At 63.9% G+C, this 57671-nt stretch carries 51 protein-coding genes and 4 pseudogenes (1 of these 55 running past the window's edge); 24 read left to right on the forward strand and 31 right to left on the reverse strand.

Annotated elements, in window-relative coordinates:
• Positions 1-32: 32 nt before the first annotated feature.
• From KAJ83_RS16020 to KAJ83_RS19420, 6 genes and pseudogenes are all read right to left on the reverse strand, one after another.
• Entirely contained in the window at positions 33-707 is a 675-nt protein-coding gene (locus tag KAJ83_RS16020; RefSeq protein ID WP_210683122.1) for a hypothetical protein, read from the reverse strand.
• 706 nt (positions 708-1413) lie between these two features.
• Complete coding sequence (locus KAJ83_RS16025; RefSeq protein ID WP_210683123.1) at positions 1414-2001, reverse strand: hypothetical protein; 588 nt, start codon at positions 1999-2001, stop codon at positions 1414-1416.
• Positions 1998-2660 (reverse strand): hypothetical protein, encoded by a 663-nt coding sequence (locus tag KAJ83_RS16030; RefSeq protein WP_210683124.1) that lies wholly within the window; start codon positions 2658-2660, stop codon positions 1998-2000. The genes KAJ83_RS16025 and KAJ83_RS16030 overlap by 4 nt, the downstream gene beginning before the upstream one ends.
• Positions 2657-3259 (reverse strand): hypothetical protein, encoded by a 603-nt coding sequence (locus tag KAJ83_RS16035; RefSeq protein ID WP_210683125.1) that lies wholly within the window; start codon positions 3257-3259, stop codon positions 2657-2659. The genes KAJ83_RS16030 and KAJ83_RS16035 overlap by 4 nt, the downstream gene beginning before the upstream one ends.
• A gap of 278 nt (positions 3260-3537) precedes the next feature.
• Positions 3538-4071: pseudogene (locus KAJ83_RS19415) on the reverse strand (toxin-activating lysine-acyltransferase).
• Positions 4072-4300: 229 nt separating this feature from the next.
• Positions 4301-4598: pseudogene (locus tag KAJ83_RS19420) on the reverse strand (IS3 family transposase); the annotation flags it as partial.
• A 445-nt stretch (positions 4599-5043) separates the two neighbouring features.
• Here KAJ83_RS19420 and KAJ83_RS16050 point away from each other — a divergent pair.
• Together KAJ83_RS16050 and KAJ83_RS16055 are read left to right on the forward strand one after the other, a co-directional pair.
• Positions 5044-5931, forward strand: a complete 888-nt coding sequence (locus KAJ83_RS16050) for a phytanoyl-CoA dioxygenase family protein (RefSeq protein WP_210683128.1) — start codon at positions 5044-5046, stop codon at positions 5929-5931.
• Positions 5932-6169: 238 nt separating this feature from the next.
• Positions 6170-7327 (forward strand): ABC transporter substrate-binding protein, encoded by a 1158-nt coding sequence (locus tag KAJ83_RS16055; RefSeq protein WP_210683129.1) that lies wholly within the window; start codon positions 6170-6172, stop codon positions 7325-7327.
• Between the two features lie 138 nt (positions 7328-7465).
• Here the strand turns inward: KAJ83_RS16055 and KAJ83_RS16060 are convergent, their stop codons facing one another.
• From KAJ83_RS16060 to KAJ83_RS16135, 16 genes are all read right to left on the reverse strand, one after another.
• Positions 7466-8089 carry a TetR/AcrR family transcriptional regulator gene (locus KAJ83_RS16060; protein ID WP_210683130.1) on the reverse strand — a complete coding sequence of 208 codons (624 nt, stop codon included), beginning with the start codon at positions 8087-8089 and terminating at the stop codon, positions 7466-7468.
• Between the two features lie 205 nt (positions 8090-8294).
• Positions 8295-9068 (reverse strand): SDR family oxidoreductase, encoded by a 774-nt coding sequence (locus KAJ83_RS16065; protein ID WP_210683131.1) that lies wholly within the window; start codon positions 9066-9068, stop codon positions 8295-8297.
• Between the two features lie 55 nt (positions 9069-9123).
• Positions 9124-9906 carry an SDR family NAD(P)-dependent oxidoreductase gene (locus KAJ83_RS16070; protein WP_210683132.1) on the reverse strand — a complete coding sequence of 261 codons (783 nt, stop codon included), beginning with the start codon at positions 9904-9906 and terminating at the stop codon, positions 9124-9126.
• A gap of 19 nt (positions 9907-9925) precedes the next feature.
• On the reverse strand, positions 9926-11596 hold the full coding sequence (locus tag KAJ83_RS16075; protein WP_210683133.1) for a GMC family oxidoreductase: 1671 nt from the start codon (positions 11594-11596) through the stop codon (positions 9926-9928).
• A gap of 154 nt (positions 11597-11750) precedes the next feature.
• Positions 11751-13772 (reverse strand): oxidoreductase, encoded by a 2022-nt coding sequence (locus tag KAJ83_RS16080; RefSeq protein ID WP_281413166.1) that lies wholly within the window; start codon positions 13770-13772, stop codon positions 11751-11753.
• A gap of 77 nt (positions 13773-13849) precedes the next feature.
• Entirely contained in the window at positions 13850-14164 is a 315-nt protein-coding gene (locus KAJ83_RS16085) for a MaoC family dehydratase (protein WP_210683135.1), read from the reverse strand.
• The gene (locus tag KAJ83_RS16090) at positions 14146-14520 is read right to left on the reverse strand and encodes a hypothetical protein (protein ID WP_210683136.1); all 375 of its coding nucleotides are present in this window, start codon (positions 14518-14520) and stop codon (positions 14146-14148) included. The genes KAJ83_RS16085 and KAJ83_RS16090 overlap by 19 nt, the downstream gene beginning before the upstream one ends.
• Positions 14517-15272 (reverse strand): enoyl-CoA hydratase/isomerase family protein, encoded by a 756-nt coding sequence (locus KAJ83_RS16095; protein WP_210683137.1) that lies wholly within the window; start codon positions 15270-15272, stop codon positions 14517-14519. Before KAJ83_RS16095 ends, KAJ83_RS16090 begins: the two co-directional genes overlap by 4 nt.
• Positions 15272-16132, reverse strand: coding sequence for an amidohydrolase family protein (locus KAJ83_RS16100; RefSeq protein ID WP_210683138.1), 861 nt, complete (start codon positions 16130-16132; stop codon positions 15272-15274). The genes KAJ83_RS16095 and KAJ83_RS16100 overlap by 1 nt, the downstream gene beginning before the upstream one ends.
• Positions 16122-17402: a phenylacetate--CoA ligase family protein gene (locus KAJ83_RS16105; RefSeq protein ID WP_210683139.1), complete on the reverse strand. Its 1281-nt coding sequence runs from the start codon at positions 17400-17402 to the stop codon at positions 16122-16124. Before KAJ83_RS16105 ends, KAJ83_RS16100 begins: the two co-directional genes overlap by 11 nt.
• Positions 17402-18388: an alpha-ketoacid dehydrogenase subunit beta gene (locus KAJ83_RS16110; RefSeq protein ID WP_343222032.1), complete on the reverse strand. Its 987-nt coding sequence runs from the start codon at positions 18386-18388 to the stop codon at positions 17402-17404. The genes KAJ83_RS16105 and KAJ83_RS16110 overlap by 1 nt, the downstream gene beginning before the upstream one ends.
• The gene (locus KAJ83_RS16115; RefSeq protein WP_210683140.1) at positions 18385-19302 is read right to left on the reverse strand and encodes a thiamine pyrophosphate-dependent dehydrogenase E1 component subunit alpha; all 918 of its coding nucleotides are present in this window, start codon (positions 19300-19302) and stop codon (positions 18385-18387) included. Before KAJ83_RS16115 ends, KAJ83_RS16110 begins: the two co-directional genes overlap by 4 nt.
• A complete protein-coding gene (locus KAJ83_RS16120; protein ID WP_210683141.1) occupies positions 19299-20663 on the reverse strand; it encodes an amidase in 1365 nt (454 codons plus the stop codon). The genes KAJ83_RS16115 and KAJ83_RS16120 overlap by 4 nt, the downstream gene beginning before the upstream one ends.
• Entirely contained in the window at positions 20650-21372 is a 723-nt protein-coding gene (locus KAJ83_RS16125; protein ID WP_210683142.1) for an ABC transporter ATP-binding protein, read from the reverse strand. The genes KAJ83_RS16120 and KAJ83_RS16125 overlap by 14 nt, the downstream gene beginning before the upstream one ends.
• Complete coding sequence (locus KAJ83_RS16130; protein WP_210683143.1) at positions 21369-23057, reverse strand: branched-chain amino acid ABC transporter ATP-binding protein/permease; 1689 nt, start codon at positions 23055-23057, stop codon at positions 21369-21371. Before KAJ83_RS16130 ends, KAJ83_RS16125 begins: the two co-directional genes overlap by 4 nt.
• Complete coding sequence (locus tag KAJ83_RS16135; RefSeq protein WP_246484748.1) at positions 23057-23989, reverse strand: branched-chain amino acid ABC transporter permease; 933 nt, start codon at positions 23987-23989, stop codon at positions 23057-23059. The genes KAJ83_RS16130 and KAJ83_RS16135 overlap by 1 nt, the downstream gene beginning before the upstream one ends.
• Positions 23990-24356: 367 nt before the next feature.
• Between KAJ83_RS16135 and KAJ83_RS16140 the strand changes: the two genes are divergently transcribed.
• From KAJ83_RS16140 to KAJ83_RS16170, 7 genes are all read left to right on the forward strand, one after another.
• The gene (locus tag KAJ83_RS16140; protein ID WP_210683145.1) at positions 24357-25709 is read left to right on the forward strand and encodes an MmgE/PrpD family protein; all 1353 of its coding nucleotides are present in this window, start codon (positions 24357-24359) and stop codon (positions 25707-25709) included.
• A 237-nt stretch (positions 25710-25946) separates the two neighbouring features.
• Positions 25947-27545 carry a class I adenylate-forming enzyme family protein gene (locus KAJ83_RS16145; protein ID WP_210683146.1) on the forward strand — a complete coding sequence of 533 codons (1599 nt, stop codon included), beginning with the start codon at positions 25947-25949 and terminating at the stop codon, positions 27543-27545.
• A gap of 16 nt (positions 27546-27561) precedes the next feature.
• Positions 27562-28437: a cyclase family protein gene (locus KAJ83_RS16150; RefSeq protein ID WP_210683147.1), complete on the forward strand. Its 876-nt coding sequence runs from the start codon at positions 27562-27564 to the stop codon at positions 28435-28437.
• A gap of 100 nt (positions 28438-28537) precedes the next feature.
• The gene (locus tag KAJ83_RS16155) at positions 28538-29686 is read left to right on the forward strand and encodes a CaiB/BaiF CoA transferase family protein (protein WP_210683148.1); all 1149 of its coding nucleotides are present in this window, start codon (positions 28538-28540) and stop codon (positions 29684-29686) included.
• An 89-nt stretch (positions 29687-29775) separates the two neighbouring features.
• Positions 29776-30912: a thiolase C-terminal domain-containing protein gene (locus KAJ83_RS16160; protein WP_210683149.1), complete on the forward strand. Its 1137-nt coding sequence runs from the start codon at positions 29776-29778 to the stop codon at positions 30910-30912.
• Positions 30909-32084, forward strand: a complete 1176-nt coding sequence (locus KAJ83_RS16165) for a thiolase family protein (RefSeq protein WP_210683150.1) — start codon at positions 30909-30911, stop codon at positions 32082-32084. Before KAJ83_RS16160 ends, KAJ83_RS16165 begins: the two co-directional genes overlap by 4 nt.
• Before the next feature lie 12 nt (positions 32085-32096).
• Positions 32097-32558 carry a Zn-ribbon domain-containing OB-fold protein gene (locus KAJ83_RS16170; RefSeq protein ID WP_210683151.1) on the forward strand — a complete coding sequence of 154 codons (462 nt, stop codon included), beginning with the start codon at positions 32097-32099 and terminating at the stop codon, positions 32556-32558.
• Positions 32559-32597: 39 nt separating this feature from the next.
• On the opposite strand, the gene KAJ83_RS16175 is transcribed toward KAJ83_RS16170, so the two are convergent.
• Both KAJ83_RS16175 and KAJ83_RS16180 read right to left on the reverse strand, forming a co-directional pair.
• Positions 32598-33023, reverse strand: a complete 426-nt coding sequence (locus KAJ83_RS16175) for a GlcG/HbpS family heme-binding protein (RefSeq protein WP_210683152.1) — start codon at positions 33021-33023, stop codon at positions 32598-32600.
• A gap of 347 nt (positions 33024-33370) precedes the next feature.
• A pseudogene (locus KAJ83_RS16180) lies at positions 33371-33572 on the reverse strand (transposase); the annotation flags it as partial.
• 65 nt (positions 33573-33637) lie between these two features.
• On the opposite strand from KAJ83_RS16180, the pseudogene KAJ83_RS16185 reads away from it, so the two are divergent.
• Positions 33638-34792: pseudogene (locus tag KAJ83_RS16185) on the forward strand (IS3 family transposase).
• A 71-nt stretch (positions 34793-34863) separates the two neighbouring features.
• Here the strand turns inward: KAJ83_RS16185 and KAJ83_RS16190 are convergent.
• Positions 34864-35757 (reverse strand): LysR substrate-binding domain-containing protein, encoded by an 894-nt coding sequence (locus tag KAJ83_RS16190; RefSeq protein WP_210683153.1) that lies wholly within the window; start codon positions 35755-35757, stop codon positions 34864-34866.
• 138 nt (positions 35758-35895) lie between these two features.
• Here KAJ83_RS16190 and KAJ83_RS16195 point away from each other — a divergent pair, with 138 nt between their 5' ends.
• From KAJ83_RS16195 to KAJ83_RS16225, 7 genes are all read left to right on the forward strand, one after another.
• Positions 35896-36891 (forward strand): TauD/TfdA family dioxygenase, encoded by a 996-nt coding sequence (locus KAJ83_RS16195; protein WP_210683154.1) that lies wholly within the window; start codon positions 35896-35898, stop codon positions 36889-36891.
• Positions 36892-37085: 194 nt separating this feature from the next.
• Entirely contained in the window at positions 37086-37802 is a 717-nt protein-coding gene (locus tag KAJ83_RS16200) for an ABC transporter ATP-binding protein (protein ID WP_343222040.1), read from the forward strand.
• Entirely contained in the window at positions 37799-38524 is a 726-nt protein-coding gene (locus KAJ83_RS16205; RefSeq protein WP_210683155.1) for an ABC transporter ATP-binding protein, read from the forward strand. Before KAJ83_RS16200 ends, KAJ83_RS16205 begins: the two co-directional genes overlap by 4 nt.
• Complete coding sequence (locus KAJ83_RS16210) at positions 38525-39388, forward strand: branched-chain amino acid ABC transporter permease (protein WP_210683156.1); 864 nt, start codon at positions 38525-38527, stop codon at positions 39386-39388.
• Positions 39385-40320, forward strand: a complete 936-nt coding sequence (locus tag KAJ83_RS16215) for a branched-chain amino acid ABC transporter permease (RefSeq protein ID WP_210683157.1) — start codon at positions 39385-39387, stop codon at positions 40318-40320. Before KAJ83_RS16210 ends, KAJ83_RS16215 begins: the two co-directional genes overlap by 4 nt.
• Positions 40321-40324: 4 nt before the next feature.
• A complete protein-coding gene (locus tag KAJ83_RS16220) occupies positions 40325-40867 on the forward strand; it encodes a carboxymuconolactone decarboxylase family protein (RefSeq protein ID WP_210683158.1) in 543 nt (180 codons plus the stop codon).
• 112 nt (positions 40868-40979) lie between these two features.
• A complete protein-coding gene (locus tag KAJ83_RS16225) occupies positions 40980-42215 on the forward strand; it encodes an ABC transporter substrate-binding protein (RefSeq protein ID WP_210683159.1) in 1236 nt (411 codons plus the stop codon).
• A gap of 84 nt (positions 42216-42299) precedes the next feature.
• Here KAJ83_RS16225 and KAJ83_RS16230 read toward each other — a convergent pair whose 3' ends face one another.
• From KAJ83_RS16230 to KAJ83_RS16245, 4 genes are all read right to left on the reverse strand, one after another.
• Positions 42300-43937 (reverse strand): OpgD/OpgG family glucan biosynthesis protein, encoded by a 1638-nt coding sequence (locus KAJ83_RS16230; protein WP_210683160.1) that lies wholly within the window; start codon positions 43935-43937, stop codon positions 42300-42302.
• 328 nt (positions 43938-44265) lie between these two features.
• The gene (locus tag KAJ83_RS16235) at positions 44266-45768 is read right to left on the reverse strand and encodes a sensor histidine kinase (protein ID WP_210683161.1); all 1503 of its coding nucleotides are present in this window, start codon (positions 45766-45768) and stop codon (positions 44266-44268) included.
• Complete coding sequence (locus KAJ83_RS16240) at positions 45765-46529, reverse strand: response regulator transcription factor (protein ID WP_210683162.1); 765 nt, start codon at positions 46527-46529, stop codon at positions 45765-45767. Before KAJ83_RS16240 ends, KAJ83_RS16235 begins: the two co-directional genes overlap by 4 nt.
• Entirely contained in the window at positions 46516-47001 is a 486-nt protein-coding gene (locus tag KAJ83_RS16245; protein WP_210683163.1) for a hypothetical protein, read from the reverse strand. Before KAJ83_RS16245 ends, KAJ83_RS16240 begins: the two co-directional genes overlap by 14 nt.
• A gap of 491 nt (positions 47002-47492) precedes the next feature.
• Between KAJ83_RS16245 and KAJ83_RS16250 the strand changes: the two genes are divergently transcribed.
• The 6 genes from KAJ83_RS16250 to KAJ83_RS16275 all read left to right on the forward strand — a co-directional run bounded on the left by KAJ83_RS16250 (position 47493) and on the right by KAJ83_RS16275 (position 55210).
• Positions 47493-48101, forward strand: a complete 609-nt coding sequence (locus KAJ83_RS16250; RefSeq protein WP_210683164.1) for a hypothetical protein — start codon at positions 47493-47495, stop codon at positions 48099-48101.
• A 62-nt stretch (positions 48102-48163) separates the two neighbouring features.
• Entirely contained in the window at positions 48164-50317 is a 2154-nt protein-coding gene (gene mdoH / locus KAJ83_RS16255) for a glucans biosynthesis glucosyltransferase MdoH (RefSeq protein ID WP_210683165.1), read from the forward strand.
• A 264-nt stretch (positions 50318-50581) separates the two neighbouring features.
• Entirely contained in the window at positions 50582-51196 is a 615-nt protein-coding gene (locus KAJ83_RS16260) for an RNA polymerase sigma factor (protein WP_210683166.1), read from the forward strand.
• A complete protein-coding gene (locus KAJ83_RS16265; protein WP_210683167.1) occupies positions 51189-52187 on the forward strand; it encodes a hypothetical protein in 999 nt (332 codons plus the stop codon). The genes KAJ83_RS16260 and KAJ83_RS16265 overlap by 8 nt, the downstream gene beginning before the upstream one ends.
• Positions 52188-52305: 118 nt before the next feature.
• Positions 52306-53712 (forward strand): phosphoglucomutase/phosphomannomutase PgmG, encoded by a 1407-nt coding sequence (gene pgmG, locus KAJ83_RS16270; RefSeq protein ID WP_210683168.1) that lies wholly within the window; start codon positions 52306-52308, stop codon positions 53710-53712.
• 205 nt (positions 53713-53917) lie between these two features.
• Complete coding sequence (locus KAJ83_RS16275; protein WP_246484733.1) at positions 53918-55210, forward strand: glucose-6-phosphate isomerase; 1293 nt, start codon at positions 53918-53920, stop codon at positions 55208-55210.
• Positions 55211-55352: 142 nt separating this feature from the next.
• Here KAJ83_RS16275 and KAJ83_RS16280 read toward each other — a convergent pair whose 3' ends face one another.
• Complete coding sequence (locus KAJ83_RS16280) at positions 55353-55997, reverse strand: DUF6655 family protein (protein ID WP_343222035.1); 645 nt, start codon at positions 55995-55997, stop codon at positions 55353-55355.
• A 96-nt stretch (positions 55998-56093) separates the two neighbouring features.
• Positions 56094-56750 carry a TetR/AcrR family transcriptional regulator gene (locus KAJ83_RS16285; RefSeq protein ID WP_210683171.1) on the reverse strand — a complete coding sequence of 219 codons (657 nt, stop codon included), beginning with the start codon at positions 56748-56750 and terminating at the stop codon, positions 56094-56096.
• A 284-nt stretch (positions 56751-57034) separates the two neighbouring features.
• On the opposite strand from KAJ83_RS16285, the gene KAJ83_RS16290 reads away from it, so the two are divergent.
• Positions 57035-57671: the start of an aldehyde dehydrogenase family protein gene (locus KAJ83_RS16290; RefSeq protein ID WP_210683172.1), read on the forward strand. 830 nt of this gene lie beyond the right edge of the window; 637 of the gene's 1467 nt are visible here — the first part of the coding sequence; the start codon lies at positions 57035-57037; its stop codon lies beyond the right edge, outside the window.

Below are 57671 nucleotides of genomic sequence, written 5' to 3' on the forward strand. Positions count from 1 at the left end.
GCGGGGTGGAGCAGCCCGGTAGCTCGTCAGGCTCATAACCTGAAGGTCGTAGGTTCAAATCCTACCCCCGCAACCAATAATATCAACGGCTTAGCCCATAACAGGCTAAGCCGTTTTTGCATGCGGGTAAGCAAAGGGTAAGCAGATGAGCCCGCATTTGTTAGCGGGCGGGGCGGGGAAGCGACTAACGCGGCTGAAGTAGCCACCCTAGGAGCATATTTCAGCGCGCCGTGATAATTTGCGGCGGGATTAGGTTGGGGGCCGTTTGGTGAATTGAGCGTCGGGGCGGCCAGGGTGATGCTTTCGGCAACCGCCTTCGCAGCCCCCAGCCCCGATCCGATGTCGCCACCATAGTCTTTTACAGACTCTGAAAACCCGTCGAAGCTCGTGACATCGTCATATTCATCGCTATCTGTCGGCGCCGGTCCGCTTCCGCCGCCGCTTCCTAAAATCTCGTCGTCTCCCGCCCCGCCGACGAGCGTATCGTTCGAACCGCTGCTCCCGACCGTCCCGCCGCCGCTCCAGCCGCTGGAGCCGCCGTCGTCGCCGAAGCTGTCGCTCGGCGCGCGGGTCCGAACGCCTTGGCGCGGCTCGCTTTTCGGGTCGGCTTCGGTCTCCGCGGCACCCTCGGGGGATACGGCTCCGACTTCGCCTTCTCCGCTTGCGTCCGCATCGCTGGCGGGAGCGGGAGCGGGAACCGCGTCCATGGCGGCAAGCTGCGATGCGAGACCTTCTCCAGCCGCCACAGTTGCAGCGGGCGCGGGGTGGCCAATTTGAGGATTGATCGGGCTCCGCCCCGACGCTGCGCCGGCGGCGTCAACCGAAAGCGGAGCCAAGCGGCGAAGCGCACGGAGAGGATCGAGAGACGCCGCTACCGCATTATATATGGCGTGAAGGTCGTAAGCTTGGAGAAATCAAAGTCAAAAATGCTGTGTGAGCCTGAATTGGCCCCGTTTCCGGTCGTCATGACAAGCGCCCCCGCCCATTTGCGACGTCGCGGCGACGCACCCTAAAACGTGTCTGTAATTATTTTAACCCTTTTTGGTAGCTCGCAACCATCGCGATACGCTCTCCATTACTTTTCTTTTAAGATACTGAACTTCATATATTTTTCGCATCCTATAGTGATCGACATCACGGGCTAGGTCGGTTCTCTCCTGGAAATCTGGGGGCCGGGCGCCCACTGCGCACAGCAGCTTTGAAGGGCATGCGCGATCGTCTGGGGATCAGAGGCGTGAATCATGCGGTAAACGGTGAAAGAGAGCCCTGTTCCGTCGCCGTCCGCGTGGTGTTGAGCGATGAGAACCGCATCAGCAAGGAAGGACAACCGCTTCGCTTTAGGGTTGAAAACGAGAATCTCGCGCCAGGGAATAGTCGGGCGCCCAGGAAACGAGAGGCCCTCTCTCGATAAAGTCACCGCATAGCCCTCGAGAAGGGAGCGCCCGGCGCCGAGACCACGCCGACGAAGATTCGGCTCGGCGGACGGCTGGCGGCGGCCTCCCCGCGCCATTCGATGTCCAGTCGTGCGAGCGCGCCGAACAGGCCCCAATCGCGGAAGGCGATATCCTTGATCTCATCCCAGGAAGCCTCGAGGCCCCGCCAGGGAACGCCGACGCCTTGCGGCCCGATCCAAAACACGGCCTCGGTACGCATCTGTCGATAGGTCGACAGCAGCAGTCGGATCAAAGGCCGCGCCGCCGCGAACAGCGCGACGATCAGGAAGCCTGCGTAAAGGGTAAGCGGCGATAGAAGGGCGCCTGCGTGCACGGCTCGCCAAATCCGCGTCGCCCCCGACCCGGCCATCAGGCAAAGGAAGCCCAGCAGCCACAGCATCGCCACGATCAACGACCAGCCAGCGATCTGGGACGGTCGGAACAGGATGCGCCGCCCGGCCCGCAGGTCGGCCTGCAAAGCCTTGATCAGCGCATGCGGACCTTCTTGGTCCGAACCCGTACGCGCCGGAGCCGCGCCGCCGTCGGGCGCGCCGCTTTCGTCCGTCATGCGTCCCGCTCCGCCGGCGAGGTCCACGCGCGCGGGGCCGGATAGGGTTTCGCGCAGATTTCGTGCCCGGGCGCCCAGCTGTCACGGCAGCGGTACAGGGCGTAGGCGATCATCGGCGGGAACGACGGCTGCACCATTCGATGAACGGTGAAGGAGATGCGCCGCGCATCGCGCGATGTATCGCGGACGCCCACCAGGATCGCTGAAGACTGCAGCGTCACACTGCCGGGACTTACATCGAACAGAAACAGATCCGACCACGGGATCGTCGGCGCGCCTGGAAAGGAGACGCCCTTCTTCGAAAAGACGATCGAATAGCCCGCCAAGACCGAACGCCCGATTTGCCGGAGCAGACCGCCCATGAAGATGAGGAGAAGCGAACAAAGGATGACGGCGGGCGGAAACAAGAGCACCCCCACGCGGACCTTATCTTCAGCCTCCTGGACGCTCGCCAAGACCGTCGCCGGATCAAGCGTCGGTGCGGTGAGAAGCATCCTAAAGGCGCCCGCGAAGATAAAGCCGAGGAAGCCGACAGAGACGGCGAGGCCGGCGATCCACAAGGAAGCCGAGAGCACGAGTCCTAGCGCATCGACGGACACGACGACTTCGTCATCCTCCTCCAGACGCTCGGGAAGTGTTTCCGGGGTGTATTTGGTCAAGCTCCCTCCTCCGGCGCGGCGAGATATCGCTCGCGCGCGGCCTGTAGGACCGGCTCGATGACGAGGGGCGACGCCGAATTGAGCCCGACGAAGGCCGAAAGGTCATGTGCGGGCCGCGCGCCGTCGGCCTTCACGCGGACGATCAGACGGGCGAAGACGGCGAAGAAGAGGAAATCGCGATAGACGACCTCCTCGATCTCGTCCCACCGAACGGCCAATTCGGCGCCCGGGACCTTCAGTCCCTCCGGGCCGACATGCAGCACCTCGCCCATCCGGGCCTGCCGCAAGGCGACTCGGAACAGCCGCGTCGCAAGATAGGAGACCGCCGCCGCAACCAGTGCGATCACCGCGATGGCGACGCTTAGCGCCGAGGCCGGCGCCGCGCCGAGGGTGAGCGCGCCCAGATGCACCGCCCCCGCCGCGGCCAGGGGGACCGATAGGCACAAGAAGCCGATCGTCGGGCCGCATAGATACCAACCGATAACGGGGTCGGCCATGAAGACGACGGTCTTGTCCGTGTGCACGTCCCGCACCAACAGATCCACCGCCGTGAGCGGCCGTGCGTCGTCCGACTCAGCGGTTGGGCTTTTGGTCTGCACGCCGTCTCCTCACACCATGGGGGGCGGTCCTCCGCCCCGAAAGGCTATTGTTGCAGCGCGCCATGCAACGGGGCATCAGTCTTGCGCCGCCCGCCAGTCTGGGTCGGGGAGTCTTGGGTGAAGGGGCCCCGGGCCATCCGCAGTTCCTGCGCCGGTCGGCGGCGTCTGTCGCTCAGGGCTTCCGGATCTCCGTCAACGTTGGGAGTTCCGCGACCGGCTTCTTGATCAGCGGATTGCAGAGACGGACGCTGCCAGACTATCCGCCCTGCGTCGATCGCTCATCTTTCGTCCGCGCCCACACCGCTCGCGCGCCGCATCATCCGCTTCCCTGTCTCGGGATCCGTCGTCATGACGAAGTGCTCCGCGCCGTCGAAGACCTCTCGATCAAGTGCAGCCAGCACGGGGTCCGCCCCGCCGAACGGCGCGGCGAGATCGATCGCGACTGGAATCTCGCCGCACCGCCAATCCGCGACGCGCAGACGCGATCTGCCCGCTTCAAGCTCCTCGAACACCTCCTGCGATACCTAGGCCCAGGCGGCGTAAGCCACCGGCAACCCGTCGCTGCGAATGATCCGACACTGCTCCAACTGCAAGGCCGGAACGAGCAGCCATTCAAGGTCCGATAGCAAAAGATGGCGATGAGAGGCGGAGTTCATGAAGAGCCACGCCGCCGCGCCAAAACGGTTCGCCATTTGCGCGGAACGCGCGTTGCGCAGGGTTTCCCGCGCCTCTGCAGGCTCCACCCGGTTCTCATGTTCGGGGCCGTCCGTTTCTTGGTCATGCAACTCATTTTTTCTCGCGTCTAATGTCATGATTTCCAACCAACGGACTAAGTTTAATTTCTCGACGTAAGTTCGAGCACCTTAGCAGAGCGCACAAGAAAAAAAACTGCTAAAAAGTGCATCACTCCCGCCCTCCCTCTCTCGCTAGGCGGCGTATCGTCGCTTGTGCAACCCCGTGCACGTCATCTCCGCAAGAGCCATTGATCTGATCCCCGAAAACTGGATCGCTTTCCTTTAGCCCGCATTTCTCACCAGGGTTTCTGAGGCGCGGCCGTACCCGCAGCCCCTGCGCCCACATGACCCGCTCGACAGGGTGCAGGCCGCAGGAGATATCCACGGCCCAGATCGTGCCGGAACCGCCGGGCGCCGTAGGTGCGGTCACTGGCGACATAGCAGGCACGGACCTTGGCACCGATTGCCTCGTCCTCGCGAGCACGCCGGGACGGCGCACGGATTAACCAGGCATGGAAGCCGCTCCGCGAAACACCAAGCGCTCCGCACATCCAAGATGCCGGCCAAATTCCTCGGCTCTTTGAAATAAAGACGAAGATCATATCGGTTATTCGCGAAGTAGGTGGCGGATCTTTTTAGAATCCATCTCACCTATACTGATATTTTTTCCATAATTATTAAAATTAACTGAAATATGCGCCTTATAAAACTTAAATTTATTCATAGAAACCTTCCAAGCCTATCTCATAGGATATAATTAGAAAATTCCAGCTTAAAATGCTCCGATCCTTTGGGGGCAGATCACAGTCAATCCAAACGGCTCGCTCGCCCAACTACTGCGTTTGGAGAAACTGCGTCCTGTTCCAACTTGACAACGAACGGACGACATGGCTACCATATAGTATAAATAAATCCGTATCAGCATTTCATCCCATCCGCCGTAAGCGGAGCTGACACAAAAGGGGTGTTAGCGCCGATCGGTTCGCGACCTGTGGGTGGGCGTGTTTCGGGTTGAGACGCTAGAGTCCTAGAACGGAAGGAGGAAACGTTGTGAGCGCAGTAACGACCAGCATCCTGACACGAGACGAAATTTCGGCTTATGCGAGGGACTTCGTTCCGAAAGCGTCCGCCGCTGGCGGGCCGGGAATCCTCACGCAGGATGAAATCGACGCCTATAACAGAGACGGGTTCATGGTACCGAACTACCGTCTGGATCCGGATACGCTCGGCCGCCTGGCGGAAATGAGCGAGCGGCTGGTGGATTGGAATCCGCATATCACGGATTCGCTGTTCGCGTGCCCGCATATGAAAAGCGGCGGACACCGCAATCTCAAGACGGAGCCGGGATGGATGGATTTCGCCACCCATCCGGATATCCTGGATATGATGGAGCAGTTGATCGGCCCCAATATCATCCTTTGGGGCGCCACCTTGTTCTACAAGACGCCCAAGGAAGGCCCGGCCACGCCGTGGCACCGGGACGCACGGTTCCTGCCGATCACGCCGATGGCGACGACCTCGGTGTGGATCGCGGTTTCTCCGTGCAAGAAGGACAACGGCTGCCTGCGGTTCATTCCCGGCTCCCACCAGAGGAAGGAAGTCGGGTCGCACCGCCGCGAACAACGTGACGATCTGATCTTCAACGCGGGGACGCTCGACGAGAGCGAGTATGACGAAAGCACCGCCGAGGACGTGGAACTGGAACCCGGGCAGATGGTGTTCTTCGACATCTTCACGATCCACGGGTCGCGGCATAACAAGGGCAACCGCGCGCGCGCGGCCTATTCGATGCGGTATATCCCGTCGACGAGCCACTACGATCACGACGCCAACCAGTACAAGGACGTGGAAGCGTTTCAGAACCATACGCGGCGTCTTTATCTGGTGCGCGGACGCGACGTATGCGGTCTCAACGACTTCACGAAGGGATTGGAATGACGTCGCTGTCGGCGAGGTAAGGCCGCCGGACCGGCTGCCGGCCATTCGGGGCGGCGCCGGACCCCGGCCGAACCCTGCCCTTGCGTGAGTTCCGTCTAGGAATCCGACAAAATCGAAGAACAGTGCGAGGCGGGGAATACGCTCCGCCCGAAGGAGAGCGTTAGGTATCGATAAACCGAAAACGATCCGCGGATAAGGTGATAATGCCACCGCGGCACAATAGAGGGAGGAATGTATCGTGGATATTGGATTGAGGCTTTCACGCCGAAAAATCCTCGGTGCCGCCGTGGCATCGTTGGTCGGATTGGCCGTGGCCCACACGGCGGTGGCCGAGGATACTGTAAAGTTCGGTTCGTTCGTATCGACCTCCGGTCCGGGTTCGCCCTACGGGATCGATCAGGACCAGGCGATGAAGCTCGCCGTGAAATACATCAACGCCGACGGGGGCATACTCGGTCGAAAGGTGATCCTCGATCAACAGGACACGGCGTTCAACAAGACGCAGGCCCAGTCGGTCATTCGGGGATTCATCGGAAATGACGACGTGATCGCGGTCGTCGGGCCGACATCCAGCGGCGAGGCTTTCGCGGCCGATCCGGCCGCCGTGGCCGCCGGCCTGCCCGTGCTAGCCCCCAATAATGGGGCCCAGGGCGTTCCGCAAATCGGGCCTTACGTGCACCGCATCGGGGTGCCCGAGGAACTGCTTCTGCCCGCGGCAGCCGAGTATGCGGCCAAGGCGCTCGGATTGAAGACCGCGGCGATCATGTACGCCCAGAACGACGCTTTCGCGACGACGGGATACGAGGCCTTCAACGAGAGCCTGGAAGAAGTCGGCGTCGATGTCGTTCAGGTGGTCGGCTACGACTCCTCGTCGGTCGACTTCAAGTCCCAGCTTCTACTGATCAAGGAGAAGAACCCGGACGCCGTCTTCGTCGCGGCGCTCGCGACCGACGCCGCGCTGTTGCTGCGGCAGATGCGGCAGAACGGGATCGACGTGCCGATCGTCGGAAACGTCGCCTTCACCGCGCCGACGCTGGTCGAGGCCGCCGGCGACGCAGTCGAGGGCCTGATCGTCGCGGCGACCTGGGATCCCGCCGATACGTCGGAATTGAACCAACGATTCATCGCCGACTATAAGACCGAATACGACCGTGAGCCGACGGCGTTGTCGGCCAACGCGTTCAACTGCGTCTACATCCTGAAGGAAGCGATCGAGAACTCGAAGGAATTCACCCGCGAGGGCGTCCAGAAGGGTCTTCTCGCGATGCGCGGCTACAGCTATCTCGGCGTTCCGGTCGAATTCAAGAAGATCGACGGCGGTCTTCGGGATGCGGCCGCGGAACGTCCAATCCTGTACAAGTACAAGGACGGGAAGCCGGTCAAGCTCGAACAATAAAACTTCCTTCCCTACACCAACTTGCCATACTAATAGGGCGGTCCCCGATTGGGACCACCCATTTTTTCGATTCCGATTGGTCGGTGGAACGCTTACGGCGAGGATGCCGTCGGGGTCGGACGCGGTTGGAGAGGGCCCTTACGATTTTGGCGCCGTGCCTACGAGCCGCAGGACGAGTTCCGCCATTTGGTCCGAGAGCTCGGTCATCGAAAGCCGACCATCGGGACGATACCATACATAGGCCCAGCTGATCATTCCCTGAATGGCGAGCGCGGCGAAATGGGTGTCGCCGATGGAGAACTCCCCGGCTGCGACCCCTTCGTCTAACAGCTTCGTCAACGCGCGATCGAATTTCCGGCGCTGGGTGCTGATGCGCTTCAGATCCTCGTCGTTGAGGTTCTTCGCTTCGCGCGCGAAAATCGCAATATGCTTCTGGGATTCCAAAACGGCGGAGACGAACCGGGCGCATATCAGAGCCAGTTTCTCCGTCGGCGAGTCCGGCAGGACCAGAACGCTGTCCAATGCGGCCTGGGACGAATTGATCCCGCGCGAACAAATTTCGGCCAGCAGCTCGGCCTTCGATCCGAAATGAGAGTAAATGAAGGGCTTCGTGACCCCGAGCTGCTCCGCGACGGCATCCAATGTGGTGTTGTCGTACCCACGTTCGTAAAACAGATCGACTGCGGCGCTAATCACCCTTTCCCGCTTCAGCGCGGCGATTTCCCCCTTGATGCCGAGGGCCTGATCGTAGCGTGAACTCATCCGTTAAGCCTCACCTTACATTCTAGTAGAAAAGTCTACTATGCCTTACCTTGCATTGTAGTAGAAAAATCTACCGATCCTATGAAAAATTGGCATCTCTAGCAAAAGTTACCAAGAGCAATATTCGGTTTTCGGGGAAAATGGCTGAAACGCGCGGGGTTCGGCGTTTCGAGTGATTACCCATGGTCGAAATACGAATGATATTTTAAAGGCCCTTCGTCGCTCCGCCGTCGATGTCCAGAATGGCGCCGTTGATATACGAAGCGCCATCGGAGTCCAAGAACAATACGGCTGCGGCGATTTCCCCGGGGCGGCCGAAACGAGGAACCGCGAAAGTCCCTAAGACCGCGCTGCGCGCGTTCTCGACGGTCGTCTCGGTGCGTGCCGCGTATTCGTCTATGATACCGCGAATCCGATCCGTTTCGATGGGGCCAGGGTGAACGGCGTTCACCCGAACGCCGTCCCGCACCCCGCGTTCCGCCATGGCCTTGGTGAAATTCGCAAGCGCGCTATTCGTCGGACCGCCGATCGTGTAGTCGGCGCTCGGCGTGCGAGCACGAAAACCGATGATGTTGACGACATGCCCCTTTCCGGACGCGACGAGCGCCGGCCAGGCTGCGCGGGTCAGGTCGACGGCCGCGTGGAACTTCAGGGCAAACCCTTCGTGAAAATCCTCCCGCGTGAGGGCGAAGAAATCGCCGCTCTTCGTCGCGCCGGCACAATTGACCAATAGATCGAGTCGACCCGTCGCCGATGTCGCCGCGTCGATTACGTCGTCGATCCGATCGGGATTGGTCAGATCGGCGGCTTGGGCGTGGACTTCCGCGCCGAAGCGCGCCGTCAGATCGTCGACGATGCCTCGAAGAAGATCGTCCGAGCGGGCCACGAGAACGAGGCGGTATCCTTTCGCGGCAAGCTCTTCCGCGATCGCGCGGCCGATCCCCTTGCTGGCGCCGGTGACGACGGCGGTGCGCGGCACTGCTCCGGTGGTCATTCGTTACTCCTTTCGGCGCGACGGACGGGCGGTCGCGTCGTTAGGCGGCGTCGACGGGGACGGTGAAGTTGAGAGAAAGTCGGCCGCCATCCGCGAAGAGCGTTTGACCCGTGACGTAGGAGGCGTCGTCGCCTACCAGGAACAGCATCGTCGACGCGATTTCCGACGGGTCGCCGAGCCGCCGCAGCGGCGTTCGCGACAGGATCGTGTTCTTGAAGCTGGGGTCCTGCTTCGCCAAGCTACGGATCATCTCAGTTTCGATGCTGCCCGGCGCGATGGCGTTCACGCGAATTCCGTAAGGCGCGAGGGAGAGCGCCATGGCCTTCGTTATCTGACGAACGGCGCCCTTTGTCGCCGCGTAGGCGATCTGGTTCGGCATCGCCAATTCCGACGCGACGGACGCGGTGTTGACAATCGCGCCGCCGGTACCCTGGTCGACCATCTGCCGCGCGGCGACCTGGCCGCAGTGGAAAACGCCCTTCAGGTTCACGCGCACGACGCGGTCGAAGGATTCCTCCGTTACGTCCAGGAATTCCGCCGCGCTCGTCATGCCCGCGTTGGAGATCATGATATCGACCCGCCCGAACCGGTCCACCGCGGTGCCGATCATTCGTTCCACCTCGCCACGGTTGCCTACGTCGCATGCCTGAAAGACGACCCGGTCGCGGTGCTCGGTCAGGGCCTCGACGGCTTCGGTCCCGGCTTCCGCGTCGACATCGGACAAGACGACCCGCGCGCCTTCCCTCAGAAAACGCTCGACGCAGGCAAGACCAATTCCGCGCGCGGCGCCGGTTACGACCGCGACTTTACCGTCCAACTGCATGTTCTTCTCCTCCTATTCATTATCGCCGCGCGGCGGCGGTCTGGGCGGGTTCGTCCGGCGTCTCCGCGGCCGGCGCCGATCGGCCCCGGATCATGTCCGCTGCTTTTTCCGCGATCATCAGGACCGGGATGCAAGTATTGCCCGAAGTGACGGTCGGCATGACCGACGCGTCGACGATGCGAAGCCCGTCCATCCCGTGCACCCGCAATTGTGAGTCGACGACGCATCGAGGGTCCTGGGCGGGGCCCATTCGGGCGGTCCCGGCGAAGTGGTATACCGTGCTGCCGACGTTTCGGCAGTATTCCAACAGGTCTTCGTCCGCGCGCGTTTGTGGGCCGGGAAGCTCCTCTCCTACGACATAAGGCGCCAATGGCGGGGCCCCAAGTACGCGTCTACCCAGCTTCAAACCCGCGACGAGCACGTTTCTGTCCGTTTCGCTCGCAAGGTAGTTCGGCTGAATAAGCGGCTTTTCGAATGGGTTGGCGGACCGGGCGCGGACGTATCCAGTGCTTTGCGGACGCTGCTGGTAGAAGCCGAGGGTCATGCCCGGAAATTCGTCCAACTCGCCGACGATCCCGGCCTTGTAACTTGCCGGGGCGAAGACCGCTTGCAGGTCCGGCGCGTCGAGCGCCTCGTTCGACTTCCAGAACATGTAGGAGACCGACGGGCTGAGACCGAGAATGCTGGGGCGCTTCATCATCCAGCGCGCGACCTCGACCGCCAGGCGCGGACCGCGCGACTTTTCGTTGATCGTCGTGACGCCCTTCGCGCGCATGACCAAGCGGACGCAATAGTGATCCTGGAAGTTCTCGCCGACGCCGGGCAGGTCGTGAACGACGGGGATGCCCAGGCTCGACAGCATGTCGCCCGCGCCGATGCCGGATACGTGCAACAGCTTCGGGGTATTGATGGCGCCCGCGGAAACGATAACCTCGCGGCGCGCCGTTACCGTGTTCCGCGTGTTTGGGTGCCCGGCGCGACCATGCCGCACGCCGATCGCGCGACGACCTTCGCAGATCACCGCCATGACATGGGCGTCGGTCCGGATTTCCAGATTGCGCCTCCCCTTGGCCGGCCGCAGGAACGCGCGGGCCGAACTCCATCGCCAGCCGCGGTTGATGTTCCGCTGGGTATATCCGGTCCCGGCCTGTGTCGGGCCGTTATAGTCCGGGTTGCGCGGCACGCCCTGGCTTACGGCGCTTTCGATGAAGGCGTCGCAAAGCGGATGGCGCCAATCGCTGTCGCTGACCACCAATTCTCCATCGTGCCCCCGGTACCGATCGTCGCCCCCCAGTCGGCGCTCCGAGCGTTTGAAGTAGGGCAGGATGTCGTCGTATCCCCATCCCGCGTTCCCCAACTGGGCCCAATGATCGTAGTCGTTCCGCTGACAGCGGTTATAGATCATTCCGTTGATGGAACTCGAACCACCAAGGGTTTTTCCCTGCGTCGCGGGAATCGCCCGACCCGCCGTTCCCGCGCTCGGCTCGCTTTGGAACGGCCATGTGTAGGACGGGTTGGAGAGAATCTTGATGAAGCCCGCCGGGATGTGGATATAGGGATGATTGTCCGGCGGACCTGCCTCCAACAGGCAGACGGTCGTCTTTGAATCCTCCGTCAGCCGGTTGGCGAGCAGTGCCCCCGCCGTACCGCCGCCGACGATCACATAGTCGAAACACTCATTGTCGTTCACGCTGCGACGCTCCACCCATGCCAGCCGTCAGTACCACGCGAATCCGCGAGTTCCCGACCGTGTTTATTCGTTTGGCCGATTTTAATACCAACCGGTATTGTTTCAAGCCAAATGAATGCTCCGCCACGACTCTCGGCTCGAATCGCGGATGCGTTCACATCATCCACCCCGTTCGCTCGCCGTCGGCGATCGCGTTGTCCAGACGCCGCGGCGCGTGGGAATCGCCGGCTAGGTAGACCGCCGGGACCTTGTTCTTCAGCGCCCGGTAGAGGCCGTTCTCGGCCTCGTTTCCCATTGCCAGGATCACGCTGTCGGCTTCTAAACACGTTTCTTCGTGGCTGAAGATGTCTTCGCAGCGGATGTGCCGGTCCTCGATTGCGACCGGCAAGGTGCCCGTGTGGATTTCCAACCCCTTGACGCGCAGTCGGTGATAAAGCGCCGGGACGTGGGCGACGTGCAGGTCGCGCGCCACATGTAGATTCGGCGTGACGATCCGCACCCTATGGCCGAGGTCGGTCAGATGTTCCGCCACGTAAGCGGCGGAAAGGTGCGGGTCGTCGTCGATGACCAATACCTCGTGTCCGAAAACCGTTTCGCCGTCGAACACGTTCCACACCGTGAACACGTTTTCCTGTCGGACGCCGGCCAGTTCGGGGACCCCGGGACGGAATCCGGAATATCCGGTCCGGCACGGTATCGACCCGGTGGCGACGACGACGGCGTCGGGCTCCAACGCCAGCACCGTTTCGGCCGTTGCCGCGCAATCCAGCCGAATATCGACACCGGTTTTCCGCAGCATGTGCGCTTGCCATCGGGTGACCTCGGCGAAGCCTCTGCGGCTGGCGATCGCGGCGGTCATCAGGTTTTGCCCGCCCAGACGGTCGTGCTTTTCGAACAGGATCACGTCGTGCCCGCGCTCACGCGCGACCCGTGAGGCGGCCATGCCGGCCGGTCCGCCGCCGATCACCGCGACTCGCTTCTTCGTGGGTGCCGGGCGCATTTTCCCGATGCCGATCTGTCCCTCCCGGCCGACCGCGACATTGTGCAGGCATCCGACCCCGTAACCCTTGTCCCGGCCCATCAGGCAGGACTGGTTCGAATAGGTGCATACGCGGATATCCGCGACGTCACCCCGCATGGCCTTATTCGGGAACTCCGGATCGGAGATCAGGGCGCGGGCCATCCCGACCATATCGGCGCGGCCTTCGCGCAGAATCCGTTCGGCCACGGCCGGGGCGCCGATGCGCGAGACGACGCAGACGGGCAGGTCGACCGCTGCGCGAATCTCGCCGGCCTTGTCCGCGAATTGCGCCTCCGGCGCGGTCATGTCCGCGATCCAGCCGGGATATTGCAGATAGGTCATTCCGCTGATGTTGAGGTAGTCCACATCGCCCGTGGCGGATAGCCGGCGGGCGATTTCCCCGGCGACGTCCGGTGTAATGCCGGCCGGGTCGTAATCGTCCGCGTTCATTCGGATACCGATGACGAAATCCGGTCCGGCCGCCTTCCGGACGGCCTTTACGACGTCCAAGAGGAAGCGCATGCGGTTGTCCAGACTGCCACCGTACCGGTCGGTGCGGCGATTTGTGCTCGGTGATAGAAACTCGTGCAGCAGATATCCCTGGGCAGCGAAAATCTCGACCCCATCCGCACCCGCTTCGCGCAGGTTCATCGATGATTTTACATAGGTCGCCACGAACTCCTCGATATCGCCGATGTCCATTTCCTTCGGGACTTCGCCGGTCTTTGGGCAGGGGATCGCGGACGGCGCCCATAGTGGGATGCCGAAGTTCAAAGCGCCTGGAGACGCATGTTGACGCCCGCTGGCATTCAATTGGGAAACGAATTTCGCGCCGTTCTCGTGGACGCCTCGGATAAGCTTGCTATAGGGCGAAATCAGGTCCGGGTCGCTGACATCGTCCAGATTGCCAAGCGCGCTGGTCGTCAGCGCGCCGTCCCAAGAGCCCAGACGACGCCAAGAATCCGGGATCATGAAGTTCGACATTACCATGAGGCCGATACCGCCCTTCGCCCGCTCGACATGGTAGTCGACTATACGCTCGTAGGCATTGCCGTAGCCCGGCATGAAAACCACGCCATGTGGCGCCATGACGAGGCGGTTCCGGATGGTCATTCCCCCGATCTTCAGGGGGCTGAAAAGATGCGGAAACTTCATTGTCGCTCCTCCCGAAATATTCGGCCGGCCGGGTGGCCGTCATTATTCCGCCGACATGCCGGATCGGCCCGCGCTCCTCAGGTCTCGATTCGGCCTTCGACCAGAAGCCTATCGTCGCAAAGGACGCGGAAGGTTCCGTCGCCGTCCACAACGACTCTGAGCGTATCGCCCGGCCGTCCGGGGTGACGGAACTTGCATGCGACCGTTTTCGGATAACCGGACGTCGCGCCGGCGGCGTCGAGCGCCCCGGTCAGCAGGAGGAAACCGTGGGCGACGATTCCGCCGAAGGGCGAGGCCGCCGCGATTTCCTCGTCCACGTGAAGCGGATTGAAATCGTGCGACAGGGCCGCGTAGTCGCGGATCGCATCGCGGGTCAGCCGATGATCGGCCATAGCACCTCCTGCTCCTGTTCCAGGACCAGTTCGCCGCCGCGATTCCGGTCGAATGTCCGATAAGCGATGACGACTCGCTGAAAACGGGTTCGCGGCGGATCGGCCTCCGAAAACCGCATTTCGGTTTCGAATCTGCCGGGGCGCGGCGCTTCGAACCAAGTTGCGCGATGGCCCAGCATCATCGCGCCGTCCGGCAACAGCCCTGATCCGATGACGGTTCGCAGCGCCATGACATAGGCGATGCCCAGCGGGGGATCGTTGACTTCACCGGAAATCTCCGCGCAGGCGTTCAGGTCGCTCTCGGAGATTTCCTCGACGCGGCTGTAAACCGTCTTGTCGTCGCTCGCCTCGATCATCGTTTGACGAAAGCCTCCACCCGGTCGCGGAATACCGGGCGTTTAAGGCATTCCTCCTCGAAATCCGCCAAATCGGAGAGATCGCCGCCGCGTTCGAGCGCGAGCGCCGCCCGGCGGAACCAGGCGATGGCCTCGGGTTCGGACGAGCAGAGCTCCCGCGCCGCGGATTGCGCGGCCGTATCCAGTTCGCGCGCGTCGACGAGCCGATGCACCAGGCCGATTTGCTGCGCTTCTGCCGCGTCGAAAACGCGCGCGGTAATGGCCAGAATCCGGGCCCGGTCGACACCGACGATCCCGGCGAGCCGGACGAACTCCGCGCGCGCCATGACCATGCCGAAACGGGCGGCCGGCATTCCGAACTTGGCCTCCGGGACCGCGATACGCAGATCGCACGCCGCCGTCAGTTCCAACCCCCCGCCGATGGCCGGCCCGTTCACCGCCGCGACGGTCGGAGCGGGAAACGCCGTCAGGCCTTCGAAACAGCGATGCAGGCGCGTCCGGAACAGTTTCGGCCCGTCCTCGTCGGCGAGTTCGGCGAGCAGGGTTTTCAGATCGCCGCCGGATGCGAAGGTCCGTCCCCGGCCGGTCACGATCAGGCAGCGGACGGACCCGTCTGCGGCAAGCCGATCCAGGGCGTCGCCCAGCCGGTCCCATTGGTCCGAATCCAAGGCGTTACGCTGATCCGGCCGGTTGAAGGCGATCCGCGCGATGCCGTCCGAACCGTTCTCGACGATGAGCGGGTCCTCGGACATCAGCGCAGCCGACTCCCGAAGACCGTTTTCGCGGTTTCGCTGAGAAGGGCGCGCCGCGCTTCGTCGGACAGGCCAAGTTCGTCGATCTGCACGAGCGCGTCCGCGTGGTCGAGGACCGGAAACCCGGTGCCGAACAGGACCTTGCCGACGCCGCGGCGGCGCACGAAGGATTTCAATTCGCCGGCCCAATGGCGCGGCGCGTATTGGCTGGTGCCGTAAAAGACGTTCGGAAACTTCCAGGCCATGGAAATCATCTCATCGACCCAGGGCCAGCCGCTTACGCCGACGATGCGGAGTTCCGGGAAGTAGAGTGCGACCTGTTCCAGATGCAGGGGGCGGCCGGGCTCGCTCGGCATTTCTTCCGCGGCGTGTCCCACGAGCGAAAAGACGGGAATGTCGAGTTCCACGCATTTCGCGAAGTAGGGGAACCATTCCGACGAATACGGCGGCAGGCCGAACCCGTGCGGATGCATGACCGCGCCGATGACATTGTGATCGAGGACTGCCGACTCGAGTTCCCGCACACCGTCCATGCGCAGGAAGGGATTAATCCCGTAGAGACCGAAAAAATGCTCCGGGTGACGATCGACAATCGGCGCGATGTCCTCTACGCCGAGATTCCAAACGAGGTGACGCTCGCGCCAGTTATAGACCTTCCCGGCCGGTATCCCTACGCGGCCGAATCCGGTTTCGGCCATCATCGCGATAAATTCGTCGACCGATCGGCCGTTCAGACGGTCCCGAATCGCCCAGTTCTGGGCCGGCCACGAAAATTCCGGCGGGTCCAGATAGAGCCGCTTCAGCCCCTCCGGCGTGAACATGTTGCACCAATAGTCGATGGCACCGAATTCAGTTGTCATAGAGTATCGCCTTTGCTTTCTGTTCGCCGTCGCTGTTGAGGGTTCCGACAGGGACGAGTTCGCATTCGACCCGTACGCCGACGACATCGCGCGTACGTGTTTCGAGCCGTGACTTCAGATCGGTCGCGGTCGCCTGAGGCGGTGCTTCGCAGACCAATCGAAGGACGCTCTCGATCGCGTCCGTTTTCGATCGGCGGATGGCGAAGGCTCCGTTCACTTCCGGGATGAACTGCGCGACGGCGGCGGACACGCTGCCAGGAAAGACTTTCACGCCGCGTACGATCAGCATGTCGTCGCTTCTTCCACTGAACCAAATTCTGGGGGATTCGAGCCCGCATGCGCACCGTTCCGTGCTGACGCGCACGACGTCGCCATGGCGCATGCGGACGACGGGGCTAGCCCGGCGGTTCAGGTGCGTGTAGACGATTTCGCCCTCCGCGCCGTTTTCCAGGTCGAGTATCCGACCGGTCTGGGGATCGATGATCTCGAACAGCACTTCGTCTCCGGCGACGAAGTGAAGCCCGTTATGGGCCTTGCATTCCGATACCATCAGCGGGCTGACATCCGTCCCGCCGCCGCATTCGCGCACCTCCGCGCCCCAGGCTTCGCTCAATTGCCGCTTCGACGACGGGTCTCCGACGCCGGGCTCTCCGCCCGTCAGGATCAGGCGCACGGAAGATTCGGACGCAGGAATGCCCAATTCGTCCATATGGGCCTGGGCCAATCGCCGCACCATCGATGGCGAGGCGTAGATCACGGACGGATGCAGCCGGTGGATCGCGTCGATCAGCCGTACCGAGCCCGCTTCCGCGCCGATCGGCAAGACCAGGCATCCCATTTCCTCCATCGCGTCGACCATCGGGATCGCGCCGGCGTAGCCCCTTCCGATCGCGAAGGCGTGGAGCACCCGGTCGCCCTTGACGATCCCGCCGAGTTGGAACCCGCGCGCGAAAATCCGCATCCATGCCGCATAGTCGCCATGTGTCAGGCCGAAGTAGGTTGGCTTGCCGCTGGTGCCGGAACTCGTGTGGATATGCGCGAGTTCTGATTCCGCGCAGGCCAGGTTGCTGCCCAGAAACCCGTTGGAGAGGGCCTTGTGCAGATCCTGCTTTTCAACGAGCGGGAGATCCTCGAACCGGCCCGGATCCGGGGACGCCTCCCAGATTTCGCGGTAGAATGCGGAATTTTCCCAGACCCAGCGAAGCTGCCTGCCGAGCGCGTCGCGCTGGGCATTCCGGAGATCGCGATACGACATCCGCCAATCGATCATCAGTAAACAACCTCCCTAATCGCGGAGATGATGCGTTCCTTTGTCGGAAGGACATCCGACCAATCCCGTTTACGAACGGGAATCGGCGAGAAGCGGGCGCCGACCCGCGTAATCGGCGCATCCAAGTACCAAAAGGCATCCCGGCCGATCCGCGCCGCGATTTCCGCGCCGACGCCTTGGTTCTCGGCGGCGTCGTGAACGATAACCAGCCGGTTCGTGCGCTCGACCGAGGCCCGGACGGCCTCTATGTCCCAAGGCTGAAGCCATACGAGGTCGATAAGCTCGGCGTCGACGCCCATGGTACGGATCGCCTCCGAACACAAATCGACCGCGGGACCGTAGGAAACGACCGTCACCGAGTTCCCGGACAGGACGGTCCGGCTCTTGCCGGGGGCCATGTCGCCGGGCCGGTAGGCGTCCGCATCGAAGTCGGATTCTCGGGTCAGGCCGGCGATGGGCTCTATGACGATCACGGGGTCCGGATCGTCGACCGCCGCGCGCAAAACGCCGTAGGCTTCCTGGGCGCTGGCCGGGAAGGCGACTTTGAGGCCGGGGACGTGGCATAGCCAGCTTTCCAGGGATTGGGAATGCTGCGGTCCCATGCTGGCGCGGCCGCCATAGAGGGTTCGGACAACCAGGGGCAGGGACCGTCGGTCGCGCGCGCCGTCGCCGCCCTGATAGAAGCTGTACTTGGCGGCATTATTGACCAACTGGTCAAGCGCCAGGGTCATGAAGTCGAAGAACATGATCTCCACGATCGGGCGCAGGCCGCTCATCGCGGCACCGACCGCGCAGCCGGAAAGCGCGCCTTCCGAGATCGGCGTGTCGCGGACGCGGGCCGCGCCGAATTCGTCCAGCAATCCCCGGGTCAGGCCATAGGGGCCGCCCGGAGCGCCCACGTCCTCGCCCAGCAAGACGACACGCGGATCGGCGGTCATGGAGTGGCGCAACGCGGTGTTGATCGCATGCCAAAGCTTCGCCGTCACGCCGCGTACCCCGCGACCAGTTCCGCCGCCTCGGCGCGCACGGTCTCGACCGCGTCGTCGAGCGCCGCGTCGGGAATGTCCTGACGGCGGCCGTGAAGCGCGATCGGACAGCGGGTGCTGCGCCAATCGTCGTCCTCACCTTTCGGCCGGTATCGCGCCGGGTCCGCCGCGTAGTGCCCGCCGAAGCGAAAGCAGACGGCCTCGACGAAGACCGGTTCGCCCTCGCGCGCCGTTTCGATCGCCGCGCGCATGCCGGTCGCGACCTTTTCGACATCCGTGCCGTCGATTTCCATCGAGGTCAGGCCGAACCCACGCGCGCGTTCCGACGGGGCGGAGCTGAGATGGACCGATGTCGGGGTCATCTCGGCGTAGCCGTTGTTTTCACAGACGAAAACGACCGGCAGTTTCCATAGCGCCGCCAGATTAATCGATTCATAGACGATCCCCGTCCCCATCGCGCCGTCGCCGAACACGACCACCGCGACGCGGCGATCCCCTTCCAATTGCAGGGCTAGACTCGTGCCGACGGCGACGCCGGCGTTTCCGCCCACGATTCCGTTGGTTCCCAAAAACCCCGATTCCGGATCAAAGATGTGCATGGAGCCGCCGCGGCCGCCGGCAAACCCGTCGGGATGGCCGACGACCTCCGCGATCACGGTCGCGACGTCCAATCCCATCGCCAGGGCGTGACCGTGCCCGCGATGATTGGACAAGAGGACATCGCGCGGATCCATCGCCGCGACGAGACCGACCGCCACGGCTTCCTCTCCCAGGGAAACATGCAGCGGCCCTTCGACCGCCCGAGCCACGGATGCCTCCTGCAAGGCGAGTTCGACGCCCCGGATCGTTTGCATGGCGGTTAGGAAGTCGCGGGCGTCCAAGGACCGGCCGCGCAGGCGAATGGGCGCGATCATCGCAGCGCCTCCTCCACGCCGATACCGGCGCGCAGCAGTCGCGTCTCGTCGCGTCCCACGAGTTGCAGGCCGACCGGCCGTCCGCGTGCGGTTCGGCCGCACGGGATCGTCAGGCTGGCCAGCGACGGGCGGGAAAAGGGTAAGGTCGCCAATGCCAGCAATTTGACGAGCGGATGCCGCTCGCCGTCGGCCAACGCGATCCGGGTCGTTTCCTCGAAATCCGGAGCCGCCACGGGCGTTGTCGGCAGAATGAGGATTTCGTCGTCGCGAAAACTCCCGTCAATGACGACATCGAAGGCTCGGACGTGCCCGCGCGCGTCGCTCAGGTCCAGCGCCTCCTGACTTTCCGCGATATCGAGATTGTGCCGCGTTTCCGGGCCGTAGAGGTCGCGCGCGGCGGGCCACCAACCCGCGGCGCGATGTTCTTGCAAGACCTGTCGCAATTGTAGCGCCATGCGGGACGGCATGATTTCGCGCAAGTCCGGAAGCGTCGTTCGGCGGATCGCGACGCGGGCATTCGCGATACGCGCCGCCGTCGCCGCGAAAACCTCCGCGACCTCGTCATCAATGCCCGACACGGTCGCGGCGATGTCTTCGGGGACGACGAAGGGCGGCGACGCCGGTCCCGCATCGTCCTTGTCGTCGCCGGCGAGCGCCCGCCAAATCAGGGCTATGTCGTTCGCCGTTTCGGCCAGCAGCCCCCATTGGTCATATTCCGGGGCGAGGGGAACGATGCCGCCCATTCCAATATCCGGCCTCGGCTTCGGGCGGAAGCCGACGATTCCGCACAGCGCGGCCGGCAAGCGTACCGATCCGCCCGTATCGGTGCCCAGGGCCAATCGAGCCGATCCGGCCGCGACGGCGGCGGCGGATCCGCCGCTGGACCCCCCGGCGATCGCTCTTGGATCGACCGGATTTCGGGTAGGCGGTGTCGTCGCGCCGAAGGCGAATTCGTGCGTGTTCGCCTTTCCCATGACGACCGCGCCGAGCTTCCGAAACACGGCGACGATCTCCGAATCCGCCCGGCTGGTGGTCGCTTCGGACAAGACCTGGCTTCCTGCCCGCGTCGGCATGCCTTCGACGTCGATTATGTCCTTGACCGCGATCGGAACCCCATGAAGGGGGCCTCTATACCCACCGTCCGCTATCTCGGCATCCAGGGCGCGGGCCCGGCGCAACGCTCCTTCGGGATCGAGGAACGTATAAGCATGGATGTCCGGTTCGCTTGCCTCCGCCGCGTCGATGCAGGATTTCGCGAGGTCGACGCATGTGAGCTCCCGCGCAGCGATGGCGCGCGCGGTCTCACGCAGCGTCGGCCGCGCGCCCTGCTCGATCGGCCGGATGCGATCAACCGTCGGCATCGATGGTGCCCAGATAGCTTCGTTCGATGGTTTTTTCGTTCAGCGTGCTGGGGCTGCCCGATGTCACGATCGTCCCTTCGCCCAGCACGTAGATCTGATCGACGATTCCGGCCTCCCAGATCCAGCGCGTCTGTTGTTCGACGAGCAACAGGCCGATGTTAAGCCTTTCGCGCAGAAGCTTGATCTGTTCGAACAGGGTTTCCACGACCTTTGGCGCGAGGCCGAGGCTGGGCTCGTCCAGGATCATCAGCTTGGCCCGGATCAGGATCGCCCGGGCGATCACCAGCATCTGCTGCTCGCCGCCCGACAGGGTTCCCGCCTTTTGTTCCAAGCGTTCCTTGAGCACCGGAAACAGATCGAAGATGAATTCCCATTCCTCCGCTGTGGCGTCGGGGCGAGAGGCGATCGTCAGGTTTTCGTGGACGCTGAGCTTGGCGAAGACCTCGCGGCCTTGCGGGACGTGCGCGATGCCGAGCCGGCTGCGCTTATAGGCCGGCTGGCCGCCGATGTCCGTCCCCTCGAATTGAAGCGTTCCCTCCATCAGGGGAAGTCGCCCCGATATGGCGGAAACCAGGGTTGTCTTTCCCGCGCCGTTGCGGCCGACCAGGGCGACCGCCTGTTGCGGTTCGACGACCAGGGAACACCCTGAAATCACGGCCCGATTACGGTAACCGGCGGCGATATTCTTCGCTTCCAAGAAGCTGCTCATGTGCTCCGAGCCCCCAAGTAACTGTCGACAACGAAGGGATTCGCCAGGACCTCGCCCGGCTCTCCATGGGCGATCATCTTTCCGGAATCCATCGCGTAGAGCGTGTCGACCGTCGATCGGATGAAAGCGACGTTGTGTTCGATCAAGAGAACCGCGGTGCCGTCCGACGCCAGGGTCCGCAACAGACGGCTGAACGCCGGCAGGGAATCGGCATGCATGCCGGCGGTCGGCTCATCGAGCAGGAGCACTTTCGGCCGAAGCGCGATCGCGCGCGCGATTTCCAGCCGCCTTTGTTCCTCCCAGCCGAGATCCCGGACGTATCGCGACGCGACCTCTCCCAGCCCCAATGTGCGGAGAATGGACTCCGCCTTTTCCGTCGCGTCACGGTACACGCGTCGGCTTGAGGGAAGGGCGAGCATGTAGCCGAGGGAACTCGGCCGACTGGCGAGCAGGCACCCGCTGAATACGACCTCCTGAGCGGTTATGCTCTGGGTAATGCGGCTGTGCTGGTAGGTCCGCACCACGCCCAGCCGGGCGCGGGTATAGGCGGGAAGCGGCGTTATATCCTCGGATTCCACGAGGATGCGTCCGGTCGATGTGCGCTGCTCCCCGCTCAACAGATCGACGAGGGTGCTCTTTCCCGCGCCGTTCGGCCCGATCAGCCCCTGAACGACGCCGGCGGTCAGATCGAGGCTGATGTCGTCGACGGCGGTCACGCCCCCGAAATGCTTTTGCAGGTTCGACGCGCTGCACAACACCTTGCCGGACGCGGCCGCGTTGCCTCGGGTATCGGACACGGCGTCCGTTTCCTGCCGCGCGTCGCCAATCGAGGATAGATCCTGATTCGACCGTTGCGGCCGGAGCCGGACCCATAGCCGCGTGACGCCGCCCGCGATCCCCTCGGGGAACAACACGACGACACCGACGATGATGACGCCGGTCAGCACCATGCGGTATTCCTGAAGCCATCGCGTGTATTCCGGTAGAAGGGTCAGGAACCCGGCGCCGACGATCGGCCCCCAGAAGCGGTCCGTGCCGCCGACCACGCCGAAGCTCAGGATGTCGATCAGGCGGTGGAAGCCGAATTCCTCCGGCGCGATATAGCTCGTCGTCAGCGCCAGCATGTTGCCCGCGATCGACGCCAGAACCGCGCTGGCCGCGCCCGTGAAGATCCGGATGCGAATCTCGTTCACGCCGACGCCGCGGGCGACGATCGGGTCTTCGCGGAGAATACGCATCTCGTATCCCAGCCGAGATGCCATCAGCCGCGACACCACGAAGGCGACCACGACGAGGATCGCCACGCTTTGCCAGGCGTTCAGCGCCAGCGGGATGCCGAATATTCCCATCGGCCCCTTGAGAAAGGGCGTGATATAGATCGCCTGCTGAACGACGGTGACGAAGGCCAGCGTCGCGATTGCGAGATAGACGCCGGATAGACGGCTGGTAATGGCGCTGAGCAGCGCGCCGAGGGCGGAACTAATGGCGATGCCGATCAGGACGCCCAGGGTTATCGAAAGACCTTTCGTCGTCGTCATCGCCACCGAATAGGCGCCGATTGCCATGAAGCCCGTCTGGGACACGTTCAATTGCCCGGCGGCGAAGGCGATATAGAAGCCAAGCGCCGAAACCGACGCGACGGCCATGCCGATGATCAGCGGATCGGAAATGCCGAGGAAGGACATCAGCGCGCACCTTCCTTGACCCGTTCGCCTAGGAAGCCCTGCGGCCGCACGATCAAGATCACGATCAGCGCGGCGAACACCATCAGCGGCGCCATGCCGGGTTCGGGCAGCCAGAGGGTGCCGAGAACCTCGATCGCGGCGATCACGATCGCGCCGACGAGCGAGCCGGGGATGCTGCCCATGCCGCCGATGATGATCAGGGCGAAGGCCTTAACCTCCAGCCAAGCGCCCGTCTCGGGGCTGGCGATGTTGAAGGCGAAGCCCCAGGCGATCGCGGCCAACCCGGCGAGAACGCCCGCAAGCGCCATGATCTCCATGAAACGACGTTCGACGTTGATTCCGAACAGCGCGGCGGTATGCGTGCTTTCCGCTACCGCCCGCATCTCGACGCCCCAACGCGTGCGTTTCAGCGCGTAGGTCAAAAGCACGACCAAGGCGGCGAACAGGGCGAAAAGCGCGATGCCGATGGGTTGAATGATCTGGTCTCCGATCACGATCGGCTCGATCTCAACCATCTCGTTCGGGAAGAAGCGGGGGTCGATCCCGAACCATGCCCGCATGATGCCCAGAAAAATGGTGGATACGCCGAGGCTGGTCAGAAGTGGCCCGATATGTTTTCCCCAGGCGCTTTGCGCCCGGTAGCGAAGCGGCCTGAAGGCGATCCGGTCGACCAGGATCGAGACGCCGCCCGCCGCGACGACCGCGCATAGGCAGCCGAGCCAGAAGTCGAAACCGAGCTCTCCCACGAGATACATGGAAAAGACGGCCGCGAAGGCGAACACCGTCGCGTGCGCGACGGTAAGGACGTCCATCACGCCGAATATCAATGTCAGGCCGCATGCGAACAGCCCGTAAATTGCCGCTAAGGCAAAGATATGAAACGTAACTTCCATACTGGTGCCTCCACCTGATTGCGCGCTTCTCCCACGCATGGTTTCCACCGGTGCCGAGTTCGGTCGGCTGTTTTCGGTGATGTTGTTGGGCGCGGCTCGACCGGGTCCGCTGCGCCTGGGCGATCCAGGGCCCGTACCCGATTGCGTGTCTCCGGGGCCGACGATCAGCCTTCGGCGACGGCATTATATATGTCGAGATTGTTTCCGACCGCCTTGTGGCGAGACCGGCCCGCGGAACTCTGTGGGCGGCGGAAATACCGCGCCTGCCGCGAACCCTCACCGACTGTTGCGCTCCCCTACCTTATTGCGTTCACCGATCTTTCGTCTGGTTGCACTGGATAGTCACATATGATACTAACCAGTTCAATAGAGAATCTATCGGTAGATAAATATATTGGGAGGCCTCATGACCGAAGATACCACGGCGACACTGGCTGAATATGTCGTCGGGGCCGAATGGTCCGACCTGCCGGAAAGGGCGCAGCGGGAGACGCTTCGGGCCTTTGTGAATTTCGTGGGCTGCGCCTTGGGCGGATCGACGCATCCGGGATTCCCAATCGCGCGCGAGGCTGCGACTGTGATCGGCGGATCGCCGCAGGCGAGTGTTCTGGGCGTGACGGACGTTACCGACATGGCGAACGCCGCGTTTCTCAATTGCTATAGTTCGGCCGTGCATACTTTCGACGATACGCATCTCGCCTCCATCGTTCACCCGACGGGGCCGGCGGCCGCCGCCGCGCTGGCCGTGGCGGAGCATCGCGGTATCGGCGGTCAGGCGTTTCTGAACGCGGTCTATCTCGGCATAGAAACGGTATGCCGGGTCGGTACCGCCCTTATGGTTCCGCCCGCGAAGGCGGATATCAATCTGTTCATGACCGGCTTGGCCGGCACGTTCGGGGCCGCGGCGGCCGCCGGCAAGCTGATGAATCTCGATCGCCGGAAAATGATCTACGCGCTCGGCATCGCGGCGGCGCAGGCGGCCGGAATCCGGGAAATGCACGGTACGATGTGCAGCGGCTTCGTGCCCGCGCAGGCGGCGCGCAACGGCTTGTGGGCGGCGCTCCTGGCGGAAAAGGGGTTCGATAGCTCCCAGTGCGGCCTGGAAGGGTCGAAGGGGTTCGGCGCGGTGTTCGGTCAGCCCGCCAATTACGACGCGATCACCGACGGTCTCGGCAGCCACTTCGAACTCTATTCGAACGCGATCAAGGCGTATCCCTGCGGGATCGTCATTCATTCCGTGATCGACGCCTGTTTGGACCTCGCACGGGAAGAAGGGTACGACAGCGCGTCGGTAGAACGCTGCGATTTGCGGGTCCATCCCGTGACCATCGAACTGACCGGCCGCAAGGCGCCGCAAACGGCGCTGGCAGCGCAGGTAAGCCTGTATCACTGGGCCGCCGCAGCGCTCGAACGCGGGGTCGCCGGTCTTCCCGAAGGGGACGACGCCAGCGTTCACGACCCCCAAATTTTGGCCATGCGGGACCGAATTACGGCCATGGCGGCGGACGACCACACAGCCGGAGAGACATCCGCGACCCTGACCTTCAGCGACGGCCGGACGTCCTCGGTCAGGGTGCCGCACTGCCGCGGAAGCCTTGAGCGCCCAATGACGGACGACGAGATCGACCGGAAGTTCAGGGCGCAGGCCGAACCGATCCTGGGCGTCGAAGCGTCGAATGCGCTGTTGGAACGGTCCTGGGGCTGCGTCGATATCGCCCGCATGGGCGTCGTCGGCGACCTGGCGCGGCCGGCTTCCTGATTCCGTCGCGAGACGCTTCCCGCCCGCGCGGAGCGTCTCGCGAAATCGCCCGGAATTCCGACCGGCTCCATGGATCGACGAAACGAGGTGGACAATGAAATGTACCAACGCTAGCATTAATCTACTATATGGTAGATTTTGGTTGCCGTTAGCGCACTCCAACTCTTACCGGCTTCGTTGCATGGGCTCGCCCCGGACTGCCGGCTTTCGCCCGCAGAGAACGTGGAGATGCGTGTCGTGAGAATTCCGTTCGCCCGCACACTGTTCGAGCTTCTATGCGAACAGGCAGAGCGCTATCCGACGAACACGGCCGTGATCGCCGGCGGCGCGGAGATCGGCTTCGGGGATTTGGAGCGGGGGGCCAGGTCTGTTGCCTCGGCCCTGCGCGCCTGCGGCGTTCGACGGGGAGACCGCGTCGGGCTGATCGTCAACAACCGGCCGGAATGGTTGGAAATCGTCTTCGGGGCCTCGGCGGTGGGCGCGACCGCGGTTCCGTTCAGCACCTGGTCCACGCGCGAGGAGTTGGAGTTCCTTTTGCAGGATTCCGGCGTCAAGGTTCTGTTTACCCTGGCGCGGTTCGGCAAGCAGGAGTTCCAGGCGGAAGTCGACGCCATTCTAGCCTCGGTGGATGCGCGGGAACGCTATCCGAACCTGCAACGGGTGATCGTCGTGGACGGGGAGGACGCGGCGGACGACCGCGCCTATGCCCGGTTTCGGCGGGGCGCTCCGTTGGGCGACGACTTGCCGCCGGGAGTATCGGCGAGCGCCGTCGACGACGCTCTCATCATCTATACCTCCGGGTCGACCAGTTTTCCCAAGGCGGTCCGCATGAAACACCATGCGATCGTGGAGAACGGTTTCAATATCGGTGAATGCCAAGGGTTGCGCTCCGGCGACCGGGTCTTCCTCTCGCCGCCGCTGTTTTGGTCCTATGGCGGCGTCAATGCGATGCCGGCGACCTTTACCCATGGCGCGACGCTGGTCCTGCAGGGGCGGTTCGAAGCGGGCGAGGCGCTGGATCTGATCGAGCGCCACGGCTGCACGGCGATCTACACGCTTCCGGGAATGACGAGCGACCTTCTGACCCACGACCGGTTCGATCCCTCGCGGGTCGCTACGCTTCGGACCGGTCTTACGATCGGCAGCCCCCAGGACATTCGGCGCGCGGCGACGGATCTCGGCATCGCCGATATTTGCAACATCTACGGCGTCTCCGAAGCGTATGGCAACAGCTGCGTCACCGATCACGCATGGCCCCTGGAACGGCGGGCCAATTGCCAGGGCATGCCCTTGCCAGGGGTCGAACTCCGCATCGTGGACCCGGACGGCGGCGGGCCGCTCCCCGCCGGGGAGCCTGGCTTGGTCGAGATTCGCGGCTATGTAACGCCTGGATATTGCGGCGCCAGCGCCACCCTCAACGAAACCGTCTTCACGTCCGAAGGCTACTTCCGCCCCGGCGATTACGGCTACCTGACCGAGGCGGGCGAGTTCGTATTCGTCGGTCGCGGCGCGGAACTGATCAAGAGCGGGGGGATAAACGTCTCTCCGGCGGAGATCGAGGAAGTCTTGCTGCGGCATCCCCAAGTCGTCCAAGCGGGTGTCGTCGGCGTCGAGATCCTGGATCGGGGCGATACGATTTTCGCCTTCGTGATCGCCGACCCGGGCCGGCTGGACGCGGACGGTCTGCGCGCTTACTGCCGCGAGCATCTTTCCAGCTACAAGGTTCCGCACCGCATCGTGTTTTGCGAACGGTTGCCGCAGACGGCGACGGGCAAGCTCCTGCGCCGGGAACTCAAACGGCACGCCGCGGATCTCGCGGCGACCGAACCGGCATAGGGTGGAGGACTTGCGAATGGCCAAGGAAAACTGGGGGCGATGGGGTCCCGAAGACGAAGCCGGGACGCTGAATCTGATCACGCCGGACAAGGTGACGGCCGCCGCCGGGCTGGTGAGCGTCGGCCGCGTTCTAAGCTTGGCGCAGCCCCTCAGTTCGGCGACGCCGATGGCGCGCCATCGCCACGGCTTCGCGCATTTCATGGACCGCGACGGCGGCGACTATGCCGCCGGGGGCAAGCGTCCGGGCGGGTTTCAGTTCGCCGAGGACACCATCATGATGCCGGTCCATACCGGCACGCATATCGATGCGCTGTGTCACGCCTGGTACGACGACCGTTTGTATAACGAGTTTTCGGGCGATTCGATTAGAAGCACGAAGGGCGGTCAGTTCTGTGGCATCGACAAGATGCCGCCACTGTTCACGCGCGGCATCCTGTTGGACGCGGTCGCCCAGCGCGGCGAGGTATTTCCTCCGGGAGAGACGATCACCCTGAATATCTTGAAGGCGGCGCTGTCGGCGACGGGGCGGGAAATCGAGCCGGGCGATGTGGTGCTGATACGCACCGGCTGGCTGGAAAGCCATATCGGACGCACCGGCGTGTCCCTGGATACCGAACCGGGAATCGATGTGGAGGGGGCGGAATGGCTCGCGGAAAGCGGCGTCGCCGCGCTCGGCGCCGACAATTTCGCGATCGAGACCATTCCCTTTCCGGCGGGGGCCGTCTTTCCGGTCCATCAACGATTGATCCGCGACTACGGCATGCCGTTGCTCGAGGGATTGGTGTTGGCGCCGCTTGCCAAGGCCGGTGCCAAATCTTTCCTCTTTTCCGCTGCCCCGATTCCCATCGTCGGCGGAACGGGCAGCCCGCTCGCCCCTATCGCGGTGCTCTGATGAACATGAAGAACCGAGAAACGAATGGTCCCACCGACCGTGCGCTCCCAATCGGGGGGCGAGATTCGGCTCGGACACACGCGTCGGGGAAGGGAAAATCATGAAACCGGAATCGACGTCGCGGCTCGCCCGCTTTGGGCGGGGGATCAAAGTGCTCGACCTGTCGCAGTACCTTCCCGGGCCGATGGCGAGTCTCCTTCTCGCCGACATGGGGGCGGAGGTTCTGAAGATCGAGCCGCCGCGCGGCGATCCGATGCGCGGTCTCGGCCCGCGGGACGACGAGGATCGGGCGCTATTCTACGAGGCCATCAATGCCGGTAAGAAGGTTCTCCGGTTGGATCTTCGTCAGGAAAAGCCGCACCGCGAGTTCCTAGACCTCGTCCGCGATGCCGACGTGCTGATCGAAGGGTTCAGGCCCGGCACGATGAAGCGGCTGGGGCTGGACTACGAGACGTTACGCGGCATCAATCCCCGGCTGATTTACTGCTCCATGAGCGGCTGGGGAAAATCCGGTCCGATGGCGCAGGCGGCCGGACATGACGGCAACTATCTCGCGATGGCCGGGATTCTGCACCGGAACGGGGCCGGGTCACCCTATGTCTTCGATCCGCCGCTTGCGGATACGTCGGCGGCGCTGTTTGCCGTGATTTCCATCCTCGGCGCGCTGAACGCACGCCGCGAAGACAACAAGGGGTGCGAGATCGACATCGCGCTGGCCGATATCGCGATGCCTCTCCAGCTCTTTCAGATCGCCGATTTCGGCGCGCGCAGCGCGGTGCCGCAGCCGGAAAGCACATACCTGAACAGCGGTGCGGCGTATTATCGGGTCTACGAAACCAAGGACGGACGCCACATCATGCTGGGCGCCGTCGAGGAAAAGTTCTGGCGTGCGTTCTGCGTGGCGGCGGAACGAGGCGACTGGATCGAGCGGCAGGCTGCCCCGACGCCGCAATCCGACCTCATCCGGGAAGTTTCCGACTATTTCCGCTCGTTGACCTATACCGAATGCCTCGAACGGTTCGGCGAGGTCGATTGCTGCCTCAGTCCGGTTCTCGATCTCCGCCAGGCACTGGAAACGCCGCATTTCAAGCAACGCAAGCTGATCCGGCGGTCGCCCGAAGGCGACCTGCAGGCTCTCTTTCCGGTTCGCGTGGACGATCAGCCCTCGCCTTCCCGGCCGCCCTTGTCGGAGGAGCCGGCGCTTTGGCCGCATTCGCGCGAAGCAAAGACGACCGTGCCCGGAAAGTGACCGGCGCGGCCTCTTTTCACCCGCGGAACAGGAACGTCAGATGATTTTGGAGAGATACAGACATGGCATATAGAACGCGTCCTGCGGTCGTGGGTGGCGCGACCACCTTGATTCCGAACTCGACCGGAAAGTCGCTCGAAGAGCTTCTCTACGACGTCGCGCAGAAAGCCGTCGCCAGCGCCGGGATCACCTATGACGACATCGACGGGATCGTCGTTGCGGCGAACGACCAGTACGACGGTCGGGCGATTTCCGTGATGGCCGCATCCGGTCCGGTCGGCGGCGTTGACCGCGATATCCTGTGCACCCCGTCCGCGGGCGAACACGCCTTCGTCACCGGCGCGCTCCGCGTCGCGTCGAAACTGTTTGATACCCAACTCGTCCTGGCCTGGAGCCCGGCCGAGGTTTCGTCCTTTTCGGAGGCGCAACGGCTCGCGGCCGATCCGTATTATCACCGGCGCCTGCCGCTCGACGAGCTGTCGTCGCACGCGCTTCAGGCATCGGCACTGGGCGCGTCGGTCGAGAACCTGGCGGACCTTTCGCACTCGGTATTGACGAAGAACCGCGCGAACGGCGCCGTCGCCTATCCCGATATCGCGGCATATTCCAGCGGCGTGCCACGGGGAGACCATCCCGTCCGCTGGCCGATCTTCAGCGATATGATCGCGCCGCCGATCACCGGCTTGGTGGCGATGGTGCTGGCGGGCGAAGACTTCGTCGCGGATCGCGGTCTTGCTCGGCCGGTTTGGATCGAAGGCATGGGCTGGGCAACGGAACCCAGCTTCCTGGGCGACCGTAACCTGGGCGGCCTGCCATCGCTGGAAGCCGCCGCGGCGCAGGCATTCGCCGAGGCCGGCGTGTCCGACCCGGTCGGCGAATTCGATGTCGCCGAATTGGCGGACGCGACGCCGCATCAGGAATTGCTTTCGTACGAGGGGCTGAGCCTTTGCCGCAGGGACGGATGGGAAGCCGCGCTGGGCGACGGGACGTTTCATGCCGACGGGCGATTGCCGGTGAACCTTTCCGGCGGGGCGCTTTCCGTCAATCCGATCTTCTGTACCGGGCTGATGCGGATCAGCGAGGTCGCCCGCCAGCTTCGCGGCGAGGCCGGCGCGGCGCAGAAGGAAGGGGCGGCACGCGGCGTCGCGCACGCCGCGAGCGGCATCGCCATGCAGTACAACACCGTCATCGTAATGAACAATCAGCAACCGGGAACCGTACAATGAGCGATCGGATCGGAATTATCGGCATCGGCCAATCCGCCTTCAAATCGCGGCGGGAGGATTCCAACTATCCCGAACTCGTGCGCGAGGCCGTCGCGCTCGCAATGCAGGATTGCGGTCTCGGTTTCGACGATATCGAGGCCGTGGTCTATTCGCTGTCGCCCGACGCCATGGTCGGCATCGGCAACGCGGAACGCCTGGGGGTCGATGCGGTCGGCGCCAAGAACAAGAGGTTTCTTCGAATCAACACCGGCGGTTCGACGGGGATTTCCAGCGTCGCCGCGGCGTATTTTCACGTTGCATCGGGCGCATGCGACGTCGTCCTGACCGCGGGCGCGGATAAGGTCGGGGAATGCGGCGACTCCCAAACGGTTCTCAACAAGATTTGGGATCCGATCTATGAGCGCCCGCTGCCGCTCGGCACGATCTCAATGCTCGCGATGTCCGCCGTTCGATACATGCATAAATACGGCATGTCCGAGGAAGACATGGCCCGGGTCACGGTGAAGAACCGTCGCCATGCATCGAAGAATCCGAACGCGCATCTGCGGAAGGAATGCACGGCCGAGGAGGTGTTGAACTCCCGCTATCTCTGCTGGCCGATCAAACTCTACGACGCATGCCCGCAATCCAGCGGCGGGTGCGCCATGATCCTCGCGTCGGAACGCTACATTCGCGAACACGGTCTGGACGCGGTATGGATCACCGGGGTCGGGCATTGCTCGGAGAACTATTATCTGGGCGACCGCATGTCGGACACCGCGCGCGCCGATCATGCCGATGCATTCGCGCTGAAGAACTCCTTCGCGCGGGCCTATAAACAGGCCGGCATTACCGATCCGGGCACGCAAGTCGACGTTGCGGAACTGTATGCGCCGTTCAGCAATACGGAATTCCACGCAATCGAGGCGGCCGGTCTGGCGGAGTTGGGCGCCTCGCCGGCAATGCTGCGCGAGGGTCAATTCGATCTCGGAGGAAGGATTCCCGTCAATCCGTCCGGCGGTGTGCTCTGCACGAACGCCATCGCAGTGACGGCGATGGTGCGGGTTGCTGAAACGGCGCTTCAGGTCTGGGGGCGCGCTGGAGACCATCAGGTCAAGGGCGCGCGTCGCGGCATCGCGAGCGGCAATGGCGGCGACCACCAATTCTTCGGCACAATGGTAATCGAGGCGTAAGGAGACGACCCCATGGAACTGATGACGCGTAAAGAAGTCTGGAACATCACCTACAATCACGCTCTGGGTAAGACCGCGAGCGAGTTTTTTACCCAAATCAAGGAAAGTGCCAGGATTTTAGGCCGGCGCTGCCCGTCCGACGGCCGGGTTCTCGTGCCGCCGCGGGCGTTTTCCGACGAATCCCTCGAGGCGACCGACGAATGGGTGGAGGTCGGGCCCGGCGGACGGATCGAGGCATTCACGATCACCTATGAGCCGTTTCAGAACCTGCCGGAGCCGCCCTACGCTTTCGGCTATGTTCTGCTCGACGGTGCCAGCACCGCGATCGGGGGGTACTTCAAGGGCATCGATCTGTCCGACCCGGCACGCGCCGCGGAAAAACTCGTGGTCGGCACGCGCGTGAAGACATGCTTCGCGGAGGAGAAGGACCGAATCGGCGATGTCCTGGATTTCTGGTTCGAAGTTCAGGACTAGACCGTTGTCGCGTACCGTCCCGGTCTTCGGAGCCGCCGATCAGGTCCGGTGGCTCCGAAGGGCCGACTCAATGGCCGCGCGGGCAATTTCCGCGTCTTCGTTGGATGCGGCGCCGGATACCCCGACGCCGCCGATGCCGGTACCGTCAACGACAATCGGCACACCGCCCGGGACAGCGAACATGTTTCCCACATGGCAGATTGAAGGATCCGACTTCGCCGCGTCGGAGAACACCTTCGTTTCTCGTCTGAACAAGGCGGCGCAGCGCGCCTTGCCGATAGCGACCTCAGGCGTAGCGGCATGCGCGCCATCCATACGATCCAAGGAAATCAGATGCCCGCCAGCATCGACAACGGAAACGGTCACCGCGCATCCCATATCCCGGGCGACATCGATCGCAGCGTCAATTATTCTCTTGGCGTCATCCAGTTCTAACAAAATAGAAGATTTCACTATATTCTCCACGGTGAATCGATGATCATTGTATAATATAATTATATACAATATTGTAAAAGTCAAATACTTATACATCAAAATAATATAATTTAAATATATTTATCTATGAAGCTGGATTATTATTTACATTTATAGGTCCAGTGTTTCTAAAACTCCCAATACCATTCAGGGGCGGCGACTTTAACCCGCATTTCTCACCAGGGTTTCTGAGGCGCGGCCGTGAGGGGCAGTTGACGGTTGCGGCTTGATCCAGTGCGCCGCGCGCGCGCCAGATTTTTGCGCCGCTTGGGCGCCGCCAGGTCGGTTCGGGTTCAGCGTTGTTGAGGGGCGTGCGGCGGGGGCGCGGGTCGCGCGGGTCAGCGGCATAATCGGGCGTGCGCCAGAGCGAACTCCTCGGCATAGGGACAGGCCGAGGCCATGGCGACGCGGATGCGCCGAACGGTGACGGTGACCTGCGCGCCGATCTTCAGCAGCTTCAGCCGAAGCGACCCGCAGGACGTAGGCCATGGAGGCGAACCAGAGGCGGAACTGGTTGGCCTTCATGGTCGCCGCGCTGGTTGACCTGAGACCTGAAAGTTCCTCCAGATTTAGGTAGAGTCCGTCGACGTTAAGGAGACGGATTTATGAAGCGTAGCCGGTTCACCGAAGAGCAGATCATCGGGATTTTGAAGGAGCAGGAGGCTGGCAGCGGACGGCGGATATATGCCGCCGGCATGGTGTCAGCGAAGGCACGTTCTACAAGTGGAAGGCCAAGTATGGCGGCCTGGAGGTCTCGGAGGCCAAGCGCCTGAAGGCTTTGGAGGACGAGAACACGCGTCTGAAGAAGCTGTTGGCCGAGGCGATGCTGGACAACGCCATGCTGAAGGATGTCGCTTCAAAAAATGGTAACGCCCGCTGCACGGCGGGAGGCGGTCGCTCATCTTCGTGCCACGCACGGGGTGAGCGAGCGGCGGGCGTGTCTTGTGCTGGGAGCGGACCGGACTTCGATCCGCTACCGGTCTCGTAGACCGGACGATGTCGATGTCCGGGAGCGGCTACGCGCCCTGTCGCGGGAGCGTCGTCGTTTCGGTTATCGGCGTTTGCATCTGCTGCTGGCACGGGAGGGTATCGCGATGAACCAGAAGAAGCTGAGGCGGCTTTATCGCGAAGAGAAGCTGCAAGTGCGACGGCGGGGCGGTCGGAAGCGGGCCTTGGGCACGCGGGCACCGCTGGTCCTGCCAGACGGGCCGAACCAGCGATGGTCGCTGGACTTTGTGTCGGATGCTTTCACGGACGGTCGCCGCTTCCGGATCCTTGCCGTGATCGATGACTTCACGCGGGAATGCCTAGCCCTGGTCGCGGATACGTCGCTGTCCGGCATCCGTGTCGCGCGGGAGCTGGATGCCCTGATCTGGCAGCGTGGCGCCAAGCCCCAGACCGTCGTCAGCGACAACGGCACAGAACTGACCAGTATGGCGATCCTCCGATGGAGCCAGGAACGAGCCGTCGACTGGCACTACATCGCGCCGGGCAAGCCGATGCAGAACGGCTTCGTGGAAAGCTTCAACGGGCGGCTCCGGGACGAATGCTTGAACGAGACGCTGTTCACCTCAATCCGCCACGCCCGCATCGAACTCGCCGCCTGGAAGGAGGACTACAACACGGTCAGACCGCATTCGGGTCTGGGCGGAAGAACACCCGCTGAAGCCGCCGCGATAGCCTGTCCGGGGCATGCCCCGGACAGGCTTGTCATCCCATCAACATCAAGCCAACAATCAACCAAAGGACTCACCCTCTGAACGGAGGAAACTTCGGTCTCATGTCAGCGGCTGAGCAGGGCGGGGCTGCCGTGAGGGAAGGCGGATCGGGTCTAAGGCGCATCGTTCATGGTAATCGTCCGGCTGCGTCCCGGTACCAGACGGTGCATCATGAAGCGCGCCAGATGGGCCGCCGGGGATTCCGGATCGTCCCGCCGGTAATGCAGCACCAGATTGACCCCGGGTAGGGGCGGAACGCCATCGAAACCCGAACAGATTCGGTAACCGTGCCCAACGGCTGGTTCGGTCAGCACCGTCACCGCGAGTCCGGCCTGGACCGAGGCGAGAAGGCCCGCGATCGACTCACTCTCGCACGCGATCCGCCAGGGCCGGCCATAGGCCTCAAGAGCGGCGATCGCATAGTCCCGGTAGAGATTCCCCTGTGGCAGCATCGCCAGCGGAATCGGCGTCTGCCGTTGCGCGTTGCTGGTCTCTCCGGTCACGAAGAACAGCGGCTCCTTGCGCACGAAATGGCCCGGCGGCGTCCGGGGCATGTCGGTCACGAGCACGAGATCAAGCCGTCCGGCGGCATAATCCTGCAGCAGCGGCCGGGTCAGGTCGCAACGCAGATCAATCTGGATCGTGGGATAGGCGGCCGCGAAATCGGCCAGGATCGCCGGCAGGAGAAAACTGGCATAGAGATCCGGGGAACCGAGCACGATCCGTCCGGTTATCTCCGAACGCGTGAAGCGGGACACCGCCTCGTCATGCAGGCGCAGCATCGCTATCGCATAGCCGTGCAGGAGTTCGCCGTCCTTGGTCAGGGTCTTCGGCCGGCGCGAGGCGGTGAAGAGCGGACGCCGTACCGTTTCCTCCAGACGCCGTAGTTGCTGACTGACCGCGGGTTGCGTCATGCCCAGACGCTTCGCGGATTCGGTCAGATTTCCCGTCTCCACGACATCGACGAAGGTGCGAAGCAGGGAAAGGTCCAGGGTTTGTGGCATCATGAGCATAAGCGTTTCTTATTTTTTGAATAAAAACAATAAATTTCCATTCAATTTTGACGCGGTCTACAGTTTGCCCTGGATCGCGTTCGACGCGATCGGATGACCGTTTATCAGGAGCCGATAGAGGAAACGTTGGACATGTCCGTGACCCGTCCGAGCAATGAAAGCGCGCTCGCGGCCCCCTTCACCGGGCCCATGGCGTGGCGCGCCGAGGATATCGCCAAGACAAAGTGGAAGTACGCGTTGGACACGGCCTGCCTGGCCGAGATCGACGATTTGGTCGCCAGCCTTCGCCGGAACGCCTTGCCCACGATCCTGCTGACCCCGGACGATTTCGAAATGCCGAGGTGCCGGGAGGCGATGCGCGCGGTGCGCGAGGGGCTGATCGACGGTTCCGGCATCGCCCTGGTCGATCGGCTGCCGATGGAGCGCCTGACCAAGGACGAGGCGAAGACGGTCTATTGGGTTCTGTCCTCGATGATCTCGCGCCCCGTCGCCCAGAAGGTCGACGGCACCATGATCTACGATATCCAGGACACGGGCGCGAAGGCGGTGGCGGGATCGGGCGTGCGGCCCGACAAGACGAATATCGATCTGACCTTCCACAACGACAATTCCTATAACAATCCGATGCCGGATTTCGTCGGGCTGCTATGCCTGCAGCCCGCCAAGCAGGGTGGCGTCAGCCGGTTGATGAGCTTCGAGACGACCTACAACGCCTTGCTGGAACGGCATCGCGACGCCCTTGCCAGGCTCTATGAACCTTTCCTTTTCGACCGCCAGAAGGAACATCACCCGGATGAGGCGGGCACGATCTCCGAGCCGATTTTCGTCGAATCCGACGGCGTGAAGGCCCGATTGGGATTGCACCAGGTGCGCAACGGGTACGAAATGTCGGGCGAATCCATGGATGCGGAGACGGCGCGCGCGCTGGCGGCGCTGGAGGAAATCTTCGCCGACAACGCGCTTCAGATTCATTTCGCGATGGAGGCCGGCCAATTCCAATATGTGAACAACCTGGCGATCGGGCATAGCCGCACGGAATTCACGGATTTCGACCGCCCGGAGGACCGCCGGCACCTGGTCCGGCTCTGGATGCGCGACAAGGGGCGCCGAACCTATTTCGGACAGTAAGCGGGACGGCATGGAAGGACGTTTCGGGAGGAAGCGGGACAGCACATTCAAGGGCACGGCACGGACGGAAAAGAAGCGGAGCGGGATACGTAATCCATCGGGACTTCGCCGAACCACGGGCCGGACGACCTTCGCTTGGGATCGGGAAGAGGCATTTGCTGACTATTGTTGACGTGGGAAAGCGGTTCGGCGGCGTGTCGGCCCTCGACAAGTGCTCCGTGGAATTCGAGTCTGGAAAGATAACGGCTGTCATCGGGCCGAATGGCGCCGGGAAATCCACCCTCCTGAATTGCATATCCGGGGCCCTTGTGCCCGATTCGGGATCGATCCGTCTTTTCGACGACGATGTGACCGGGGCGAAGCCGCATATCCTGGCGCGTAAGGGGCTGGCGCGGACCTTTCAAATCTCGCGCGAGCTGTCGAGCCTGACGCTGCTCGAAAACCTGCTGCTCGCCGACCGCCCCAGTGATCCGATGAGTTTCTTCGCGCCGGTCTTTCGCCGCGCCCGCGTCCTGGATGAGCAGGCCGAGGCCGTGAATCGTGCGATGGGGCTGTTGCGCCGTGTTGGTCTCGACCGGCTGGCGGACGAGACGGCCAGCGCCCTTTCCGGCGGACAGAAGAAGCTGCTGGAACTCTCCCGCGCCTTGATGCTGAAACCCCGCGTCGTCCTGCTCGACGAGCCGGCGGCCGGGGTCGCGCCGCCGATGGTGAAGGTGTTGATCGAGGTCATCCGGGACCTGCATGCCGAGGGCGTCGATTTCGTCCTGGTCGAGCACAACATGGACATGGTCGCCGCCCTGAGCGACGAGGTCGTCGTGATGGCGGAGGGCACGCCCCTGATGCGCGGTGACTTCAAGGCCGTGACCACGGATGCGCGCGTCGCGGAAGCCTATCTGGGGGGCGTGGTTTGAAACCGAAGTCGATTCTCACCGCGGAGGCGATCCGCTCCGGCTATGGTGGCGACGATATCGTCAACGGTGTCGGTTTCGAGGTCGGGGCGGGGGAAGTCTTCGCCATCATCGGCCCGAACGGATCGGGCAAATCGACCCTGATAAAGACACTGGCCGGGATCGTGCCGATTCGGCGCGGCGCGCTGTCCCTGTTCGGGGGCGATGTGACGGCGTTGAAGGCACCCCAGCGGATCGCCGCCGGGATGGCCTATGTGCCACAGGAATTCAACGTCTTCCGCAATATGACGATCGCGGAGAACCTAACCCTGTCGACCGAATTCCTGGGCCTTCGCGGTCAGGGTGCCCGGCGGGAGCGCGAACGGGTCCTGGAGATGTTCCCCGACGTGGCGGAGCGTCAGCATCTTTTGGCGGGAAATCTCAGCGGCGGTCAGCGTCAGATGCTCGCCTTCGCCTGCGCCCTGATCTCCTCGCCAGAGGTTCTGCTGCTGGATGAGCCCTCGGCCGGCCTCTCCCCGAAGCTGGTTACCGAGATCTTCGACAAGATGAAGGCGGTCAACGAGATGGGGACCACCGTCATCGTGGTGGAGCAGAACGTGGCGGCGATCCTGCCCTATTCGGACCGGGCGATGGTTCTGGTCAACGGCGCCGTCCGCCATCTCTCCGCCGCTTCCGAGCTTGCCGCGGAAGGTGACCTGCATGCCTTGTTCCTGGGGGAGAGCTAAGTGTTCGGCCAATTGATCGTGAACGGTATCGGCACGGGGCTGATCGTGGCGCTTCCGGCCCTGGCATTGACCCTGACCTTCGGAATTCTGCGTTTTCCGAATTTTGCCATCGGCGCGATGCTGACCTTCTCCGCCTATATGGCCTGGACCTTCAATGTCCTGGTCGGGGTTCCGCTGATCGTAAGCGCCCTGCTGACGATTCTGTTGTTTCCGCTCGTCGCGATACTCTGCGATGCGGCCGTGTTCCGGCCGTTGCGCGACCGGGGATCGATCACCCTGCTGGTCGCCAGCATGGGGCTTTCCTTCGTGCTTGAGAATATATGCCGTCTGTTCTTCGGCAATGCCGCGCGGAATTTCGATATTCCCCTGGCGCGCCCGCATCGTCTGTTCGATCTGCGCTTCACCAACGAGTTCCTGATCGCCGCCGCCGTCAGTCTTTCGGCGATGCTGATCGTCTATCTGATCCTGCGGTGGTCCGCGTTGGGCCGGGCGATGCGCGCGGTCGCCGACAACCCGAACCTGGCGGCGGCCCGGGGCATCGATAGCGGGCGGGTGATCAAGGCCACCTGGGCGCTGTCCGGGGCGCTGATCGCCGCTTCCGGCGTCCTGGTCGGGATGGACCGGGCGATCGATCCGCAATTGGGCTGGAACTATATCATCGTCTGTTTCGCCGCGGCCATCCTGGGGGGGCTGGGAAGCCCGGTGGGCGCGGTCGTGGGCGCGCTGATGCTCGGGCTGATCGGCGAACTCTCCACCCTCGTCGTGCCGACGAACTACCGCGTGGGCGTGGCCTTCGCGATGATCGGCGTCGTCCTCCTCCTCAAGCCGAACGGCTTGTTCGGCACGCGGGAGATCGTGAAATGATCGCCTATCTGGTCACCATCGCCACCCTCGTCTCCATCGCGGTCCTGATCGCCATGGCGCTCAATGTCCAATGGGGCATGTGCGGCATGGTCAATTTCGGCCTCGCCGGGTTCGTCGCCCTGGGGGCCTATACGACGGCCATCCTGACCCTGGCCGGGTGGCCCGCCCTCTTCGCGGTCGCCGCGTCGGTGGTGGTGTGCGCGGTCATGGGCGGGCTGCTCTCGCTGATATCGATGCGCCTGTCCGAGGATTACCTCGCCATCGTGACCCTGGGGTTCGGCGAGATCGTTCGGCTTGTCACCCTGAACGAAGGCTGGCTCACGGGCGGCGCCCTGGGGCTTCCCGGGATTCCGCGCCCGCTCGTCGAGACTATCGGGTCCGAGAATTACGAAACAGCCTTCCTGGCGGGCGCGGTGCTGATCGTCGCCATCGTCTATTTCGGCCTGGAACGCCTGACCCGCTCGCCGGTGGGGGCCGCGTTGCGGGCGGTGCGGGACGACGACTTGGTCGCCTCCAGCCTCGGCAGGAACGTGCTGTTGCTGCGGGTCAAGGCCTTCGCGCTGGGTGGGGGAATCACGGCGATCGCCGGTTCCCTGCAGGCGTTCCAATTCAGCTATATCGACCCCAGCCAGTTCACGGCCATCATGACCGCCTATGCCTTCATGGCGGTCATCGCCGGGGGGCGCGGGTCGCATCGGGGGCTCATTCTGGGGGCGTGCTCGATCATGTTCCTCCTGGAGGCGTCGCGCTTCCTGAAGGATGTCATCGAGGTTCTCGACAACGCGCAGATCGCGGCCATCCGCCTGATCCTGATCGGGGCGGGGCTCATTCTGCTGCTGATCTTCCGACCGCAGGGGCTGATGCGTGAATACCGCCTTTCGGCCCCGCGCGCGACCGCGGCAACCGCGCCGCCCCCCACCGGGAAGGAGTAGATCGATGGCACGCGTCAGCAAGCGCCCTTACGAATCCCTGCCGGCCGACATCCGGGATGTCGTGCGGCGCTACGGGACGGAATACGGCCCCTTCGACAATCAGGCGCGCGTGCTGACGCATGTCCCGCCGGCCGCGCACCATCTGGCGGCGATGCTGCAGGAATTGAAGCAGCGCGCCGGCATCACCTGGCGTTACATCGAATTGGCCGTGGTCTGTGTCTCCAAGATCAATGCCTGCGATTACTGCGTCGCCCATCACAGCCCCCATCTGCGCGTCGACGGTATGTCGGAGGAGGGGCTGGACCGGCTGCTGGAGTACGAGGACCATCCCGAACTCGACGCGGTCGACAAACTGGTCGTCGAATACACGATCGCCGTCACCAACAATGCCGGACGCATCCGGGACAAGATGTTCGAGCGGCTGCGCGCGCATTTCACGGAGGCGCAGATCGTCGAATTGACGCTGCGCATCGCGCTGTGCGGCTTCTTCAACAGGTTCAACGACTCGCTGATGATCGAGATCGAGCCGGAATTGGCCGGTGCCTGATCGATCTCCGATCGGCGCCCGGAAACGCGACAAGAAAAAACGGAACGAACATACAAACGAGGAAACGCCTGTCGATAACGGATAGATACGAATCGAACAGGAGAAGGTCGAAATGTCGAACCGCGTAACCGAGAAAAGAGGTCCTAGCCGCCGGCATGTGCTGGTCGCCGGGACCGCGGCCCTCGCGATGCCCTATATCCGCCCGTCCTGGGCGGCGGAGGGACCCATCAAGATGGGCATGGTCATCCCCTTCACCGGCGCGACCGGCGCCTATGGGCCGGAGATGGAGAAGGCCGCGAAACTGGCGGTGAAGAGCATCAACGACGCCGGCGGCCTGCTGGGAGGCCGCAAGCTAGAACTCTATATCGAGGATTCAGAAACCATCCCGACGGCCGGCGCGGCCGCGACCAAGAAGCTGATCGAGGTCAACGACGTCAATTCGGTCATCGGCTATTGGGGCAGCCCCATCGCCATGGCCTCGAAGCAGCTTCTGATCGACGCCAAGAAGGTCATGATGGTGAGCTGCGCCGCCAATGCGGTCACCGAGGAGGATCACGGCGGCCTGATCTGGCGGTTCCAGGCCAAGTCGACGCAATGGGGCCCCGTGGGCGCCAAGATCCTGGAGCAGCGCGGCTATAAGAAGGTCTCGGTCCTGGCGCAGCAGAACCCGTTCATCGTCAGTATGATCGACCCCTTCGTCGAGCAGGTGGAGAAGGCCGGCGGCACCATTGTCGACAACGTCACCTATCTGCCGGAGCAACCCTCCTACCGCGCCGAGGTCGAGAAAGTGTTCGGCGCCAATCCGGACGCGGTCTTCGTTCCGGGGCTTTTGACCGACTTCACCTCGATCATGAAGGAGGTCTATCGCGGCGGCTTCGACAGCAAGGTGTGCTCGCTGTCCCTGGCGGCGGATTCAAACGGCCGGTTCCTCGAAGCCGTCGGTCCCGAAGTGGCGGAAGGCATCGATCATTTCCAGCCGGCCCCGCCGATCGAAAGCCCGAGCTACAAGGCCTTCGTCAAGGCGATGGGCGCGCCGGAAGGCACGGTCTTCCTCTTCGCCGGCAACGCCTTCGATCAGGTGTGGACAGCCGCGTTGGCGATGGAGAAGGCCGGAACGGACGAGGCCGCCGTCTGGACGGAGGCGATCCCGGCGGTCGCCAACCCGCCCGGCGCCCTGGAGCAGGACGGCCTGAAGTGCCTGGAGATGATCCGCAACGGCGAGGACGTCGCCTATGTCGGCGCCGGCGCCGATTGCGATTTCAACGACAATGGCGATCAGTTGAACCGCCATTTCCTCCATCAGGTCATCCGCGACGGCAAGAACGAGTACGTTCAGACGCTTTCCTGAACCGCGCTCGCGGCTATTGCGCGCCGGCGCCGCGTTCCCACGCGGCGCCGGCGTTTTTGTTCGGGTTCCGTCCTTGAAAGGAGTTTACCCCGAAACCTCCTCCGGCCAGTACTGATAGAGCCAGGTTTCGGTGATCGGCTCGCCGTCGATATGCAGATAGGCGCGCAGGTCTACCGGCTCCGTGGCCTGGCCGGCGTCGTCAAGGTGCAGGTCGAACTGGGCGCGCCATCGCGGCACCTCGGGCACCGGCTCGGTGAAGATATAGGAGACCCCCCCCCGGCTCGCCTCGATCGCGACCTCGACCGGCGCGTCGCCTTTCAGGTCGCCGATCGGTCCGCCGGCGAAGTCGATGACGAACTTGCGCACCCCCTTCGGGCGCTTCCGGCCCGGCTCGCCGCCGCGGCCCAGCCGGGTGGCGACGCACCGTCCCAGCGCATCGGCCTGATGCGGCGGCTCCGCGTACCAGTACATGCGATAGCCGAACCGCGCTTCGGAGCCGCGCTCGATCCTCTCCTCCGGTACCCAGAAGGCGACGATATTGTCGTGGATTTCGTCGTCGGTCGGAATCTCGACCAATTGCACCGACCCCGCGCCCCAGTCCGAATGCGGCTCGATCCACAAGCTGGGCCGTCGGTGGTAGCGCACCCCATCCAGATAGTGCAGGACGCGCCGGTCGCGCTGCAGTAGGCCGAAACCGCGCGGCCCGCTGTCCAGGAAGCTGGAAACCGTCGTCCGGGGCGGATTGTTGAGGGGGCGCCAGATACGCTCCCCGCCGCCGGTCCAGAGGGAGAGACCGTCGGAATCATGCACCTCCGGCCTCCAGTCGTCGGCCGCGCCGGATATCGTCTCGGAGAACCAATACATCGAGGTCAGCGGCGCGATACCCAGCCGCTCGACCGGCTGGCGGAAGAACAGCCGGATATCGACATCGACCTCGACGCCCGAGGTGCGAAACAAATCGAACCGGCAGGCACCCGCGACGCTGGGCCCCTCGACCGTCGCATGGATCCGGACCGGGTCGTTTTCTCCGCGCGCGGGCTGGATATAGACGTTGGTGAAGGCGGGGAATTCCTCCGGGCCTCCGATCGCGGTATCGATCGCCAATGCCCGCGCGGAGAGGCCATATTGCCCCTCATCCCCGATCGCGCGGAAATAGGAAGCGCCGAGGAACGCGATCCAATCCTGGGTCTTCCAATCGGCGCGCGCCTTGTCCTCATGCAGGCGGAAGCCCGCGAAACCCGACCCGTCGGGCATGTCATGCGCGGGATTATCGTCCGGCGCGTCGAAATAGTCGGAGCGATAGAGGACTTCGTGCGCCATGCCGTCCACCAGGACGTGCATGTTGACCGGCGTGGGAAACCATTTGCCCAAGTGGAAGAAGGTCGCGGGGTAGTGCGCCTCCCCCGTCTTGAACATCGCCTTCTCCGGTGGAAAGCGGATCGCGCCGTGCTCGGAGTAATCGATGCGCTCCGTCACCTCGGGCGCGGGCGGCGGGACCGGCTCGTAGGGTTTGGAAGCGCTCTCCCGGGCCGCGGCGACCAGATCCTCGAAGACGAAGGGTTTCGGGGGCCCGAGGGACAGGGCCTCGTTGCCGGCCGTGCCTCCCGTCTTGGCGTCGTTCGTCTGGCTGAGGACCGGCCGCGCCACCATCGACAGGGAGGCCAGGGCGGCCGCGCCGGACAGGGCCTTCAGCAAATCGCGTCGCGCGCGCGTCGCAGTCATTCGTAGCTCCTGGAATGCGCTCCGGTAACGGGGCGTCTATTGGGGCGTTTGGAGGAAGCGAGGTCGGGAGAGAGGACGCGGGGAGGAGGCGCGGGGGCGCATGTCGTCGGCTCTCGCATCTCCACTCCCCTCGATACCAATTCGCCCATGGTCTGGACCCCATGGTCCGATCCCCATGGTTTCCTGGGACACCGTTCCCGACATGGGTCATCCACTCCCACGCGGTAAGACTGATTTCGGCCGGGAAAGTTCCACGACCGGGGTCGATATCGCGCATATCGTGGCGGGGTGGCCCGGGATGGTGCGGGGGGCCGCGTTCGCTTGCCGGTCAGCCGGGTGTCGCGCGCAGCGAAAGGATGATTTCCGTTCCCCCGTCGTCGCGTACGCGGGCGCGCGCGTCGCCCCCCATCGCCTCCATGTTGCGTCTGACGATCCACAGGCCGATACCGAAATTTCCCGCGCGGCCGTCGGCGGCGCGCGAGGAGAAATAGCGATCGAAGACCCGTTCCAGATCCGCCGACGGGATACCGGGACCTTCGTCCCGGATATGGATCGATATCCCGCCGTCGCCGGCCTTGACGGCGTGAACCGATATCCGGCCTTGAGCCGGGCTGAAATCCAGCGCGTTGTCCAGCACGTTCTCGACCGCCGTTTCGACCAGGTCGCCGCGTGCCCGGACGAACAGCTTATCCGGGATATCATACACCAGCTGACGTTCGCCCAGCGCCGCGCGCGTCCGGTATTCGGTGAGCAGGCTGGCGAGCATCCGCGAGAGGTCGATCACGTCCAGCGGATCGTCGAGCAGGGCCGGCATGCTTTGCTCGATACTGCGCGCGGCCGAGATCAGGCCGTCGAGCCGGTCGATGGATTTCTCGATCCGCTGAATGCTCCGCTGGGGGGGAGAGTCCGCCGGGATGGCCTGGCGCAGCGGTTCGAGCGATTGCGAGATGACGGCGAGCGGCGCCTTGAAGGCGTGGGCGTTCTCTTCCGCCGCCTGCCGCGCCAGCAATTCCGACCGGCGCATGCTCCGCAGCAACTCGTCGAATTCGCCGGTGATGCGGGAAAGTTCGGGTATGACGTTCCGGCTCTTGAAGGATACCTGATCGCCATGGCCGCGCCGAATCGACTCCATCGCCTTCCGGAAGCGGCGCAGGTTCTTCCGCATCGTCAATAGGATCGAGATAATCAGGAACGTCACGGCCAGATAGATCGCGGCGACCAACTGCAATTCCTGGGACCGCCAATAGGGCCGGTCGATGGGAACGTTCAGGAATTCGTTTCGCGCGATCGAGGTGATGACCGCCCAGCAGCCGTCATTCATGGCTTGGGTTCGCAGGAAGGTCAGGATTTCCTCGCGTCCGCTGGCGGAGGTGAAGGGCATGGCGAGCGTCCGGCCCTGATCGCACGCTTCGTCCAGCTTGCCGAGGATTCCGGTTTGAATGATCTGCTCCTGCTGGTCCTCGATTGGGATACTGGTGCTGGGCGGATGCGTCGCGATCAGCAGGAAGCCGCCGGCGCCCGACTCGTTCCGTGCCGGTTGGAACAACACTTTCACGGTGCGCCCCTCGGTCGCGATCCGGGCGAGCAGGGCGCTCAGGTCGCGGGTCTCCTCGGGGGTGAAATCGCGGAGATGGGGGAACAGGGCCTCGGCGATCAGACGGCCCTCCTGCTGGATGGCGCGAAGGACAAGCCGGTCCTTCTCGTCGTCGGCCTTCTCCAGGAGATTATAGAACAGCACCGGCGCGACGAACAGGATCAGACAGACGAGGGCGACTTTCGCCGTGAGGGAACGGGCGGCCAGACGAAGGGAGCGGAGGCGCCGGTCGCTCATTCCGGCGGGCGCCAGCGATAGCCGAAGCCGGGATAGTTCTCGATCTGGTCGAAATCGACATCGATGTCCCGGAACTTTTGCCGGATTCGCTTGATCGCGGACCGTACGTTCGCGCGGTACCCATCCTCCCCGAAACCGGCGGAGAAACCCTCGCCGCGAACCACGTCATAGATATCCCGGTAGGAGATGTCGGTCCCCGGGTCGCGGGCCAGGAAATGCACCATTTCGAATTCCGAAAGCGTCAGGTCGACCCGGCGCTCGTTCCAATAAGCCCGCCGCGATCCGGTGTCGAGGACGAGTCCCCCGATCTCGATCGTATCGGACGGACTCTTTCCGGTGTCGGCCGACCCGTTCGGCTGCGTGGCGGGAATCAATTGAATCCGGCGCAGGATGATCGAGAAGCTGCGCGATTTCTCGACGAAATCGACGGCGCCTCCCAGCAATGCGGCTTCCTCGTAAATTTGGTCGCCGAGGACGGTGAGGAAAATGACCGGAAGTTCCGGCGCGATCTTGCGGACATGCGCCAGGACCTCGATGCCGTTCATGCGGGGCATTTTCCAATCCAGCAGCAACAGGTCGATGTCGGGGGCGTCGGACAGCCAGTTGATGAAGGACAGCCCTTCCTCGAATTCCGTCACCCTATATCCGAAGTCGCGCAGGTTCTGCGTGATCGACTCCCGGAACAACGGGTCGTCGTCGACGATGGCGAGGCGCCGTTTCGCATCGCCCGTGACCGTCGAATGCGCCTCACTCAAGGTCATCCGTCGTCCTCCATTCGCAGGCGGTGCCGGCCTCCGTCGCCTCCGCGATCTCCGTGCTCAGGACCTGAAGCGAATTCGAGGCCACGTCGGGATAGAGAAAGACCCGCAGCGCGCAGTCGCCCTGCCCGTACCGCCAAACCTTGCCCGGGCCGTTGCTGGTCACAACGGCGGGCTCGCCGAGCGCCGCCCTGACCGCCGCCCCCGTCTTGCCGACGAGAGGGGGCAGGATGAAGCGTTCGGGCGGACGCGGGGGCTCCTCCGGCTTCAAGCGCGCGCGTGGGGCCTCGATGGGATCGGCCGGCGGCTCGGCGGCCGGGGGCGCCGTGGCGGGCGGCGGCGCGGCGGGCGGCATCGCGGCCACGGCGGGGGCGTTCGCCGTCCCGGACGACTCGCGCGCGCAACCCGCTAACGCGACGGCACAGAGCAGAAGCGTGGCGGGCGCCAAGCCGACGACGATAGGTAGCGAACGCATTCCACCAATCCCTTCCCGCCACTTATAAAGCCCGCCACATATAAAGAATGACGCCGCTCCACTTTCGTCCATCCAGGGATGACGCACCAATTCAAAAATGGACCCCGCCCCCAATATCAAGGCCAAACACATTGTTTTCCTTGGGCTGTATATTCATATTCCGAGCCCGTGACGATTTCCAGGTCACGGTTCCCCCGAACGCAAGGGCCGGAGCGCGGCCACCCACGCCGCACGCGGATTCCCGGGGATGCCCTAAGTGGAACTTCGGAGCCCGTCGCACGTCCCCTAAGGGTCGGCTGCTTGCTTGGTCCTGGCCTTGAGCGGAGCGCCGGCCAAGAAATCTCCCTGTCAGAACGCGACTTGCGCGTGCTCCGAGATCATCGGGGCACGCGCATTTTTTTGATATCGCCTCCGTGTTCCTTCCCGGTCGGGAACTCTTTCACATGTTGTCCGTCTTATGGGGCAGAGGTTGCAATGAAAGGGAGAAGAACATGTCCCGTCTCCATGCATCGACATTGGATATGGATAACGGCGGATCGCGTAGCGACCGGGCGGCCGAGACCCCCGCGGCGATGAATGTCCAGGAAGCGGCGGGGCTGGACGCGGTGGAACCGGATATGGCGGGCTTGGCGCCGCCGTTGGATGCGGTGAACCGCTATCTCGTGATGGTCGGGATCTCGCTTGACGTGGTGCGCGCGGATCTGCTGCGCGAGGTGGAGGCGCGTCTGGCGGTGATGCATCGCTCGATGACGCGCAGGACCCGCGAGATCCGGGCGCTTGCCTGTGTCGAGCGGGTGTTGTGCGAGCGCTTGGGCGCGCGGCCCGGCAGCAACACAACCGACCCGGATACGGCCAGCCGGCGCCTGTTGTTCTCGATCGATCCGACCGAGGAGGCGCAGCGTCGCCTGCTGGCGGTCGGTTCGGCGGAGGCGGGCGCGTCGAGCCTGGGCACCCTGTCCAACCTCATGTGCGTGCCATCCCGAGGCGCGCCTCGCCCGATGCCGCGCCAGCGGATCGAATTCCGGCATCCGCCCTGGCATTGGACGCCGCGCGGGATCGGGTCGCGCCGGCTCAAGGGCGCGTCGGCCGCCACGAGTTGATCGCCGGAAATTGTTGAGCGCGACGCGATCCTTCGTCCTCGTCACCAGGGAGCAATTCGGCCATGCGTAGCGAAGCCAACCGGAGCCCTTCAAGCGTGCAGCCAGGCCCGCCGCCGGGGCACCGCCCGAGCTATCTTCATCGGGCCTTGGCCCTCCTGCTGATCGCGTTGACCTCGGTCACGGCGGTCGCGGCCGCGACCGCCTTGCTGACGCCGGAGACGACCTTCGGCTATATCGCCGCGGGCGCGTTGATGCTGTGCTTCAGCCTGCTCTTCGCCTGGATATCGGCGAATTTCTGGGTAAGCCTGATTGGCGCGGTCGAGCTTGCCCGCCACAAGAGGGCCGCCCGTAAGCCGGCGGGATGTCGCGCGGACGCCGGGCCGGACGTCTCCGCGGCGGCGGTCGATCCGGCGGCCCGGACGGCCATCGCGGTGCCGGTCTATAACGAGGACCCGGCCCGCACCGCCGGTAATGTGCGGGCGATCCTGGAATCGATCGACGCGGTCGGCGCGTTGGATCTGTTCGACCTTTACATATTGAGCGACAGCACGAACCCGGACGTTTGGGTCGAGGAGGAGAAGTGCTGGTTCGAGATCGCGCGTTCGCCGCGCTTCATGAACCGTGTCTTCTACCGCCGGCGAACCCGGAACGAGGAACGCAAGAGCGGGAACATCAAGCAGTTCCTGGAGAATTGGGGGCATGATTACCGCTATATGATCGTGCTGGACGCGGACAGTATCATGAGCGGGTCGGCCGTGGTCGAACTGGTCCGGCGGATGGAGGCCGATCCCGAGTGCGGCCTGATCCAGACCTGGCCGCGGATCGTCGGCGGGTCGACGCTGTTCGCGCGGATGCACCAATATGCCGCCGGTCTCTATGGTCGCATGCTGGCATTCGGCATGGCGAAACTGATCAATCCGCACGGCAATTACTGGGGGCACAACGCGATCATCCGTGTCGAGGCCTTCATGCAATCCTGCGGTCTGCCGCACCTGCCGGGCCGGGCGCCGCTCGGCGGCGAGATTCTGAGCCATGATTTCGTCGAGGCCGCGCTGCTGGTCCGCCGGGATTGGAAGGTCGTCCTGGCGCCGGATATCGACGGCAGCTACGAGGAGGCGCCGCCCAACCTGATTCAGCATCTGGCCCGCGATCAGCGTTGGTGCCAGGGCAATCTTCAGCATGGCTGGCTGTTGCTGGCGCGCGGCATTCGCCCGGCGTCCCGGATCAATTTCCTGACCGGTATCCTGGCTTATCTCGCCAGTCCGATCTGGTTGGCCTTCGTGGTGATCGCCGCGGTCATGGCCTTCTCCGATCAGAAGCTGTTCTCGGCCGGTCTCGTTCTCGTGCGCGACGAAACCGGCGGCTGGGCGGTCATGACGAATTCGCTCGAATCGCTGGCCGCGATCTCGATCCTGGGCGCGACCGTCTGCTTCATCATCGGGCCGAAGATCCTGGGGGCGGTGTTCGCGCTGTTCGATCGTGACGAGCCGGTTCTCCGGCTTCTACCCAACGTGATATGCGAAACGGTCCTGTCGATCCTGGCGGCGCCGACGGTAATGTTGCGGCACAGTCTTTTCGTCATAAAGCTGCTGTTCGGCACGGGTGTCGACTGGGCGCCGCAACAGCGGGATGCCGACCGGGTGTCCTGGCGGGAGGCCGCGAACGCCTTCGCCATGCAGACGGGGCTGGCGCTGCTCGTGCTGGCGAGCGCCCTGATCGTGCCGTCCCTCGTCCATCTCTGGTTGTCGCCGATCCTGCTCGGCCTGCTCTGCTCCATCCCGTTCGCGGTTTGGACCGGACGGCGTCTTTCCGCGCGGGGCGGGATGTTGCGCGCCGGTATCGATTATCGGCCACCGCCCGTGCTGAGCGCGGCGGAACGCGCGCGGGGCGAGATCGCCTCGGCCGTGTCCGGCGAAGGCATGAGCGGCCTGCGGGAGGTTCTCGACCGGGCCGATACCCACCGGCTGCACCTCTTCGTGCTGGCCAGTCAGTCCGGACTTTCCGCCGGCGTGCCGGACGCCGATACCGCCAGCGAGATCGATGGCGCCATACTGGCCCGCGCGCGCGCCGAGCCGGATAGCCTCGACCGGGAGGAACGCCGCGTCCTGCTGGCCAACGCGCCCGCCCTGCAACGATTGCATTTCGAGCGGATGAAGATGCGCGCCGATATCCCCGCCGAACCCGCCGGGGCGCATCCCGCCCCAGTGCAAGGGTGAGAGCTAGCAAGGGTGAGGCCCGGTGTGTCCGACCTGTCGCTTTCGATGACCGACGCTTCGAGGATCGCGCATGCGCCGATCGCCGGCCTGCCGCCCGTCCTGAAACGGGGGCGATGTGCCGGGGGCGGGATTGGTCACAGATATGTTTCAGAAATGCCCCCACTCCCTCTCCACCTGTCCATCGAATTGGCCACATGGCCGCGACGGGGGGAGCGGATCGTTCGGGAACGGTTCCACCGGCGCCGGGAACAAGGGAGACGGGAAGTGATCGGGCATGAAGAGATCGGACGCGGGGCGGCGAGCGGTGACATGACCGGGGCCGAGGACATCCACGAGCATGTCCGCGGCCTGCACCGGTTCGCGACCGGGCTCCTCGGCAACCCGGTGGATGCCGAGGACTTGGTGCAGGAATGCCTTCGCCGGGTCCTGAACCAGATGCAAAGGGGTGCCGCGATCAAGAACATGCACGCCTATCTGTTCCAGACCCTGCGCAATGTGCATATCGACGAATGCCGTCGCGCCGCTGGGCGCGGCACCGTCATGCCGATCGACGAGACCGTCGCCGAGCCATTGACCGCGCCGCCGAACCAGGAGGACGGAATCCGTTGCGGTGATATCCGGGCTTGCCTGGACCGCCTGCCGGAACATCAGCGCGAGGTGGTGCTGCTCGTTTGCCTGGAGGAGATCAGTTACGAGGGCGTGGCCGAGATCATCGGGCAGCCGATCGGTACCGTGCGATCGCGCTTGCACCGGGGGCGCGCGGCGCTCCAAGCGATGCTTGATGCCGCGAACGAGAGCGGGCCCGCCGACAAGAGCGGGAGCGGCGTCGCGGCGCCGTCCGCCCGGCTCCACCGCCTTGGGAGAGCGGAGAATGGGTAAGGACGACGATAATACCGTTCCACTGTTGAGCGGTGTGCTGCTCGAGGAATATGCCGATGGGCGCCTCGACCCCCGGACGGAACGTCGGATCGAAGGGCTGGTGTCCAAGGATCCCGCCATGCGCGATAGCGTCCTCAGGATGATCGCGACGCGGCGCATGGTGCGCGAGAACGTGCACAGCCGCGCCGAGCGGCCGCTTGGCGAGGAGACGAGCACCCTGGCCCACCGGGTAGAGGCGATGCACCGCGAGAGCGTGCGCGCCTCCTCCCGCCGGTCCCGGCGCTTCGGGGCGCGTCATGGTGCCCTGGGTGCCGTCGCGGCGGTTGTGTTGGGGGTCTTGTATTTCCAGCCCGGCTTCACCGGGGGGCAGATGCGGCATTTGTCGCTGACCGATTTCATGCCCGTCGCGGAAGCTCCGGCCCCGGCTTCGACCTCGAACGGGGCCCCGCAGCCGGAAAGCCAGACCGCCGCCCTGGACGGGCCATTGGAGGCCGGGCCGGTCAGGACGTCGCTGGCGCAAACGGGCGGCCCCTCGGACGAGCAACCGCGCGACGGCATGCCGGACTTCGTCCCGGACTTTTCCGCGTCCGGATTCAGTCTTATCGAAACCCGCATGATCACGGGCGACGCGGTCGAGGCGAACGCTTTCCAACTGCTTTATGAAGGGGGCGACGGCCGCCGCATCTCGCTCTATTACAGCCGCTCCCCGAACGATCAGGAGCAGAAGGTGGCCGTGCGCAAGGAAGGCCCTCTGGCCATGCTTTTCTGGTCCGCCAACGGCCGTTCCTTCAGCATGATCGGCGAGGTCGAGCGCGCCCGCCTCCTCGATCTGGCCCGGGAAGTGACGGCCGGGCTGTCCGTGTCCGGCGACAAGCCGGGCGCCGCCCCGGAAGCCGACCCATCCGATTCGACCGCACCGGACCCTTCCGGGTCCGAGGCCAAGAAGTCGCGACCGGAGGGAGAGGACGGTCATGACAGGGATTCTGTCTGAACGACCGGCGGCCCTTGGCGCGCCTTGTCCATCGCGCCAATTCCCCCTTCCGCGACCGTTTCCTTCCAACACGCCGCCCGTGGTGACGCGGGCCGGCACGACCGCACGGGAGTGAGCCATGCCGTCTCGCCATCAATTCGCCCCGTCCATCCTTCGCGCCTATGACGTGCGTGGGGTCTATGGCGATACGCTGACGCGCGACGACGCCCGCGCGCTCGGCGCCGCGCTGGCCAGCGAGGCGATGGAGCGGGGCGGCTCCACGGTCGTTCTGGGACGTGACGGCCGCGCGTCCTCCCCCACCTTGAGCGAGGCCGTCGCCGAGGGCCTCGCCTCCACCGGCGCGACGGTGCATGACATCGGGCGCGGTCCGACACCGATGCTCTATTACGCGTCGCACAGCCTGCGCGCGGACGCGGCCATCATGGTGACGGGATCACACAATCCGCCGGACTATAACGGCTTCAAGATGATGCTGGGTGAGCAGGCCCTGATGGGCGAGGAGATCCAGGCCCTGGGTCGCCGCGCAGCCGAGGGTGATTTCCGGCGGGGGCGCGGGACGGTGGGCGTGGTCGATCTGGTCGACGCGTATTGTGCCCGCCTTCACGAGGGATTTCACATCGAGAGCGACCTCTCCTGCGCCTGGGACCCGGGGCATGGCGCGGTGGCGGCGGTCCTCGACCGCGTGCTCTCCCGCTTGCCGGGCGCGCATCTGTGTCTCAACAACACCGTCGATCCGACTTTTCCGGCCCACCATCCCGATCCGGGCGATCCGGATAATCTGGCCCAGTTGATCGAGACGGTTCGCGCCCGTCAGCTGGATATGGGCTTCGCCTTCGACGGGGACGGCGATCGGCTGGGTGTCGTCGATCGGCATGGGCGCATCGTGTGGCCGGATCAATTGCTCGTGCTGCTCGCCGACAAGGTGTTGCGCGCGTATCCGGGGCAGACCGTCATCGCCGATGTGAAGGCAAGCCAGATGGTCTTCGACGAGATCGCCGTCCGGGGCGGCAAACCGCTGATGTGGAAGACGGGTCATTCGCTGATCAAGGCGAAAATGCGCGAGACGGGCGCGCCGCTCGCGGGCGAGATGAGTGGCCATATTTTCTTCGCCGACCGCTGGCCGGGCTTCGATGACGCGCTCTATGCGGCGCTTCGCTTGATCGAGGTCCTGGATGAGGCCCGGCTTCCGCTCGACAGGATGGTCGATGCCCTGCCGGTGACCGTCGCCACCCCGGAAATCCGGATCGAATGCGCGGACGAGACGAAGTTCGACGCGGTCGCGCGGATCGCCGGGATGTTGAAGGAGGCGCGGGCGGATGTCGTCGATATCGACGGGGTTCGGGTCAACACGCCCGATGGTTGGTGGCTGTTGCGCGCTTCCAATACCCAGCCCGCGCTGGTGGCGCGGTGCGAGGGCGGGAGCGCGGCCGCGCTCGACCGGTTGAAGCGGAATCTCTCCGATGCGTTGGACGCCCTCGATCTCGACGCGACCAGCCCGTACTTGATGCCGGCGGCGGCTGAATGACGGCTGCCCGGTGATGCCGCGTGGCCGGTTTCGTCTTCCTTGTTTTTCCTGATCCGTCGCGATTTATCGGGAACTATGCGCCCCATTCTTGCGTCTTATAGGGAACGGACGGCGCCAGCCGCCCCACCAAGGAACGATCGGGAGCGCTATCATGCCATATCGTCAGGATATCTCCGCATGCCTAAGGGACCGGGTGGAATATGGGTTGAGCTCGAGCGAGCTGTCCTTCTTCCTCGATGCCTTGAATCCAGCCATGGAGCGGTTGCGCGAAGCCTATAGGGAGCGCCGGATTCCGCTGCTCCGCACGCCGGAGCGGGTCGACGACTGGCCCAGGCTGCAAGCGGTCGCGGATAGATATCGGGCGTCCTTCGACGATGTCGTCGTGCTCGGGACCGGCGGTTCCAGTCTTGGCGGCCGCGCGCTCTACAACATGGCGAATGTCGGCTTCGACGACGGGGACCGACGGGGCCCCAACCTGCATATCGTTACGAATATCGATCCGTACAGCTTCCAGGCGCTGCTTCGCTCGCTCGACATGCGGCGCACGGGCTTCATCGCGATCTCCAAGTCGGGCGGCACGGCCGAGACGGTGTTGCAGACGATGACCGTGCTTCCGATGCTGGAGCGTCTTCTCGGCCCGCGCCGGGTGGGGCGCGCCATGACCATCGTGACGGAGCCGAAGGACAATCCGATGCGCCGGATCGCGGAGCGTTACGCGCTGCCCGTCCTGGATCACGACGAGGCCGTCGGCGGGCGCTATTCCGTGCTGACGGCGGTCGGAATGCTGCCTTCGCTGATCGCCGGGCTGGATGCGCGGGCGGTGCGCGATGGCGCCCGCGAAGTCCTGGCGCACAGCTTGCGGACCGGCAGTCCGGCCGATTGCGCGCCGGCGCTGGGCGCGGCCGTCGCCGTGGGGCTGGAGCGCTATCACGATATCGGCTCCTCGGTGATGCTGGCCTATTCCGACCGGCTTGGCTCGCTCGCCCGCTGGTATCGCCAGCTTTGGGCGGAGAGTTTGGGCAAGGAAGGCAAGGGAACGACGCCGATCTACGCCGCCGGCCCGGTCGATCAGCACAGCCAGTTGCAGCTCTGGCTCGATGGGCCGCGCGACAAGATGTTCACGGTGCTGGGCGGGCCGATCGCGCCCTGCTCGCCGCCCGTCGATTGCAGCCATATCGGCGACGACCGGCTGGATTATCTGAACGGCGCCAGCCTGGGCGAGCTTCTCGACGTCTCGCGCCGGGCGACGACCGAGACGCTGATCGCCAACGACCGCCCGGTGCGGACCATCGACATGGCCGCGATCGACGAGCGGTCGATGGGTGCGCTCATGATGCATTATATGCTGGAGACCATCCTGGCCGCCGATCTGTTGTGCGTTAACCCGTTCGACCAGCCGGCCGTGGAACATGGCAAGAAACTGGCGCGGCGGCTGTTGTCGGCGCGGGGAGAGCATCGGACGGTGCCGGCCTCGCGGGAAGAAGCAGCGGCGGCCTGATCGGCAAGGCGACGCCCGACAAGTCACTCCGCCGGCAAGGGGTGCGCGGTTTCGACCGCGTGCCCTTTGTCGTGTGGTCCCCCCCTTCCGCAGGGCGCGGATGCCGGGCTCGCGCCGCCGATCCGCTTCGGGGCGGCGGTGCTTACCAGGATTGCAGTTCGATGCGATATTGCCCCATGCGGGGCGGGCGGGGTTGGTCCTCGAACTTCTCCGGCACGACATTGGTGTCGCGCCAGCCGATCCCGACCAAGGTGCTCTCGTCGATCCAGGAAATGCCGAAGACCGGGCCCGAGGTATGCAGGAATTTCCACGTCTCGGCGTCGTAGGTGGTGACGATGAACTTCGCGAGGCCGGTGTGGGTGTCCTCCTCGTAGAGGCTCGCCATCGGAAGCTGCACGGCATCGGAGAGCGGGATCGGCATCTCGAACCCGCCGATTCCGACATAATCGCGCCGTTGATTGATCGAGAGGGCGCCGGAGCGGATTTCGACGATGAATGCCGCCTCGTCGCGGGATTCGACCAGATGGGCCCCCTCGCGCGCCATCTTCTGGCGGATGCCGCCGATGACATAGGACGAGTCGTAGCTCTCGAAATGCGCGGTATCGAGAAAGGCGCGCCCGTCCACGGGGATGCCGAAGGTAAGGCGCTCGATCGCGCGGTCGGCCGCGGTCGAAATCAACAATTGTTCATTCGCCGTCCGCTCCGGGGCGGTTTCCCGAATTTCCGAACAGCCAACGCTCGCGACAATCAATGCGGTGCACATACAGGCGCGCAGTCGAAAGCGCATGGCGTCTCCATGTCAGGTAGTGAATCCCATGGTTCCTGGTAGTGAGACGGAAAACGGCGTTAATGGTTCCGTCAAGGACCCATGCGCGCCTTCCGGCTATCCCGGTTCCTTGCGCAGATAGCTCACAATCATATCCGCCGCATGATCGATTCGCTGTTGCAGGCGCTTGGGCGACAGCAGCTTGGTCTGGAAGATCGCCTCGAAGGTGTGACGGTGGGAGATATAGTGCGCCGACAGGGCGGATATGGAGATATAGAGATCGATCGCGTCGATATCGTCACGGAACCGCCCGGTCTCCACGCCGCGCTTCAGAAGCTCGCGAATGGTCTCCAGCAACGGATTGTACATCTTCGGGATTTCGGTGGACTGGCGCACATGCCGGGCCTCGTGCAGGTTCTCGCTGGCCAGCAGGCGGTTGAATTCCGGCATCTCCACCCAGACACGGGCGGTGAATTCGACCAGGCGCCGCATGCCCTCCTCGGGGTCCATGTCGCGGATGCTAAGATCGCTTTGGCGGTCGCGGATCGTCGCGTAGGCACGTTCCAGCACGGCGACGAACAGCTTCTCCTTGCTGCCGAAATAATGATAGAGCGCGTTCTTGTTGAAGCCCGAGGCGTCGGCGATCTCGTCGACGCGGGCACCGTCATACCCTTTTTCGGCGAACTCCCGTGTCGCCGCTTCCAGAATGCGCTCTCGTGACGCGGCGGAATCGCGTTTTCCGCTTCGCTTGGCTCGCACGGCTGCCTTGGCCATGTCCCCCAGGTCCTCCTGTTCTAAAGGGCATCCCTCGCCCACGCCCGATTGTTTCCTCGGTTGATCGCCGATCGCGATACGATACTTACGAAATAGTTAGTAGCACTTCGCCCGGACAATTGGGAGCCCTCAGGTCTTGCCGGTGCCGCAGGGCCGTGAGGCGTGATGGGAGACGTGATGGGGGGCGACCGGAGCCGTGCGCTTGACATCAGTTATCTAACTGGTTAGTTATTTTATCCCTATAGACCATTCCAATTCCAGTGATTTGGGGAACGGAGTCTTCGATGGCGACAGCCCACCAGGAGGCCGAGCAGGTCTTCCACTCCTTTACCGCGGAGGGGGTTCGCCCGTCCGAAGCAACCGATGATCTGCTGGTCACGGACCCGTGGACGGGGAAGGTGGCCGCGCATCTCGTTCCGGCCTCCGAGGGGATGATCGCGGGTGCCGTCGAGGCGGCGGCCGCGGCCTTTCACGCCAATCAGTGGGAAACGCGTCACCGGCGTGCCGGATGGCTGGACGCGGCCGCCGATGCGATCGAGGCGGACAGGGCCGCGCTGGTTGATCTGATGGTCCGTCATATCGGTAAGCCGGTGAAGGCCGCCGGATTCGAGGTGGGCCGCAGCGCGGGCTTCCTGCGCGCCTGCGCCCGTCACGCGCATGAGATCGGCGGGGAGACGGTGCCTCTCGATTCCGCGCCGAACGGCGCCGGGCGTCACGGCATCGCGGAACGGGTGCCGCTTGGCGTCATCCTTGGCATCACGCCCTTCAACGCGCCGGCCAATCTGCTGGTGCAGAAGGTCGCGCCGGCGCTCGCCACCGGCAATGCGATCATCGTGAAGCCGGCGCCCGAGGGCGCGGCCGTCGCGCTGCGCATCGCCGCCGCCTTCCGGGAGGGGGGCCTGCCGGACGGGCTGTTCCAGG

Origin of the sequence: Marivibrio halodurans (genome assembly GCF_017963645.1) — a bacterium.
GTDB classification, from domain to species: Bacteria; Pseudomonadota; Alphaproteobacteria; order UBA8366; family Aestuariispiraceae; genus Marivibrio; species Marivibrio halodurans.

What these genes read in the sequence shown, in the direction of transcription:
- KAJ83_RS16235 (WP_210683161.1), bottom strand. Translation starts at nt 45,768, where the DNA reads ATGAGCGACCGGCGCCTCCGCTCCCTTCGTCTGGCCGCCCGTTCCCTC.
- KAJ83_RS16230 (WP_210683160.1), bottom strand. Translation starts at nt 43,937, where the DNA reads ATGACTGCGACGCGCGCGCGACGCGATTTGCTGAAGGCCCTGTCCGGC.
- KAJ83_RS16025 (WP_210683123.1), bottom strand. Translation starts at nt 2,001, where the DNA reads ATGACGGACGAAAGCGGCGCGCCCGACGGCGGCGCGGCTCCGGCGCGT.
- KAJ83_RS16240 (WP_210683162.1), bottom strand. Translation starts at nt 46,529, where the DNA reads ATGACCTTGAGTGAGGCGCATTCGACGGTCACGGGCGATGCGAAACGG.
- KAJ83_RS16130 (WP_210683143.1), bottom strand. Translation starts at nt 23,057, where the DNA reads ATGTCCTTCCTCGGCATTTCCGATCCGCTGATCATCGGCATGGCCGTC.
- KAJ83_RS16265 (WP_210683167.1), top strand. Translation starts at nt 51,189, where the DNA reads ATGGGTAAGGACGACGATAATACCGTTCCACTGTTGAGCGGTGTGCTG.
- KAJ83_RS16085 (WP_210683135.1), bottom strand. Translation starts at nt 14,164, where the DNA reads ATGGCCGATCATCGGCTGACCCGCGATGCGATCCGCGACTACGCGGCC.
- KAJ83_RS16135 (WP_246484748.1), bottom strand. Translation starts at nt 23,989, where the DNA reads ATGCGTGGGAGAAGCGCGCAATCAGGTGGAGGCACCAGTATGGAAGTT.
- KAJ83_RS16095 (WP_210683137.1), bottom strand. Translation starts at nt 15,272, where the DNA reads ATGTCCGAGGACCCGCTCATCGTCGAGAACGGTTCGGACGGCATCGCG.
- KAJ83_RS16070 (WP_210683132.1), bottom strand. Translation starts at nt 9,906, where the DNA reads ATGCAGTTGGACGGTAAAGTCGCGGTCGTAACCGGCGCCGCGCGCGGA.
- KAJ83_RS16125 (WP_210683142.1), bottom strand. Translation starts at nt 21,372, where the DNA reads ATGAGCAGCTTCTTGGAAGCGAAGAATATCGCCGCCGGTTACCGTAAT.
- KAJ83_RS16215 (WP_210683157.1), top strand. Translation starts at nt 39,385, where the DNA reads ATGATCGCCTATCTGGTCACCATCGCCACCCTCGTCTCCATCGCGGTC.
- KAJ83_RS16170 (WP_210683151.1), top strand. Translation starts at nt 32,097, where the DNA reads ATGGAACTGATGACGCGTAAAGAAGTCTGGAACATCACCTACAATCAC.
- KAJ83_RS16195 (WP_210683154.1), top strand. Translation starts at nt 35,896, where the DNA reads ATGTCCGTGACCCGTCCGAGCAATGAAAGCGCGCTCGCGGCCCCCTTC.
- KAJ83_RS16090 (WP_210683136.1), bottom strand. Translation starts at nt 14,520, where the DNA reads ATGATCGAGGCGAGCGACGACAAGACGGTTTACAGCCGCGTCGAGGAA.
- KAJ83_RS16225 (WP_210683159.1), top strand. Translation starts at nt 40,980, where the DNA reads ATGTCGAACCGCGTAACCGAGAAAAGAGGTCCTAGCCGCCGGCATGTG.
- KAJ83_RS16155 (WP_210683148.1), top strand. Translation starts at nt 28,538, where the DNA reads ATGAAACCGGAATCGACGTCGCGGCTCGCCCGCTTTGGGCGGGGGATC.
- KAJ83_RS16250 (WP_210683164.1), top strand. Translation starts at nt 47,493, where the DNA reads ATGTCCCGTCTCCATGCATCGACATTGGATATGGATAACGGCGGATCG.
- KAJ83_RS16080 (WP_281413166.1), bottom strand. Translation starts at nt 13,772, where the DNA reads ATGAAGTTTCCGCATCTTTTCAGCCCCCTGAAGATCGGGGGAATGACC.
- KAJ83_RS16245 (WP_210683163.1), bottom strand. Translation starts at nt 47,001, where the DNA reads ATGCGTTCGCTACCTATCGTCGTCGGCTTGGCGCCCGCCACGCTTCTG.
- KAJ83_RS16220 (WP_210683158.1), top strand. Translation starts at nt 40,325, where the DNA reads ATGGCACGCGTCAGCAAGCGCCCTTACGAATCCCTGCCGGCCGACATC.
- KAJ83_RS16280 (WP_343222035.1), bottom strand. Translation starts at nt 55,997, where the DNA reads ATGCGCTTTCGACTGCGCGCCTGTATGTGCACCGCATTGATTGTCGCG.
- KAJ83_RS16100 (WP_210683138.1), bottom strand. Translation starts at nt 16,132, where the DNA reads ATGACAACTGAATTCGGTGCCATCGACTATTGGTGCAACATGTTCACG.
- KAJ83_RS16120 (WP_210683141.1), bottom strand. Translation starts at nt 20,663, where the DNA reads ATGCCGACGGTTGATCGCATCCGGCCGATCGAGCAGGGCGCGCGGCCG.
- KAJ83_RS16115 (WP_210683140.1), bottom strand. Translation starts at nt 19,302, where the DNA reads ATGATCGCGCCCATTCGCCTGCGCGGCCGGTCCTTGGACGCCCGCGAC.
- KAJ83_RS16285 (WP_210683171.1), bottom strand. Translation starts at nt 56,750, where the DNA reads ATGGCCAAGGCAGCCGTGCGAGCCAAGCGAAGCGGAAAACGCGATTCC.
- KAJ83_RS16105 (WP_210683139.1), bottom strand. Translation starts at nt 17,402, where the DNA reads ATGATCGATTGGCGGATGTCGTATCGCGATCTCCGGAATGCCCAGCGC.
- mdoH (WP_210683165.1), top strand. Translation starts at nt 48,164, where the DNA reads ATGCGTAGCGAAGCCAACCGGAGCCCTTCAAGCGTGCAGCCAGGCCCG.
- KAJ83_RS16190 (WP_210683153.1), bottom strand. Translation starts at nt 35,757, where the DNA reads ATGATGCCACAAACCCTGGACCTTTCCCTGCTTCGCACCTTCGTCGAT.
- KAJ83_RS16140 (WP_210683145.1), top strand. Translation starts at nt 24,357, where the DNA reads ATGACCGAAGATACCACGGCGACACTGGCTGAATATGTCGTCGGGGCC.
- KAJ83_RS16150 (WP_210683147.1), top strand. Translation starts at nt 27,562, where the DNA reads ATGGCCAAGGAAAACTGGGGGCGATGGGGTCCCGAAGACGAAGCCGGG.
- KAJ83_RS16165 (WP_210683150.1), top strand. Translation starts at nt 30,909, where the DNA reads ATGAGCGATCGGATCGGAATTATCGGCATCGGCCAATCCGCCTTCAAA.
- pgmG (WP_210683168.1), top strand. Translation starts at nt 52,306, where the DNA reads ATGCCGTCTCGCCATCAATTCGCCCCGTCCATCCTTCGCGCCTATGAC.
- KAJ83_RS16020 (WP_210683122.1), bottom strand. Translation starts at nt 707, where the DNA reads ATGGACGCGGTTCCCGCTCCCGCTCCCGCCAGCGATGCGGACGCAAGC.
- KAJ83_RS16060 (WP_210683130.1), bottom strand. Translation starts at nt 8,089, where the DNA reads ATGAGTTCACGCTACGATCAGGCCCTCGGCATCAAGGGGGAAATCGCC.